The organism is Paracoccus sp. PAR01, from assembly GCF_014851995.1.
Classification (GTDB): Bacteria; Pseudomonadota; Alphaproteobacteria; order Rhodobacterales; family Rhodobacteraceae; genus Paracoccus; species Paracoccus litorisediminis.
Map to the genome: position 1 here is coordinate 1 of NZ_JACVAW010000018.1, position 56353 is coordinate 56353.

General features: G+C 61.5%; 52 protein-coding genes, 7 pseudogenes, 1 riboswitch and 2 other annotated features (1 of these 62 cut by a window edge). Of the genes and pseudogenes, 33 read left to right on the forward strand and 26 right to left on the reverse strand.

What is annotated here, in order from left to right; genetic code table 11:
• Positions 1-113 precede the first annotated feature (113 nt).
• Both IB235_RS19665 and IB235_RS19670 read left to right on the forward strand, forming a co-directional pair.
• Positions 114-239 (forward strand): annotated as a pseudogene (locus tag IB235_RS19665) (IS6 family transposase); the annotation flags it as partial.
• A gap of 105 nt (positions 240-344) precedes the next feature.
• Positions 345-560 (forward strand): annotated as a pseudogene (locus IB235_RS19670) (transposase domain-containing protein); the annotation flags it as partial.
• Positions 561-590: 30 nt separating this feature from the next.
• Here the strand turns inward: IB235_RS19670 and IB235_RS19675 are convergent.
• The 3 genes and pseudogenes from IB235_RS19675 to IB235_RS19685 form a co-directional block, all read right to left on the reverse strand.
• Positions 591-869: pseudogene (locus tag IB235_RS19675) on the reverse strand (IS6 family transposase); the annotation flags it as partial.
• 40 nt (positions 870-909) lie between these two features.
• Positions 910-1514, reverse strand: a pseudogene (locus IB235_RS19680) (IS3 family transposase); the annotation flags it as partial.
• Positions 1117-1233, reverse strand: a sequence feature (AL1L pseudoknot). (Overlaps the previous pseudogene by 117 nt.)
• 327 nt (positions 1515-1841) lie before the next feature.
• Positions 1842-2858, reverse strand: a complete 1017-nt coding sequence (locus IB235_RS19685) for an IS110 family transposase (RefSeq protein WP_192338170.1) — start codon at positions 2856-2858, stop codon at positions 1842-1844.
• 57 nt (positions 2859-2915) lie between these two features.
• Between IB235_RS19685 and IB235_RS19690 the strand changes: the two genes are divergently transcribed.
• Complete coding sequence (locus IB235_RS19690) at positions 2916-3074, forward strand: hypothetical protein (RefSeq protein WP_192338171.1); 159 nt, start codon at positions 2916-2918, stop codon at positions 3072-3074.
• Positions 3075-3154: 80 nt separating this feature from the next.
• A complete protein-coding gene (locus IB235_RS19695; RefSeq protein ID WP_192338172.1) occupies positions 3155-3421 on the forward strand; it encodes a hypothetical protein in 267 nt (88 codons plus the stop codon).
• On the opposite strand, the gene IB235_RS19700 is transcribed toward IB235_RS19695, so the two are convergent.
• The 9 genes from IB235_RS19700 to IB235_RS19740 form a co-directional block, all read right to left on the reverse strand.
• On the reverse strand, positions 3385-3807 hold the full coding sequence (locus IB235_RS19700; RefSeq protein WP_370576952.1) for a type II toxin-antitoxin system RelE/ParE family toxin: 423 nt from the start codon (positions 3805-3807) through the stop codon (positions 3385-3387). The two genes, IB235_RS19695 and IB235_RS19700, sit on opposite strands and share 37 nt — an antisense overlap.
• Positions 3695-3985, reverse strand: a complete 291-nt coding sequence (locus IB235_RS19705; RefSeq protein WP_370576953.1) for a type II toxin-antitoxin system ParD family antitoxin — start codon at positions 3983-3985, stop codon at positions 3695-3697. Before IB235_RS19705 ends, IB235_RS19700 begins: the two co-directional genes overlap by 113 nt.
• Positions 3986-4117: 132 nt before the next feature.
• Positions 4118-4591 carry a type II 3-dehydroquinate dehydratase gene (locus IB235_RS19710; protein ID WP_192338174.1) on the reverse strand — a complete coding sequence of 158 codons (474 nt, stop codon included), beginning with the start codon at positions 4589-4591 and terminating at the stop codon, positions 4118-4120.
• Between the two features lie 4 nt (positions 4592-4595).
• A complete protein-coding gene (locus tag IB235_RS19715; protein WP_192338175.1) occupies positions 4596-4922 on the reverse strand; it encodes an NIPSNAP family protein in 327 nt (108 codons plus the stop codon).
• A gap of 24 nt (positions 4923-4946) precedes the next feature.
• Complete coding sequence (locus IB235_RS19720; protein WP_192338176.1) at positions 4947-6002, reverse strand: branched-chain amino acid ABC transporter permease; 1056 nt, start codon at positions 6000-6002, stop codon at positions 4947-4949.
• Entirely contained in the window at positions 6002-6916 is a 915-nt protein-coding gene (locus tag IB235_RS19725; RefSeq protein ID WP_192338177.1) for a branched-chain amino acid ABC transporter permease, read from the reverse strand. Before IB235_RS19725 ends, IB235_RS19720 begins: the two co-directional genes overlap by 1 nt.
• 4 nt (positions 6917-6920) lie before the next feature.
• Positions 6921-7676, reverse strand: coding sequence for an ABC transporter ATP-binding protein (locus tag IB235_RS19730; protein ID WP_192338178.1), 756 nt, complete (start codon positions 7674-7676; stop codon positions 6921-6923).
• A gap of 155 nt (positions 7677-7831) precedes the next feature.
• The gene (locus tag IB235_RS19735; protein WP_192338179.1) at positions 7832-8998 is read right to left on the reverse strand and encodes an ABC transporter substrate-binding protein; all 1167 of its coding nucleotides are present in this window, start codon (positions 8996-8998) and stop codon (positions 7832-7834) included.
• Positions 8999-9388: 390 nt separating this feature from the next.
• Positions 9389-10867, reverse strand: a complete 1479-nt coding sequence (locus IB235_RS19740; protein ID WP_192338180.1) for a PLP-dependent aminotransferase family protein — start codon at positions 10865-10867, stop codon at positions 9389-9391.
• A gap of 231 nt (positions 10868-11098) precedes the next feature.
• Between IB235_RS19740 and IB235_RS19745 the strand changes: the two genes are divergently transcribed.
• The 4 genes from IB235_RS19745 (at position 11099) to IB235_RS19760 (ending at position 14939) form a co-directional block, all read left to right on the forward strand.
• The gene (locus IB235_RS19745; protein WP_225612491.1) at positions 11099-12022 is read left to right on the forward strand and encodes an aminotransferase class IV; all 924 of its coding nucleotides are present in this window, start codon (positions 11099-11101) and stop codon (positions 12020-12022) included.
• A 94-nt stretch (positions 12023-12116) separates the two neighbouring features.
• A complete protein-coding gene (locus tag IB235_RS19750) occupies positions 12117-13232 on the forward strand; it encodes a mandelate racemase/muconate lactonizing enzyme family protein (RefSeq protein WP_192338182.1) in 1116 nt (371 codons plus the stop codon).
• Positions 13233-13256: 24 nt separating this feature from the next.
• Entirely contained in the window at positions 13257-14177 is a 921-nt protein-coding gene (locus IB235_RS19755; RefSeq protein WP_192338183.1) for an acetamidase/formamidase family protein, read from the forward strand.
• Between the two features lie 39 nt (positions 14178-14216).
• Positions 14217-14939 carry an ABC transporter ATP-binding protein gene (locus IB235_RS19760; RefSeq protein WP_192338184.1) on the forward strand — a complete coding sequence of 241 codons (723 nt, stop codon included), beginning with the start codon at positions 14217-14219 and terminating at the stop codon, positions 14937-14939.
• Positions 14940-15943: 1004 nt separating this feature from the next.
• Here IB235_RS19760 and IB235_RS19765 read toward each other — a convergent pair.
• Together IB235_RS19765 and IB235_RS19770 are read right to left on the reverse strand one after the other, a co-directional pair.
• Positions 15944-17761: a relaxase/mobilization nuclease domain-containing protein gene (locus IB235_RS19765; RefSeq protein ID WP_192338185.1), complete on the reverse strand. Its 1818-nt coding sequence runs from the start codon at positions 17759-17761 to the stop codon at positions 15944-15946.
• Positions 17754-18269 carry a hypothetical protein gene (locus tag IB235_RS19770; protein ID WP_192338186.1) on the reverse strand — a complete coding sequence of 172 codons (516 nt, stop codon included), beginning with the start codon at positions 18267-18269 and terminating at the stop codon, positions 17754-17756. Before IB235_RS19770 ends, IB235_RS19765 begins: the two co-directional genes overlap by 8 nt.
• A gap of 674 nt (positions 18270-18943) precedes the next feature.
• Here IB235_RS19770 and IB235_RS19775 point away from each other — a divergent pair.
• The 3 genes from IB235_RS19775 to thiC all read left to right on the forward strand — a co-directional run bounded on the left by IB235_RS19775 (position 18944) and on the right by thiC (position 22424).
• The gene (locus tag IB235_RS19775) at positions 18944-19660 is read left to right on the forward strand and encodes an AAA family ATPase (RefSeq protein WP_192338187.1); all 717 of its coding nucleotides are present in this window, start codon (positions 18944-18946) and stop codon (positions 19658-19660) included.
• Positions 19660-20325 (forward strand): hypothetical protein, encoded by a 666-nt coding sequence (locus IB235_RS19780; RefSeq protein ID WP_192338188.1) that lies wholly within the window; start codon positions 19660-19662, stop codon positions 20323-20325. The genes IB235_RS19775 and IB235_RS19780 overlap by 1 nt, the downstream gene beginning before the upstream one ends.
• 89 nt (positions 20326-20414) lie before the next feature.
• Positions 20415-20535, forward strand: a riboswitch (TPP riboswitch).
• Between the two features lie 107 nt (positions 20536-20642).
• Positions 20643-22424, forward strand: a complete 1782-nt coding sequence (gene thiC / locus IB235_RS19785) for a phosphomethylpyrimidine synthase ThiC (RefSeq protein WP_192338189.1) — start codon at positions 20643-20645, stop codon at positions 22422-22424.
• A gap of 293 nt (positions 22425-22717) precedes the next feature.
• Here the strand turns inward: thiC and IB235_RS19790 are convergent, their stop codons facing one another.
• Complete coding sequence (locus IB235_RS19790; protein WP_192338190.1) at positions 22718-23608, reverse strand: ArdC family protein; 891 nt, start codon at positions 23606-23608, stop codon at positions 22718-22720.
• A gap of 650 nt (positions 23609-24258) precedes the next feature.
• Between IB235_RS19790 and IB235_RS19795 the strand changes: the two genes are divergently transcribed.
• Positions 24259-24507 carry a hypothetical protein gene (locus tag IB235_RS19795; protein ID WP_192338191.1) on the forward strand — a complete coding sequence of 83 codons (249 nt, stop codon included), beginning with the start codon at positions 24259-24261 and terminating at the stop codon, positions 24505-24507.
• A gap of 95 nt (positions 24508-24602) precedes the next feature.
• Here IB235_RS19795 and IB235_RS19800 read toward each other — a convergent pair whose 3' ends face one another.
• A complete protein-coding gene (locus IB235_RS19800) occupies positions 24603-24863 on the reverse strand; it encodes a WGR domain-containing protein (protein WP_192338192.1) in 261 nt (86 codons plus the stop codon).
• 423 nt (positions 24864-25286) lie between these two features.
• Between IB235_RS19800 and IB235_RS19805 the strand changes: the two genes are divergently transcribed.
• Together IB235_RS19805 and IB235_RS19810 are read left to right on the forward strand one after the other, a co-directional pair.
• On the forward strand, positions 25287-25835 hold the full coding sequence (locus tag IB235_RS19805) for a PRC-barrel domain-containing protein (RefSeq protein ID WP_192338193.1): 549 nt from the start codon (positions 25287-25289) through the stop codon (positions 25833-25835).
• Positions 25836-26077: 242 nt separating this feature from the next.
• Positions 26078-26533: a hypothetical protein gene (locus IB235_RS19810; protein ID WP_192338194.1), complete on the forward strand. Its 456-nt coding sequence runs from the start codon at positions 26078-26080 to the stop codon at positions 26531-26533.
• Positions 26534-27342: 809 nt separating this feature from the next.
• Here the strand turns inward: IB235_RS19810 and IB235_RS19815 are convergent.
• The gene (locus IB235_RS19815) at positions 27343-28446 is read right to left on the reverse strand and encodes an NADH:flavin oxidoreductase (RefSeq protein WP_192338195.1); all 1104 of its coding nucleotides are present in this window, start codon (positions 28444-28446) and stop codon (positions 27343-27345) included.
• A 102-nt stretch (positions 28447-28548) separates the two neighbouring features.
• Here IB235_RS19815 and IB235_RS19820 point away from each other — a divergent pair, with 102 nt between their 5' ends.
• The 5 genes from IB235_RS19820 to IB235_RS19840 all read left to right on the forward strand — a co-directional run bounded on the left by IB235_RS19820 (position 28549) and on the right by IB235_RS19840 (position 33875).
• A complete protein-coding gene (locus IB235_RS19820) occupies positions 28549-29433 on the forward strand; it encodes a LysR family transcriptional regulator (RefSeq protein ID WP_192338196.1) in 885 nt (294 codons plus the stop codon).
• A 366-nt stretch (positions 29434-29799) separates the two neighbouring features.
• A complete protein-coding gene (locus tag IB235_RS19825; RefSeq protein WP_192338197.1) occupies positions 29800-30591 on the forward strand; it encodes a hypothetical protein in 792 nt (263 codons plus the stop codon).
• 60 nt (positions 30592-30651) lie between these two features.
• Positions 30652-32595, forward strand: coding sequence for a hypothetical protein (locus IB235_RS19830; RefSeq protein ID WP_192338198.1), 1944 nt, complete (start codon positions 30652-30654; stop codon positions 32593-32595).
• A 663-nt stretch (positions 32596-33258) separates the two neighbouring features.
• Positions 33259-33681 (forward strand): hypothetical protein, encoded by a 423-nt coding sequence (locus IB235_RS19835; RefSeq protein ID WP_225612500.1) that lies wholly within the window; start codon positions 33259-33261, stop codon positions 33679-33681.
• The gene (locus IB235_RS19840) at positions 33678-33875 is read left to right on the forward strand and encodes a helix-turn-helix transcriptional regulator (RefSeq protein ID WP_192338199.1); all 198 of its coding nucleotides are present in this window, start codon (positions 33678-33680) and stop codon (positions 33873-33875) included. The genes IB235_RS19835 and IB235_RS19840 overlap by 4 nt, the downstream gene beginning before the upstream one ends.
• 489 nt (positions 33876-34364) lie before the next feature.
• Here the strand turns inward: IB235_RS19840 and IB235_RS19845 are convergent, their stop codons facing one another.
• Both IB235_RS19845 and IB235_RS19850 read right to left on the reverse strand, forming a co-directional pair.
• Positions 34365-35780: a SulP family inorganic anion transporter gene (locus IB235_RS19845; protein ID WP_192338200.1), complete on the reverse strand. Its 1416-nt coding sequence runs from the start codon at positions 35778-35780 to the stop codon at positions 34365-34367.
• A gap of 30 nt (positions 35781-35810) precedes the next feature.
• Positions 35811-35866 (reverse strand) — a sequence feature (sul1 is cis-regulatory element that is thought to sense ions involved in sulfur or methionine metabolism; They are found in Alphaproteobacteria).
• Between the two features lie 315 nt (positions 35867-36181).
• Positions 36182-36850 (reverse strand): hypothetical protein, encoded by a 669-nt coding sequence (locus IB235_RS19850; protein ID WP_192338201.1) that lies wholly within the window; start codon positions 36848-36850, stop codon positions 36182-36184.
• Between the two features lie 655 nt (positions 36851-37505).
• Between IB235_RS19850 and IB235_RS19855 the strand changes: the two genes are divergently transcribed.
• The 3 genes from IB235_RS19855 (at position 37506) to IB235_RS19865 (ending at position 38635) form a co-directional block, all read left to right on the forward strand.
• A complete protein-coding gene (locus tag IB235_RS19855; protein ID WP_192338202.1) occupies positions 37506-37745 on the forward strand; it encodes a hypothetical protein in 240 nt (79 codons plus the stop codon).
• 142 nt (positions 37746-37887) lie between these two features.
• Positions 37888-38085 (forward strand): hypothetical protein, encoded by a 198-nt coding sequence (locus tag IB235_RS19860; RefSeq protein WP_192338203.1) that lies wholly within the window; start codon positions 37888-37890, stop codon positions 38083-38085.
• Between the two features lie 340 nt (positions 38086-38425).
• Complete coding sequence (locus IB235_RS19865) at positions 38426-38635, forward strand: hypothetical protein (protein WP_192338204.1); 210 nt, start codon at positions 38426-38428, stop codon at positions 38633-38635.
• A gap of 338 nt (positions 38636-38973) precedes the next feature.
• On the opposite strand, the gene istB is transcribed toward IB235_RS19865, so the two are convergent.
• Together istB and istA are read right to left on the reverse strand one after the other, a co-directional pair.
• Complete coding sequence (gene istB, locus IB235_RS19870; protein ID WP_192338205.1) at positions 38974-39819, reverse strand: IS21-like element helper ATPase IstB; 846 nt, start codon at positions 39817-39819, stop codon at positions 38974-38976.
• Positions 39816-41066 carry an IS21 family transposase gene (gene istA / locus IB235_RS19875; RefSeq protein ID WP_192338206.1) on the reverse strand — a complete coding sequence of 417 codons (1251 nt, stop codon included), beginning with the start codon at positions 41064-41066 and terminating at the stop codon, positions 39816-39818. The genes istB and istA overlap by 4 nt, the downstream gene beginning before the upstream one ends.
• Positions 41067-41382: 316 nt before the next feature.
• Here istA and IB235_RS19880 point away from each other — a divergent pair.
• The 6 genes and pseudogenes from IB235_RS19880 to IB235_RS19905 all read left to right on the forward strand — a co-directional run.
• Positions 41383-42227: pseudogene (locus IB235_RS19880) on the forward strand (IS3 family transposase); the annotation flags it as partial.
• A 287-nt stretch (positions 42228-42514) separates the two neighbouring features.
• The gene (locus IB235_RS19885; protein ID WP_192338207.1) at positions 42515-43591 is read left to right on the forward strand and encodes an IS110 family transposase; all 1077 of its coding nucleotides are present in this window, start codon (positions 42515-42517) and stop codon (positions 43589-43591) included.
• Positions 43592-43607: 16 nt separating this feature from the next.
• Positions 43608-43904, forward strand: a pseudogene (locus IB235_RS19890) (IS3 family transposase); the annotation flags it as partial.
• Positions 43891-44208 carry an IS66 family insertion sequence element accessory protein TnpB gene (locus tag IB235_RS19895; RefSeq protein ID WP_192338208.1) on the forward strand — a complete coding sequence of 106 codons (318 nt, stop codon included), beginning with the start codon at positions 43891-43893 and terminating at the stop codon, positions 44206-44208. The pseudogene IB235_RS19890 and the gene IB235_RS19895, both read left to right, overlap by 14 nt.
• Positions 44205-44576 carry an IS66 family insertion sequence element accessory protein TnpB gene (gene tnpB, locus IB235_RS19900; protein WP_192338209.1) on the forward strand — a complete coding sequence of 124 codons (372 nt, stop codon included), beginning with the start codon at positions 44205-44207 and terminating at the stop codon, positions 44574-44576. Before IB235_RS19895 ends, tnpB begins: the two co-directional genes overlap by 4 nt.
• 14 nt (positions 44577-44590) lie before the next feature.
• On the forward strand, positions 44591-44785 hold the full coding sequence (locus IB235_RS19905; protein ID WP_192338210.1) for a hypothetical protein: 195 nt from the start codon (positions 44591-44593) through the stop codon (positions 44783-44785).
• A gap of 113 nt (positions 44786-44898) precedes the next feature.
• On the opposite strand, the gene IB235_RS19910 is transcribed toward IB235_RS19905, so the two are convergent.
• The 3 genes from IB235_RS19910 to IB235_RS19920 form a co-directional block, all read right to left on the reverse strand.
• A complete protein-coding gene (locus tag IB235_RS19910) occupies positions 44899-46206 on the reverse strand; it encodes a HipA domain-containing protein (protein WP_192338211.1) in 1308 nt (435 codons plus the stop codon).
• Positions 46203-46457, reverse strand: coding sequence for a helix-turn-helix domain-containing protein (locus IB235_RS19915; protein WP_225612501.1), 255 nt, complete (start codon positions 46455-46457; stop codon positions 46203-46205). Before IB235_RS19915 ends, IB235_RS19910 begins: the two co-directional genes overlap by 4 nt.
• 282 nt (positions 46458-46739) lie before the next feature.
• Positions 46740-48167 (reverse strand): DUF6880 family protein, encoded by a 1428-nt coding sequence (locus IB235_RS19920; protein ID WP_192338213.1) that lies wholly within the window; start codon positions 48165-48167, stop codon positions 46740-46742.
• A gap of 203 nt (positions 48168-48370) precedes the next feature.
• Between IB235_RS19920 and IB235_RS19925 the strand changes: the two genes are divergently transcribed.
• The 5 genes and pseudogenes from IB235_RS19925 to IB235_RS19935 all read left to right on the forward strand — a co-directional run bounded on the left by IB235_RS19925 (position 48371) and on the right by IB235_RS19935 (position 54340).
• Entirely contained in the window at positions 48371-49051 is a 681-nt protein-coding gene (locus IB235_RS19925; RefSeq protein WP_192338214.1) for an SOS response-associated peptidase, read from the forward strand.
• 541 nt (positions 49052-49592) lie between these two features.
• Positions 49593-50270: a DNA polymerase Y family protein gene (locus IB235_RS25925; protein WP_370576956.1), complete on the forward strand. Its 678-nt coding sequence runs from the start codon at positions 49593-49595 to the stop codon at positions 50268-50270.
• A complete protein-coding gene (locus tag IB235_RS25930) occupies positions 50267-50767 on the forward strand; it encodes a hypothetical protein (protein ID WP_370576957.1) in 501 nt (166 codons plus the stop codon). The genes IB235_RS25925 and IB235_RS25930 overlap by 4 nt, the downstream gene beginning before the upstream one ends.
• A gap of 65 nt (positions 50768-50832) precedes the next feature.
• Positions 50833-51018, forward strand: coding sequence for a hypothetical protein (locus IB235_RS25935; protein WP_343043153.1), 186 nt, complete (start codon positions 50833-50835; stop codon positions 51016-51018).
• Positions 51018-54340, forward strand: a pseudogene (locus IB235_RS19935) (error-prone DNA polymerase). The gene IB235_RS25935 and the pseudogene IB235_RS19935 overlap by 1 nt, the downstream one beginning before the upstream one ends.
• Positions 54341-54357: 17 nt before the next feature.
• On the opposite strand, the gene repC reads toward IB235_RS19935, so the two are convergent.
• Together repC and repB are read right to left on the reverse strand one after the other, a co-directional pair.
• Positions 54358-55473, reverse strand: a complete 1116-nt coding sequence (repC, locus tag IB235_RS19940; protein WP_192338215.1) for a plasmid replication protein RepC — start codon at positions 55471-55473, stop codon at positions 54358-54360.
• A 269-nt stretch (positions 55474-55742) separates the two neighbouring features.
• A protein-coding gene (gene repB / locus IB235_RS19945) for a plasmid partitioning protein RepB (RefSeq protein ID WP_192338216.1) crosses the window boundary here: on the reverse strand, positions 55743-56353 show its 3' portion. It continues 385 nt past the right edge of the window; the window shows 611 of its 996 coding nt (coding positions 386-996); its start codon lies off the right edge, out of view — the gene reads right to left on this strand; the stop codon is at positions 55743-55745.

Here is a 56353-nt window from a genome sequence, read left to right on the forward strand (position 1 = left end):
GGCCGAAACGTCCGGGAATGGTTTGCGGCCCGCAATCAGTTCGCCATAATGTTTGGCGAGCGCTTCGACGCTTGAGTATCTGAAACCGCATGGAACGGCCCAGATACACAAAGTTCAGGACACTCCCTTCCGCCGACGCAACATTGGCCGGGATCGAGGTGGCACATATGATCCGCAAGGGACAGATCGCCAACGGGAACCGCTGCCCCTTCCAAATTTTTGCTGAACTCGCGGGCTGAGTCTGTCCAATTGTAGGCTCGTATTCACGCCATACCAAAAGATGCGACACAACCCGTGCCAGCGGTAATGCACCGCGACAATCTGACCGACATGGGCAGAATGAACGGGAGATAGCCCTCAATCGCAAGAATGCGCTCTTCGCCGGCCACGACGAAGGCGGCATCGCCTGGGGCCGCATCGCCTCGCTGATCGAGACCTGCAAGATCAACGCCGTCGAACCCTTCGCCTACCTCAAGGCCACGCTCGCCGCCATCGCCAACGGTCATCCGCAAAGCCGCCTCGACGACCTGCTGCCATGGAGCTTCAAGCCGTCAAGCTAAGACGACCGTGATGACCTGCGAACGCTTACAGTGCTTTACACCATTGATCGGGATGACGGCCTCGTCGAGGTGCCATTTGTCATTCGGCCGTGGCCGATCGCGACGGATGCAGGTAGCAAAATGTGCGCCGAACCGATTGATCCAGAGGCGGATGGCCTCCCGGCTGACAACGACACCCCGTTCCGCCAGCAGATCTTCGACATCCGCAGTGCTCAGTGCGAACCGGTGGTACAGCCAGACTGCGTAGGCGATGATCTGACGCGGATAGCGAAAGCCTTTCAGGCGCGGCATGGACGACGGAATATTCATGCCACAGCCCTATCCGAATGAACCCGCTCGATCAATTTGGCAATGCCTTCATCAACCTCGCGACCGTGCAGCGGGCCACGTCGAAACCCTCGCGACCAAGTTGGTGCCAGACTTTACGCACTCCATAGACCCGCCAGTTCTCCTCGAACACGCGGCGGATCTCGGGTCTCAAAGCCTCGTCACGGCGCGCGCGGTCCGATTTCCGTGCCGGATCGGCCCGCTTCGCCAGATGATTATAATAGGTGGAGGGGGCAATCGGCAGCACGCTGCAGATCGGCTCGACCCCATGCGCACCGCGATGCATGTCGATGAACGACACCATCACTTCGACCGGCGGTCGAGCTCCGCCATCGCAAAATAAGCGATGGCCTTGCGAAGGATCTCATTGGCCTGGCGGAGTTCCCGGTTCTCGCGTTCCAGCGCCTTCATCCTGTCCGCTAGCTCGCTCGGGATGCCTGCCCGCTTGCCACTCTCGACCTCGGCCTTCTTGGCCCAGTCATGCAACGTGTTCGGGGAACAACCGATCTTCGCGGCGATCGACACTACGGCCTGCCAGCGCGAGCCATGCTGGCCCTCATTGTCCAGCACCAACCGCACAGCACGTTCACGCACTTCGGGGGAAAACTTGTTCGTCGTCTTGCTCATGATGCTCCATCCTACTCAGAAGTTGGAGCCTCCGGCAAACCCGGAGCGTGTGTGGATGCCCCCGGTTTGGCAAGCGTAATCTTCGGTTTGTCGGCAGGGTCTTCGATCGGACGTGTGTCAGGCCTCTGTGCGTGGCCTTTGATGACGCCACGGGCCGGTATGCTGTTCGGAAGGCTGGGTTCACATCGGTTCAGAGAGCTGCATGCGCTCGAGCCCCGGGACTGAATCTTCCTGCCTTGAACTTCGAAGTCCGTGTCGCCTACTCCTCGTCGATCGCTCACCCCGGCCTTTCGGCCATGTCGTACCATCGCCCTTCCCGAGCTCGGGTCACGCCATTCTGTAATCCTGCTCTTTTGTCGTCAGCGCCCAGATCATCCGGGCCATCTTGTTCGCCAGCGCAACGGCCGCGACCATCTTCGGCTTGCGCATCACCAGCGCAGCCAGCCAACGGTTCGCGCTGCCCCCCTTGCGGACAACCCAGCGGATGACGCTCATGGCACCCACAATCAGCAGGCGGCGGATGTCGGTCTGACCCATTTTGCTGACCGAACCCAGTCTGGTTTTTCCACCCGTCGACCTCTGTCTCGGCACCAAGCCGAGCCAAGCGGCGAAGTTGCGCCCACTGTCGAACGTGGCAAGATCCGGTGCGAATGCCGCAACAGCTCCGGCGGTGACCGGGCCGATCCCGGGGATGGTGCACAGCCGACGAAGTTGCGAATCTGTCCTTGATGCAGCCTCGAGCTCCTCCGCCAGTCGTCCGATCACCGCTGACAGCCTCGCGATCTGCTCGACGTAGATGGCGCCCATCTCCCGGACAGAGCTTGGCAAATCGCTGGTCTGGTCTTCCAGCGCATTCTCCAGAACCTTCAGGCTCGCGGGCCCCTTCGGTGCCACCAGTCCGAACTCCGCCAGATGCCCCCGGAGAGCGTTGATGAGCTGTGTGCGCTGCCGGACCAGGCATTGATGCGTTCGGAAGGCCACTGCGCGGCCTTGGGTCTCCGCGCTTTTTACTGCCACGAAGCGCATGGTTGGGCGGGCGGCAGCTTCCGCTATGGCTTCGGCATCAACCTTGTCGTTTTTCTGCCGTTTGACAAACGGCTTCACATACGCTGCCGGAACCAAGCGCACATCGTGACCGTGCGACAGCGCCACTCGGCCCCAGTAATGCGACGTGGCGCAAGCTTCCATCGCAACAATGCAGGTCGGCTGCTCAGCGAGAAGCGTCATCAGACGCGTCCGTGAGAATACTCGGTTGTATAGAACCGCCCCATCCGCTCTGACTGCGCACACTTGGAAGCTGCCCTTCGCCAAGTCGATCGCCAGCATGCTGATCTTCGTCGTCATCGATGTGCCCTCCGTTTGGTTCCCATGGAACCATCATGGCATAGGAGATGCCGTTGGGTGGGGGCATCCACCGCATCGGTTCAACGCGACAGTCTGCTGGCCCGGCCAATGCCGCCAGCCGAGCAAGTCGAGGGCTTCGAGGCATGGTTCGGCCCCGCGCCCGATTTGGCGGAATGGGCCTTGGCGTCCATCATTGCCGACGGCGCGCTGCTGTGAAACCCGGATCACGAGCATCTGCGCTCGGCCGCGATTGGCTTTCTCTGGACCAACGTCTCGAATAGCAAGAAGGGTCGAACGTGATCGGCACGGCTGAACCGGGCACGCCGCAAGGTGCTATGGGCAAGTGGGGCCGCGCCAAAGCCACGCTGCAGGTCACCCAATGGTTCGGCACGGTGCCGGATTTCATCATCACCATCGACGCCGAATGGTGGCTGCAGGCGTCCGATGCGGAGGCCTGCGCGCTGGGTAACTTCGCCCGGCGGCGGGCCTCCGCACCATCACCATTTCTGCTCACCCCAACCCAGGATCACTCCAACACCTCCAGGAGCCTTTGCCAATTTTGACGCCCTCCGAGGATACGAAGGACATCGAGGTAACCGCTATTTTCCAAACGGTAGATGATCAGATGCGATCCAGAAGGATGAATGCGGACGGGCGGCCTGAACTCCCGGCGCTCGCGCGCGATCCCAGGCAAGTCACAGAGCAGGTTGAGCACAGCCATGAGGCCATCGACATACCTATCCGCCCGGTCTGCCGACCACTCGGACGCTCCGTAGAGCCAGATCTCCTCCAGATCAGCTTCGGCCTGAGGCGTCAGCCTCAGGACGCAGAGGCGTTCACTGCTCATGTCGGCTGCGCATCCGACCCTTGAACGATGCCACATCAAAAGGCCTAGCAGGGCCGCTTTCAACACCGGCCGTGACGGCGGCTTGCAGCTGCTCCACAGCATGGTACCGCTCTTGGTCACGCCGGATCAGGTGTCGGACGTAATCACTGGCATTGCTGAAGCGGCCGCCTTGAGACTGCTCTTCGACCCAGGTCTTCATGGGGTCTGGGATAGAGACGTTCATCGTTGCCATTGAGACTGCTCCCAGTTCGTGCAGAGCGAAGATGGCAATCTTTGCCATTAATGTCCAGAGAGGCAGGCCAAGACTCGGTCAAAAGCTGTGGGGTTTAGGATAGGCCATGCCTGCGACACCCAAAACAACGGCAACAAGTTCGTATATCGCCTGCCTGAAGCCCTTGAACGGCGAAGAACATCACGTCGTCTTGCGCGCTGTGCCTGCGTCAGACACGGCCATCTTTTCCGCGAGCGCGTCCAAGGCCAGCAGGTATCCATGATGACCCAACCCGGCTATGATCCCAGTGGCGGTTTGCGACACCAGCGATCCGTGCTGGAAAATGCCCCGACGGTGAACGTTGGACAGATGCACCTCCATCACTGGGCGCTGCAGAATCTTCAGCCCATCCGCGATGGCCGTTGATGACGATGCCCATGACCCCGGATTGATGATCACGCCCGCGTCGATTTCCCGCGCGAGATGAATCCAATCGATCATCTGGCCTTCGTAATTGGTCTGGCCGAACAGCGCGACCGACATGCCCAACCGGTCGGCACGCGCGCGGCAGATCTCTTCGATTTCGGCCAAGGTGGTGCGGCCGTAAATCTCGGGCTCGCGCACACCAAGCAGGTTAAGTGAGGGGCCGTTCATAATGACGACTGATACCGCCATGGGACTACCGCGCCTGCGGCAGAGAAAGCGGCTGCAGCAGTTCGTTCGAGGCGTAACGGACCAAAGCGCCGTCCTTGTCGGTCTCGGACCAGATTTTCTGCCATTCTTCGTCCGCGATGAATGCGCCCCATTTCTGGGCCCGCTCCTCAAGGCTGCTCCATTCCAGCATGTAGACGAACTGGTCATTGGCCTCGCCGACGATGACGGTCCATGCCCCGGCCACTTTAATGCCCAGACGTTCATAGATGCGCATGTTGTGGTCGGCAAAACGCTTTGCAACAAGTCCGACCTTTTTCGGGGCTGCGTGATAAACGCGACGTTCATGGATCATTTCATTCTCCTAAGTTTAAGGGTGTTATTGCGCGGTTGCGCTGCCGGTTTCGGCGGATGCTTTCCGCGACCGGCGAAGGGCCTTTGGCAGGGCAAGTTCCTTGCCGCGCATGATGCCTTCTTTGCGGAAAACCAGAATGACCAGCATGCTAAGCGCAAGGATCATTTCCTGAGAGCCGGGGGGAATACCCAGATCAAGCGCTCCAAGGGATACCCCCGCCTCGGCCCGGCGGAAAATGTCAATGACGAGGCTGATCAGGGTTACACCGACCACCGTGCCCGCCAGACTGCGCATTCCGCCCACCACGATCATCGCAACGATCAGGAAGGTGTGGCTAAGAAAGAACGACCCGATCGAGACGGTGCCCGTGAAATGCGCAAACAGAACGCCCGCGGCCCCCGCCATGAAGCCTGACAGCGTGAAGGCGATCACGCGCGGCCAGTAAAGCGACACACCCGAGGCTTGCGCGGCGACCTCATCTTCGCGGGTGGCGCGCAGCTTCAGACCCCAAGCCGAGACCTGATAAGCATAGGCCAGGCATATCGCAACGATTGCCGCCGCCAGCGCGACCTCAAGATTGACGTAAACCGGCAGGCCCACGATGGTGGAGTTTCCCATCGTGACGGTGGTCCAGTTTCCATAGACCGTGTTGACGATGAACAGCAGCGCCAGCGTGGCGATAGAAGCGCTTAGACTGGCCAGCCGCATCAGGATCAGCCCCGCGATAAAGGCGACGATTCCGGCAAGCGCAACCGATGTCAGCGCCGATCCTAGCAGGGAATAGGTCTGATCCTTCAGAAAGGGCGGCAGGCCGGGCATGGTGATCGGCTTCAGCATCGCACAGCAGGTCTGCCAAGTGGTAGCATAGGCGGCGATGGCCACGAAGGACATGTGGCCGAAGGACACGATCCCCGAGTTCCCGGCAAAGACATACAGCCCCACCGCAAAGAGCAGCCGGATCAGCGCTTCGGTCGCAACGCGCATGGTTTCTGCTGAGCCGAACAGCTTGATGATCACGAAACCCAGGATCAGCAGACCGACCAGCGCCAGCGCCGGATAACTATTGCGCAAGAAACTCATCACACTCTCTCCTTCGCGCCGCCGGTGACGAACAGGCCCTGCGGGCGGACCAGCAAGATGACGATCACAATTGAAAAGACCACAGCGTCACGGAACGGCCGCACCTCTTCGGGCAAATAGGCTTGCAGAAAGACGCTTATCACGCCCACGATATAGCCCCCCAGAACCGCGCCGGGCAGCGATCCGATGCCGCCGATCACGGTGGCGAAAAAGGCGTATACTGCGGGCATCAACCCCATTCTGACATCAAGGGTGCCAGTCTGTATCACGAACAGCAGCGAGATCGTGCCGCCAAGAATGCCGCTGATGCCAAATGCGATCGAGATGACCAGATTGGCCGGAACGCCCAGCAGACGCGCCATGTCGAAATTCTCAGACGCGGCGCGCAACTGAATGCCCATCGAGGTCTTTTTCAGAAAGAACACCAGCGCAACGAGAAGCGAGATCGCGACGATCATGGTCAGAAGCTGGATGCCCGGAATACGCAGACCAAAGACCTGAACCGCAGATGTCAGACCTTCGCCGATGCTGACGGTCTTGGGTCGTCCCCCATGGAACATCAGCACAAGGCTTTGCAGGAAATAGCTGACCGCAAAGGATGAAATCAGCAAAGTCGTGGTATCGGTATTACGTAGCGGACGGAACGCAAGGCGTTCGGTCAGCAGGGCCAGCGCCGTCACGGTGAGAACAACCATGACGATCATCGGCACCCAGTGCAGTGCGCCAAACATCAGCGCCGGCACGGCAGCGGTTGTTGGCGCGACCAGCGAATAGGCCCCGATGGTAATATAATCGGCCTGCGCAAAGTTGATCAGTCGCATGACCCCGAAGACAAGGCCGATCGCCAAAGCCACAAGGGCATAAAGACTGCCCAGAGCTATGGCATCAATGGACACCTGAAAGAAGTATTGCATGGGTTCAGATTCTCTTTTCCGTCTGCGATGCGTGATCTCCCAGATACGCACGAAGAACGGCAGGATTGCTTTTGATCTCGTCGGGGCGACCCTCGGCAAGACTGCGGCCGCCATCCAGAACATGGATGCGGTCGCACACCCCCATGATGACCTGCATGTTATGTTCGATCAGAAGGACGCCGCAGTTCACCCGCGCGGGCAGGGATACGATGATCCTCATCAGCGCGTCGCATTCGGCCTCGTTCATACCAGAGGCGGGTTCGTCCAGCAGCACGAATGCGGGGTTCAGCGCCAACGCCCGCGCGATACTGACTCGCCGCTCTGAGCTGTAGGACAGCGATGAGGCAAGCTGCTCGGAATGGCCTTCCAGCCCCATCCAGGACAGGATTTCACGGCCCTGCGCGGCGGCGGCTGAGTTCGACAGCCCCATACCAAGGCCCGGTATGATCAGGTTTTCCAACACAGTCAGGTTTTTAAACAACCGCGCCGCCTGAAAGCTGCGACCGATCCCCGCGCGCGCCATTTCCGGCGCACGTAACCGGGATACGTCTTTTCCGTTCAGGATAATTGCGCCGGGCTTTGACGCCTGAAACCCCGTTAGGACATTGACCATGGTGGTCTTTCCAGCACCGTTGGGGCCGATCAGACCAAGAATGTCTCCGGTATTCAGCACTAGATCGACGCCGCTTAACGCGTGGACCCCGCCAAATGACACATGCACATTTCGGGCTTCTAGGGTTTGTCTGTCTGATGTGATCATTCGGGACATGTCCTTGGAATGCACAAGCCGTCGGCCTGCGGGATATGCGCGCTGAGCCTGAGCGTTTACAGCCCACGGCCTGCGACGTGACGGCGTTAAATCGGTTGGGACGGGTGCGGCCCCATGCCTGCGCTAGCGACCGCACCCCGCTGCGATCACTGGCCGGTGCGGAGCAAGAGGCCCAGATCGGGAACGAATTCGTTCTGGAACACACCCACAGGGCGGAACGCGCCGTCTTCGACCCTGGTGATCAGTTGCGGACGCGAGACCTGAATATGCACCTCGTCGGTGTAAGACGTCGGGCCACAGGTGATCGGTTCATTCTTGAACTGGTTCATCTGCTCCACGACCGCGTCGGTGTCGACCGAACCGGCCTTTTCGACGGCGCGGCTCCATTGTTCGATGGTACAATATCCCAGAACAGAGAATTCGGTGGACGGAGCCTGTCCCCAACGTCCCTGATAGGCGGCAAGGAAGTTGCGGATTTCCTCGCGCGGGTCCTCTTCGTCGATGGCCATCAGGGTTGGGACGTAAAAATCCTTCAGGCCCGGCAGGCCGCTGAGCCAAAAATTCCCGCTCATCCCGGTATCAGACAGGATCGGCAGGTCCACTTCTGCGGCCCGCAACTGGCGCACGGCGATCGGCCCCTCGGGAAGTGAGCTACACATGAACAGGAAGTCCGGGGTTTCGGCCAGCGATTTCAGGCGCGTGATCTGCACCGCAATACTGGGATCTTTGCCCTGAAACGTGTCACGACCGACCAGTGTGCCACCCGCGTTCTCCCACGCCGCCACAAAGCCCGCGCATGACGACTTGGTGGCCTCCATGGTCAGGTCTTCCAGCATATAGGCGGTTTTGTAATCCAGTTCCTTGAAGGCGTATTCCGCCATCAGGATTCCGGCGGCCTGACCTGCCGTATGGGCGGAAAACACGTTCGGCCCTACACCCTGAACGCCCATCTTGGGATCGCTGGCGCCAAATGAAATCGCGACTTTCTGCGCGTTCTGCGCCACGAATGCTGCCGGTGATCCGGTATCGTAATCGCCAGAAACGACGATGATATCGGCACCCCAATCCACCAGACTCGAGGCTGAGTTGATCGCCAGCGTCGGTTCCGTCTTAGTGTCGATGACCTGATATTCGAGCTGACGGCCCAGCAGCCCGCCCGCCGCGTTGATTTCTTCGATCTTCTGACGGGCGGCGTTATAGGGCTCTTCGTCATAAGCGGCCATCCAGCCCGACAGCGCGATCGCGAAGCCGATCTTGATCGGTTCTTCGTCCTGTGCTGCGGCTGTGCCAGTGGTCAGCGCCAGCGCAGCCATTCCCAAGGATGCTGCAACAGAACTCTTCCATGGCTTCGTCAATTCAGTACCCTCCTGTTATGGGCTCGGAACGTTATGGCGTTCGCGGACCCCCATGCTTTACCTACGCGCTTTCCGCGCCTTATCAGACAGTTGCCGCTGCAATTGGTTGAAGAACCGTTTCGAGTCATCGTGCCGGGGATGGACATCCTCAAGGCAGCGACGGCATCGATATCGCAGCGGCGATTATTGTTAATTCGGAAAGCCCCAGCCGGGGTCACCGGTGTCTGGAAACAATAAGGCAAAAACGGACAGCAAAAAGGTCCTTATCCTACCAAATCGATGGTACCACTTTTGCGGATCGCGGAACGTGGACCATCCTTCGAGGGGCCACTTCACGATCACCGTGCCTTAAAAGTCGTATTGCGCCAGCACTGCTGCCAGAGTCTCAAGCCCTTTTTGCATCGTGGCGTCGTCCAGCGCGGCATAGCCCATGAACAGTCCCGGCATCGGCGGCCCACTGTAATAGCGCGACAGTGGAATCACGTTCAGCTTGTACTGATTGGCGGCGCGGGCAATGGCCACGTCATCGACCGGTTTGCGAAAGCGGAAGGCGATCTGGATACCGACATCGGAATCCATCGGCTCCAGCCACTGGCCTAGAAGCTGTTTCGACAGTTTCAGGAACCTGACCCGGCGGTGCGCATAAAGCTTGCGCGTCCGGCGAAGATGCCGGGCGAAATGCCCGTTGCCGATAAAATTCGCCAGTGTCGCCTGAACGGGCAGAGGGGCCTGATTGCCACTGTACAGCGCGACCCGCATCACCCGCTTGGCAATAGTTTTCGGCAACACCACAAAGCCCACCCTGATGGCGGGAAACATTGTCTTGGCGAATGTCCCAACATAGATGGTACGCCCGAACGTGTCGTTCCCCTGCATCGCGGGAACCGAACGCCCGTTCAGCCGGTATTCGCTGTCATAGTCATCCTCAATGATCCATGCCCCGTGCTTATGTGCGATTTCCAGTAGGCGCAGGCGCTGATCGATACGCATCGTCAGGCCAAGAGGGTGCTGCGATGATGGAGTCGTATAGATGACCTTTGGCACCAAGGCGGGAAGATTGGTCATGGACCAGCCTGCATCCGTCACGCGCCACGGGCGGACATCCGCGCCCGCCGCGCCAAAGACCAGCCGCGCGTTTACATAGCCCGGCTCCTCCATCCAGACGACATCGCCCCTTTCGATCAGCACGCGCGACAAAAGGTCGATACCCGATTGCGCCCCGTTCGTGACCAACACCTGCGAGGGTTCGCACCTGACCCCACGATAGGCCTGCAGGTATTTGGCAATCGCCTCCTGCAATGGTGGATAGCCAAAGGGATAATTATAGTTCAGCAGCTCAACATTGCGGTGCAGCAGTTGGTTCGCGGCAATGCGGTTCCACGTCTTGAAGGGAAACACGGCGGTATCGGGCGTACTTGGCCGCAGCATCGCCGATTTCGGCGCGAAGTTGACCCGGCTGTCGGAATCGAAGGCCGTAGCCAGCGCCGACAGGCTGACCGTGGTGTCTTCGTTCACTTCGTTGTCGGGTTCATCCACGACATAGGGCAGCTCCGCCACATACGTGCGCGACCCCTGCCGCGTTTCCACATAACCTTCGCTGTAAAGCTGTTCATAGACCCGGACGGCCGTGTTCCGGGAGATGGCCAGATTCTTGGCCAGTTCGCGCGTGGCGGGGAGTTTCGCGCCACTTCCCAGAACGCCGCGCAAGATAAGATCGCGCAACGCCACGTAAATCTGCTTCTGGATTGGCTCGCCACCGTCGCGCACGATGGACAGGGCATCGATGGGCAAACTGGCGCTGTCGGAATTGGTCTTACCGCGTTGCATTAAACCGGACCTTTTGGACACCCAATTGGTGCCGTAGCATTCCTAACGTTAAGAAAGTTAAAAACCTACCTCGTATTCTGAAACGGGTCGGCGCGTGGGCACCATGTGCGCGACCCGCCGTCCAGAGGTGGCGCAGCACAGGCGATCCGGTCCGGTAACTGAACGACGCACGTCTGCGCCCCGGGGTCATTAGAAACAGTACGAAAGCGGAATGGGATGCATATGAGCATGATGAGTTCAACCAAAACGGGCGCGATCGACTGGTCCAAGGGCGCCGCCTATGTAAACGGCACGTTCATGCCGATCGGTGAGGCGCGCGTTCCATTGACCGACTGGGCCTATCGCCGTTCGGATGTTGTCTACGATGTAGTCAGCGTCTGGGACGGACAGTTTTTCCGGCTGGACGATCATATCGCGCGCTTCCGCCGCTCGATCGAGCGTTATCGTTTCACGCCGCAGGAAACCGATGCTGAACTGCGCCAAATCCTGCATCGCATCGTCGCCATGTCAGGCCTGCGCAGCGCCTATGTTGCAATGGATTGTCTGCGCGGGCAGGCGGCATTGGGCATTCGCGTACCCTCCAAGGCTAAGAACTATATCGCCTGTTATGCCGCGCCGTTCACCAGCCTTGTGCCGGAAGAACATCTGCAGCGCGGCCTGAAACTTGCCATCTCGACCATACCACGTATCCCGCATGAATGCGTTGACGCCACGGCCAAGAATTTTCACTGGGGCGATATGAACATGGCCATGTTCGAAGCCGAGGAAATGGGCGCAGATTTCCCGCTGCTGCTGGATTTTAAAGGGAATCTGACCGAAGGGCCGGGTTTTAACGTGTTCATCGTCCGCGACGGCGTAGTGGCCACGCCCGATTACAACATGCTGGAAGGAATTAGCCGCCAGACCGTGATCGAGTTGTGCGCCGAGCTGGGCATCGATGTGCAGGTGCGCCCGATCTCGGCCGCGGAAGTGCGCGATGCGGACGAAATTTTCGTCACCTCGACCGCAGGCGGCGTCATCGGGGCAAGCCGGATTGACGGTCGCATCATGAGCAACGACCGGCCCGGCCCGGTCAGTAGCGAATTGCGCGAAACCTATTGGGAAAAGCGCAAGAACGGCTGGCACACCGAACCGGTGAACTATGACGCCGTCTGACGGGCCGTGACCGGAAACGGATCGACCTCATGCGGCTGAACGGGGCGTGACCCTTTCGCCCCAGGAAAGAAGATAAAGGAATGGTATCCGTAACATGACCGATGACCTGAAGATCGAGAAAATCGAAATCGCCGCCTGTGCGCTGTCTCTGGACAAGCCCATCCGTCTGGGCACGGTCGAGGTGCGGGCGCGCGATTATATCTGTCTGCGGATCCATACCAATGCGGGGATCATCGGCAACGCCATCGGCTATCGCAGCGGCAGTATGCTGGCCGAAAGCCTTAACATGCTGGCGCCCCGTCTGCTGGGGCAAAATCCGCTGATGCGGCGCGCGATTGGCCACGCGCTAGACAGCGCGTTCATCCCCTCGCGCGCCGCCTATCTGCGGGCGGTCAGCCTGATCGATATCGCGCTGTGGGACATCACCGCGAAGCACGCCGATTTGCCGCTTTACAAGCTGCTGGGTGGCGAACGAAAATCCGTTCAGGCGCTGCCCGTGCTGGGGTTCAACTATGCCGAACGCCCGGTTGACGACATCCGCGCCGAAATGGACCAGCACAGCAGCGCGGGCACCCGCCTGATCAAGGTGATGATCAAGGGCAATGATGCGCTGGCCAACAGTCGCTATATCCGGGCGCTGGCCCAGCATGGCGGCGATGACGTGGCGCTGGCCGTCGATACCCATTGGTCATGGCGCACGATCACCGAAGCGTCCGAGACCTGCCGCCGCATCGACGATTGCGGTCTGGCCTTCATCGAAGACCCGTTCCTGCCACAGCAGACACAACTGTTGCGCGATCTGCGCGGCAAGCTTCGCACGCCCCTTGCCAGCGGCGAAGATGTGCTGGACCCCTATAGCTATCTTGAACTGGCGCGGAACATCGACATCCTGCGCGTCGACGCGACCAGCAACGGGGGGATCAGCGCCGCCATGGACGCCATCGCCGTCGCGCAGGCGTGCGGCAGGCAAACCCTGCCGCATGTCTTCCCGTATCTGCACCTGCATCTGGCCTGCGCCAAAGGTTCGGTCATGGCGGTCGAGTACATTCCCGAACATACCGGCACCGACCCGGTGCGGCAGTTGCTGAACGATTTTCCCAAGATCAGCGGCGGAGATTTCCAGATCTCGGACCAGCCCGGGGCAGGGTGCGAACTGCGCTGGCAAAACGTCGTTCAGCATGCAGCGCAGACCCTTTCCATCGAGCCTTAACGCGACCAAAAACAGGATCAGGATATGGCAACCCGTATCGTCGAAAAAGAAAACCTGAAATACGAGTTTTCGACCAAAGACCCCTTCGTGGCCAGCATTCAGCCCAATGAAAAGATCACCGTCGCCTGCGAGATGGCCTATAATGGTGGTCTGGTCACGTCCCTTGACGCGACAATCACCCCTGAGGATTTCAAATATCCCTTCTTCAACCCCATGACCGGACCCATCGAGGTCGCCGGCGCCAAGGCCGGCCAGACCCTGTGCATCCATATCCACGAGATGGAGCTTGAAGAATTCGGCCTGACCGGCCTGACCGCGCATAGCGGGTTGTTTCAGGAATGGATTTTCGAACGGCAGGAGCGCTTCAACCAGTATAAGCCCGTGCGCGTCGCCGATGGCGTTATCCATTGGAGCGATGATCTGAAAATCCCCGTAGCGCCTATGATCGGAGTGATCGGGACGGCCCCCGCCTATGGAAGCTTCCTGAGCCTGGATAATGGCGAACACGGCGGCAATATCGACGTGCAGGAGATGGGCCCGGGCTGCAAAATCTATCTGCCCGTAAATGTCGACGGGGCCTATCTGTTCATGGGTGACTGTCACGCCCGTCAGGGCGATGGTGAGGTTTGCGGCATGGGTGCGATCGATATCGGCGCGCGCATCACTCTGTCGGTCGATGTCATCGACCGACCAGCGCGCATGACATGGCCCCGGTTCGAGACCACCACACATATCGGCACGGTCGGTCTTGGGCGGCCCTTGGAAGACGCCATGCGCATCGCCTATCGAGAAATGATCTATTGGCTTACCGATGACTTTGGCTTCACCGAAGCGGACGGCTATATGCTGCTTTCAACCGTGGCTGAAGGCCGCGCGACGCAGATCATGAACCCAAAATCCACATTCATCTGCAAGGTCGAAAAAAGCCTTTTGCCAGCATCGTAAGACGGCCCTTTCCCCCATACTGAAGCGGAGTGAAATCGCGTGTTAGAAGTTTCCCAACTGATTGCAGGCTATGGCCGTCTGACTGCCCTGAAAGGGATCGACCTGAACGTGTCTCAGGGCGAGACGGTGTTCGTGGTCGGCCCCAACGGCGCGGGCAAGTCCACGCTTTTGAAGACCATCTCGGGGCTGCTGAAGCCGAACTCGGGCCAGATCAGGTTTCGCGAGGCTTCTCTTCAAGGCAAGACACCCGAACAGATTTGCCGCAGCGGTCTGTGCCTAATTCCGGAAGGGCGGCACATCTTCAAGTCATTGACAGTGGCCGAAAATCTCCGCGTCGGGCTGCTTGTCCGGCGTGATGTCAAGGACGCGCAGCGCAGCGATCTGGAAACGGTTCTGGATACGTTCCCCATCCTGCGCAAAAGGTATCACGGCATTGCCGGATATCTGTCGGGGGGCGAACAGCAGCAGCTTGCCATTGCCCGTGCCATTCTGCAGAAGCCTGCTTTGCTGATGATCGATGAGCCGTCGCTTGGTCTGGCACCCTTGGTAATTGATCAGGTCTATGCCAATCTGAAACGGCTGAACCAATCAGGGCTAAGCCTGCTGATCGTCGAACAATCCACCGGCCGGATTATGGATCTTGCCTCGCGCATCTATGTGCTGCGCAACGGCAATATTGTCCTGCACGGAACCCCGGCCGAACTGTCCGGCGACGGCAAGCTGGACGCGGCCTATTTCGGCTTCACCGACAACGCGGCCTGACGGGGGCTGGGGCGATCTTCCCGCCCCGTGGCCCCGGTGCCATCGCGCGGCGCACTTCTGCAGCGGCTCGTGAGAGCGTAATACCTGTCGAAGCAACAATGAGGCTCACACCGATGGGCGGGGATATAAGTGAACGTCTTGCGCGTCTCCACGGCATCCAGAACGAGACATATATCGTGACGGGCGGACCGAAACAGATCGACATGCCTCAGCATCCTCGATCGTGCTCGCATCGTGCATGAAACAAGCGATGGTCATAAGCAGGAGGTGGGAATCCGGATTATTTTTTGGCTACGCCAGCTCCTAGAGCGGTCTAGCTACAGGCTGGCGCGAAAACGCTGGGACCGATAGGGGAATGCCAAATAGCACTGCACCTACTACAGGACAGTTGGGGGGCTCGAGCTCGACGCTCCGGGAGTTCCGCCATAGGTGCGCTATCGCGGACCAGGATGCAGTGCATGGGCTGTGTACCAGCTATCCCGACGAGCGCTTGGGCGATCTGCTGAAGATCCCGCGCAGCGGGGAAGTTCGCTGAGAGCGCTATCGCATCGTCTCGCCCGAAACCTGACTAAGACGCCCTGCCCCTAGCGTGGTTTTGTCAATGAAGAAGGGCACTGCCGATTTCGGGTCGACGAACTGCGGCATTTCCCGCGCATCGTGACATTGGTAGTCTGCAACAGTGTCTGCAGTAGCCGTTCGTTTCGCAGGGGGCTTCGGCACACGCTCCTGAACTGGCGTTGGTTGCACCTCCCGATCAGGCCCGTGTGGCGGTTGCCCGCGACTGTCGCTTCTTGTTCGCCCATCGGTCGGCGTGATCGCATGCATCGTTGTGTTGCGATGGATATGCCAACTCCCGGCAAGTGCGGCAGACGTAAGTGCGACGCCCATAAAGAATTGCTACTCTAGGTCTGGGTGTTGGACCCACCTTGATCGGAAGGAGCACTTTTTTGCTTTCTGTTGAGGGTATCGAGATCTCCATCGCCCTACCCTTCCCGGTCATAATCCTACCGCTCGCGATGCTCACGGTCAGGTGCTTGTGGGCGGTCCACCTCACGCTTACCCGCGCCCGTTCTCAGATCTGGCAGCCGCGCCTTGGCCTCCTGGACCTGTTTCAGACTCATGCCCATGCTCTCATGCTGTTCGGCGGCGGCGGTGATGGCCCGGGCGATGTCACGCCTTTGCGCAGGATCGGGAATATCGATGGCCAAGGCGCGGTCGTCGCCCTTGGCCAGCCGTGACATCAGGTCATTGCCGTAGCGTTGGCTCAGATCCCTGGCGAAGCGTCCGGCATGTTCGTCACTCTGGAAGGCGACCTGACCATCTTGTTGCAACGCCTGCGACATCGCCTGCAGGGTCCGTGACAGGCGATCATTGTCGCGGCGCGGCTCGAGGCTGCGATCCAGCAATTCGGCGGCCTTGGCATAGAAACTGTCGACCAGGCTTGCGGCCTTGCCCGGATCCTTCTCGCCGGCGAGATCGAGCCGCCGGCTTTCGGCCACAGCCTGGATGTCCTGCCGCGTCCAGTCGCGCTCCTGCCAGGCATTGGCCGCGCCCTGGCTCAGGCGATGTTGCACCTGGGCCGGATCCAGCCCGCTGGATCTCGCCGCCGCGGAAATCCGGTCGCGGATCTCGGCGATACCGTCATGGCCGATCTCGCGGCTCACCCCATCGCGGGTGATCGCAGTCGCGCCGATCTGACTGCGATGCAGCGCCTCCTGCGCCGGGCGCTGCATCAACGCGGCGCCACGGGCATCGCCCAGCTCGCGGGCGACATCGGCGGCGGCGGTGTAAAAGTCGCGCCGCATGTCGCCTTGCTCGCCTGGCGGCAATTGCCGGATGCCGGTCTCTACCCGGCTGAGCCAGGCATCGTAATAGCGGCTGAGATCGCCGCGGTTTTGAACATCCTGTGCCTGCATGAAATCCTCCGTCGATTGAATGATCCCGCCGCGCGCGAGGCGCTGCGCGACAGCCTCGATCCGCGCCGCCAATTCCGCCTCGCGACCTTGCCGCGCCATGGAAGAGAAGATCTGCAGGGTGGCGACGTTCTCGCGGATCTGCGCCAGGGCATCACGCACCGCCTGACCCTGCAGCGGCACTTCCCGGACCTCGCGGCCCTCGCGCAAAGCCCGCTCCAGCTCGGCCCGCGACGGGCCATAGGTGAGCTTGCCACGCTCGATGCGCGAGGCACTGTCGAGATAGAGCCCCTGTTCGGCGGCGATCTCGACCATGCGCTCCTTCATCACCAGCACATCAAAGGCATGGCCCTTGGCCATGTAGAACCAGCTGTCGTTTTCCAGGCCGCGATTGTTGATGACGATATGGACATGGGGATGGCTGCGATCGGTATGCAGCGCCGCGATATAGGCCCATTCATCCGCGACATGCCGGCCGCTTTGGAACATGTCCGCGGCCCAGATCTCGGCGACTTGCAGCGCACGCTCGGGCGCGACATCGGCCGGAAAGGACAGGAGCAGATGCGTGGTATGGCCGTTTTTAGGATCGCCGGTCCAGGCATCTTCCCAGTCCGTGGCAATGGCCTTGCGCTCCTCACGGCTCAAGGTGCGGCGCTCCGGATCATGCTCGACCATATTGCCGAAGATCGCGCTGGCCTTGGAGAAGAGATAGTCGAACTGATTGCCGAGCTGCTTGCGGCTATGGGTGCCACCATTGTGGATCTTCTTCAGCACCGCGGCATTCGAACCCTGGGCCAGACGCCAGAGATTATTGGCCCGAGTGGTGAAGCGCTGCCGCGCGGATCCCTTGCCACCGCGCAGATAGCGCAGGTGCAATTCCTCGAGGACCCCTTCCGGCAGGCTAGCCACGCTCGCTCTCCGAATAGCTGCGGAACAGCCGCACGCCGCGGCGGCGCTGTTCCTCGACCACGGCATTGAGCCAGGTCCGGAGCTTTGGCAGCGCGAGGCGCAACTCGTTCAGCGCCTGCCATTCGGCGCGGGCGAGATCGACGCGCCCGCGATTGGCGGCCAAGGCGATCTGGTTCATATTGACACCGATCTTGTGCAGCTCGGATTTGATCTCGCCGAGCTTCGCGGCCTGCTCGGGGGGGAATTCCAGCAATCCGACACTGGCGCGCAGGACCGAGCGCAGGGCATCCGAGCGCGACCCCGCCCCCATGCGGGTCTGCAGCCGGGCAAGTGCCTCAAGCTCTTCCGGCGAGAGCCGCACCGTCACCGCCTTGCCTCCGGTCGTGGTCGCCCCGGATTCCCGGATGCGCCGGGTCTTGGCCCGTTTCAGCTTGGCGGCGTCCACCCCAGCGGCGGCGGCAGCTGCCCCCGCGCGCCTTTGATCTGAGCCCTGCGTAAAACCCGTCACCGCCCCCTCCGATCCGGCAGGGCGCGCGCTTTGTACACATTGTGCATTTCCTGCCATATCCCTTTGCTGCCAGATGCGACTCCAGCTGTCAACGCAACCGGAGCTTGCGAAGATTGCGTTGACGGGAGGCCATCGATGCGGCGCAAAGGGTCGGTTTTCTGTCACGGGACAGGCTTCGGGCCAGAGGCCCGACCGTTTCGGGCGCCGCGCGTCCAGAGGCTGCCCCTCGGGGCAGCCGCTGCCGAGAGAGGTCACCAAAGGCCCGGGGAGCCGGTCTCTGCGGGTCGTCGGACGGGTTTCGCGGTGAGAGGCGCGGCTTGGTCTCCCCGGCTCCACCGCAGCCGAATGGCGGGGAAGCCAAAGATTTGCGGAGAAAGCACTGAGACCACATGCCGCGTCGTGCACCGGGTTCCGGGCCGGCGACGGTGCCGCGGCGCGCGAGCCTGGCTGGCGCGACGCGGCACCGACGAAAGCCGAAAGTCAAACTCCTGAACCTATGCGCTGGCGCGGCAGGGATCGGGCCGCAGGCCGCGATGCCGGATCCGCACGCGTTTGCCGGTTTCCGCTTATGGCGTCACGGATCTTGTTTCGTGTGTTGTGTGTCGCGCTATGCGGGTGTTGTCTAGGGGGAGGCTCGTCGGCAAAGGCGCGCGGACAGCACCGGAGAAAGCCCAATGCAGAATGGCATCCGTGTCATCACCGCGATGAACCGCAAGGGTGGCTGCGGCAAGACCACGCTGATCATGGGACTGGCTTCAGCTGCGGCCGAACGCGGCGAGAGCGTCACCATCTTCGACACCGATGAGAGCCGCAGCAGCTGGAAATGGATGGAGCGCGCCAAGAAGCAGGGCCATTGGCATGACCTGGTCCGGGTCATTCCGACCCTCTCGGCCGCCATGGTGATCGAAGAGATCACTGCGATCTTCGCCCAGCCAGATCAGGAGCATCTGATCCTGGTCGTCACCTTTGGCGGTGGCTCAGAGGCGCAGGACCATATCGCGCTGATCTCGCATCTGCTGATTGCGCCCTGCATGCTCTCGGCAAACAATTACGCGGAAAGCCTCGAGACCGGGCTCTGGTATCTGCGGCTCAAATCCCGCGTCGCGGATCCGGCAGATCTGCCACCCTTCCGCGTCCTGCTCAATCGTGTGCCGCTGAGCCGTTCTGCCGCCGAACATGAGGTCTATGAGCAGGTCATCCGCAATATGCCGGTGCTGGGCGAGGTGGTGATGAACCGGGCGATGTATACAAGGCTCGACGGTCAGGGCCTTTTGGGCGAGATCCGCAGGAGCACCAGGAACCCCGGCGTCGCCAACCATCTGGCGACCGCGCTGCAGGAAATGGACGAGGTCCTGACCGAGCTCGATCGCACCATCCGGGAGGAAGGGTAATGGCCAAGCTCAAGCTGCCGGGTCGGATCTCGGCCCCCGATCCCGGCTTCAGCCGGCGGCTGGAATTCGAGGCGGCGGCGGGACCAGAGCAAGTTCCGGCGCCCGCGCCGGAGACCGAGACCGAGACCGAGACCGAGACCGAGACCGAGACCGAGACCGAGAAGACAGTTGGATCCAGCATCGAGCCGCAATCAACGGAAGCGGAGGCGGCAAAAGCTGCGCCGAGGCGCAAGCGCAATGCAGTGCCGCGAAACGGTGCCACCCCTGCCCTATCGCGCGGGTTGCTGTCCTCGGGCGAGGAGATGGTGACGATCCGGGTGCTTTATCGCCTGCCCGATGAGTTGATAGCGCGTGCCGCGGCCTGGGCCGAGAAGGCACGCTGCCCGACCGGCACCGTGCTCAGGCGCGCGATGGCGGAATTGCGCCCGCAGCTCGTCGCGGCTCTGGAAGCCGGGATCGACTATCGCGATGTACCCAGCGAGCGGTCCAAGCGCTCCGCGCATCGCTTCGACAGCTCGATCACCCTTTCCCGCGATGCCCATGCCCAGCTTTGCGCCGAGATCGATCCCGAGGGCCTGGCCGGGCTGACGCCGGCGCTGTCGCGCTGGGTCCGGGCCAAGGTGATCGCGCATCTCGAGATCTATCTCGCCCGCGCCGGTTACTGACCGCGACCGGCGCGCGATGTCATCTGCACAGACTATCCGAGTATCGTCGCCATTCCCCGTTGACGACGACACGCAAAAGCGCCAGCTTGCCGCCACGTCAGGGGAGTCCCGCCTAGGGGACTGAGAGGCTGACAGGGGGAAACCCCGGTGAGGCGACCCTTTGAACCTGACCCAGTTGACACTGGCGTAGGAAGACCGAAGGGCAATCTCCCCAAAGCATCAGCGGGGCGGTCCTTTCGGGCCATGGGCCCGGATTGCGGGGCCAATGGCCCCTTTCTGCCCGGTTTCGCTTGGGTCTTTTCGAAAGGAAGGACCAGATGACGAAACTGAACATCACCACCGGCGCCTTGCCCGCATCGCGCAAGATCCATCTCTCGGGTCAGTTGCACAATATCCACGTGCCCCTGCGCGAAATCACCATCTCATCCGAAGCGCCCTTGAGCATTTACGACAGCTCCGGTCCCTATACCGATCCGGCGGTCCAGGTCGACATTGCCAAAGGATTGGCGGATATGCGGGGCGACTGGCTGCGCCAGCGCGGTGATGTCGAGACCTATCCAGGCCGAACGGTGACAGCCGCCGATAATGGTTTTGCACAAGGTGCAAGGCTCACCCCTGCCTTCCCGCTGCAGCGATCGCCCCTGCGTGCAACCGGGGGACGGGCGGTGACGCAACTCGCCTATGCCCGCGCCGGGCTGATCACGCCCGAGATGGAATTTGTGGCGATCCGCGAGAACGAGGGCCGCAAGGCTGCGCCTATTCGCGACGGCGAGCCTTTCGGTGCGACCCTGCCCGATCGCGTCACCCCGGAGTTCGTCCGCGCCGAGATCGCCGCCGGTCGCGCCATCATCCCGGCGAATATCAACCATCGCGAGCTGGAGCCGATGATCATCGGCCGCAGCTTCAAGGTGAAGATCAACGCCAATATCGGCAATTCCGCCGTGACCTCCAGCATGGAGGAAGAGGTCGACAAGATGGTCTGGGCGATCCGCTGGGGCGCGGATACGGTGATGGACCTGTCCACAGGCCGCAACATCCATAACATCCGCGACTGGATCATTCGCAATGCGCCGGTCCCGATCGGCACCGTGCCGCTCTATCAGGCGCTGGAAAAGGTCGGCGGCGTGGCCGAGGATCTGACATGGGAGATCTTCCGCGATACATTGATCGAACAGGCCGAGCAGGGCGTGGATTACTTCACCATCCATGCAGGCGTGCGGCTGGCCTTCATACCGATGACAGCCAAGCGGGTGACCGGGATCGTCAGCCGTGGCGGCTCGATCATGGCGAAATGGTGCCTGCACCACCATCGCGAGAGCTTTCTTTATGAGCATTTCGCCGAGATCTGCGACATCATGCGGGCCTATGACGTGTCATTCTCGCTGGGGGATGGCTTGCGTCCGGGCTCCATCGCCGATGCCAATGATCAGGCACAATTTGCCGAATTACGGACCTTGGGAGAGCTGACCAAGATTGCCTGGGCCAAAGATTGTCAGGTCATGATTGAAGGCCCGGGCCATGTGCCGATGCACAAGATCAAGGCCAATATGGACGAACAACTGAAGCATTGCCACGAGGCGCCATTTTACACATTGGGGCCGCTGACGACCGACATCGCGCCGGGCTATGACCACATCACCAGCGCCATTGGCGCGGCCATGATCGGCTGGTTCGGGACGGCAATGCTATGCTACGTCACCCCGAAGGAGCACCTGGGCCTTCCCGATCGCAACGACGTCAAGACCGGGGTCATCACTTACAAGCTAGCGGCACATGCCGCCGACCTCGCCAAAGGTCACCCCGGCGCCCAGATGCGCGACGACGCCTTGTCGCGGGCACGCTTCGAGTTCCGCTGGCAGGACCAGTTCAATCTGAGCCTCGATCCCGATACCGCGCGCGACATGCATGACGAGACCATGCCGGCGGAGGCGCATAAGGTCGCGCATTTCTGTTCGATGTGCGGGCCGAAATTCTGCTCGATGAAGATCAGTCAGGACATTCGGGCCGAAGCGGAACGACAGCAGGGCATGCAGGCCACGGCCGAGAAATTCCGCGAAGGTGGCACGTTATATGCGCCGGTCGAGGAATCTGCGCAATGATCCAGGTGTCCGGACATGATCCGAGCTGGCTATGCACTGCCTCTGTCCAGGTCGCGTTTCAAATCCGGTCGAGACGACGTCTCCTCTGAAATCCTGCCCCCGCCGCATAGCTGGCGGGGGCTTCACCGATATCGGCACTGACGACGGTCGTGCCGGTTACGGTCCGCGACCGGCCCGTCTTGTGCCCGGCGCGGGCATATCAGGCGCGAATCCGGCGCGTCCGGATTCTCTGCTTCCCTGTCGCGGGCCCGCCGCTGGACGCGACGGGCCGGAAACTTGGCGATGACGGGCCGCTAGGCGGCCGCACCTTGTTCGACCAGCTTTGCCACTCCGGCACAGGCCAACAGGAAATCTGCCGCCTTCTGCGCCTCGGTCGCGGCCTTGAAGATCAGCCGCTTGTCATCTTGCAGCGCGCGCAGCCAGCTTTCGACATAGGTCGCCGATTGGCCGAAGTCCGGGGTCAGGCCAAGCTGGGCGCAGAGCATGCAATTGCCAATCTCGGCAATCAACTCCTCGAAGGCATAGGCCTTGCGCGCGGCAAAGCGGCCGAGCCGGTCAAGGCGAGTGCCATGGCCAGACCAATGGCAGGCCTCATGCGCCAATGTCCCGTAAAATCCAGCCGCGTCATAGAAGCTTGAGATCGGCGGCATATGGATAAAATCCGCCTGCGGATCGTAATAGGCCTGCGGCACTGGGGTGATACGGATATCGGCCCCGGTCGCGGCGAAAAAAGCCTCAAGGCGCGGGTCGGGCTGAGTACCGAGATCACGGGCCGGTTCAGCAGCCGCGGCATAAAACTCCTCGGGCAAACCATCGATCTGATCGGCATTGAAGACCCGATAGCTCTTCAAATAGAGGATGCGCTTCTCGGTCCCGCTGTCCTCGTCCTCACGCGCGAGGGTGCCATATTTGACCACGGTTGCGCTTTTCTCGCCCTTGCGGACCTGACCGCCTGCGGCCTCGGCCTGCCTATAGGTGAACCAATAAGCGCTGCCATAGCCTTGCGCCGATGCGGCAAGCCAGAGCATCAGCACATTGATGCCGCGATAGGCCTCGCCATTGCCGCGCAACGGCATCTGTGCCGCCCGGCCCTCGCCAATCCAGGGCTTGCGCCATGCCGGGCTGCCCGCCTCAAGGCTGGCAATGATGCTGTCGGTCACCTGCTGATAAAGATCGTATGCCATCCACGGCCCTCCATTGATTTCGCGGCCTCAGAGCTCTCGCCCCCTCGTCCGCTTTGGGCGGAGCCTTTCCGTCTGTTCTCTGGAAAACCCCCGTGGTTTCCGGAGGGCAGAGCGGGAACGGCAAAGCCCGGCCCGTGGCCCCGGCGCGGGCGGTCATGGGGCGCGGGACCGGGGTGGTGCGGCCCGCAGCGCAGGAGCGCGAGGACACGGCCCGGGCACGCGACGACGCGCGTCGGCGCGGCGCTTGCCCATTGATCCGACCGCGCCGGGGATGCGAGGCGGACAGTTCTGGATTGGAAAAGACCGCGGTGCGGCGGTGAGCCGGGCCCTGGCCCGGTCGATCCGCCGCACCGACAATGTCCCGGCTCGGGCCGCGCTCTTTCGCGCGGACCTCATCGGATCATTGAAGAAAGGTCCAATGGAGACCAGCGCCACAAAGGCCCCGGAGATCGGTGCTCCGGAGCTGACGCTTGCCGCCATGCCGGCGCTTGGCCGGCACTCACCGCTGGAAGGTCCATGAGAGCGGCAATTTGCCGCCGGTTTCGAGGTCAAACCGCTGCAAGAATCCGCCAAGGAACCGCACAAGCGGTGGCCTCGTTGCGCTCATACAACTATTGCGTGCCTCAGAATCATGGAAAGGAAGCCAAGCGTTGCCCCTCGACAGCCAGACCAGCGCCGAAATCCTCACCAGCATCACCAGCGCCGCACAGTCGCTCAGCGAGCTCGATGCCGCGCTGCATTCCGCCGATCTCGCCAATCTGCAAGGCAAGGTGGCGTCGGTGATGGCCACAGAGATCGTGCTGCTGCGCCACCTCGCCACCAAGCTCTTTGATACCGATTTGCCGCATGATCCGGTCGAGATCAGCGAAGCTTTGAGTCAACTCTCTGTCGAGAGCTGAGCCGGGCACGTCAAAGCGTCTTTCGCGTTTCCGAGCGGTTGAGCTGCTCGCGACGCGCGGCCTGCATCGATCGTATCGCTGTGACAGCGTGGCAATCAGGTCCGATAGCCGCGCCTGTGTTTGGCGGCGGCAAGCCGCAGCAGCGCATTGATCGCCAGCCCCTCGTCGGCATGTGCTTCCCTCGATTGCTGCCCCGGTCTGCCGATCCGGCCCCATTCCCGCACCAGGCTGGCGCCGCCGAAAAGATCGGGTTCGACCGCGAGGCGATAGAAGCGCCACATATTGCGCTCAGCATCGATCCGCCGCAGCACCATCTCGCGCGGAAACACATCGATCTGATCTTCAAGATCGCGCATCGACAGCCTGACCTCCAAGCAGGGCCAGAATAGCAGCAGCAGGCATTTGTCGCCAAGATGCTGAACTTTGGCCCTCTCTTACTTTATGGGTGCGGTGTAAGCGCCACCCGAACCGCAGCACAAACCTACTGCCGATTGCCCGAACGAAGCGGATGCATCCCCGCATGGCTTTCTTCTTTGGGACACCAATCCCGAAGCGTTGCTTTCGCTGCCATGACGCGACAGTCCCGTGATTTGACCTTCGATTTCGGTGCCCCACAATGAGCCGAGCATGTCGGCATCGCGCGCGCCTGCCATGCCGCGCGAACGCACGGGATCCGCATTAGTCGCCCAGATCACAATAATTTTTCCGCGGGAACATCGCCGCCTTCCGCCTGTTGGACCCACAACCGGGTGACACCGGAGACACGAGGAGATCGAGACATGAACAAGCTTTTTGCCACATCCGCTATGATCGCAATCCTGGCAGGCCCGGCTCTCGCACAAACCGCGCCGCCCGCCACGACCGACGCCCCGGTGACCCCGATGCCGGCGGACAGCGCGGCGACAGCGCCCGCGGCCCCGGCTGCCGATGCGGCGGTCGCTCCAAATGACGCGACCACGACTGCCCCTGCGGCCGGATTCTCCTACATGGCCGCGGCTGGCGACATGTCTGCCGAAACCTTCATCGGGAAGCGTCTTTACACCTCGGAGATGGATGTCGATCCCGGTGCCCAGATCAATGAGGTGGACAAAGGCTGGGATAACGTCGGTGAGATCAGTGACCTGGTGCTCAACAAGGACGGCCAGGTGAAGGCGGTCCTTGTCGATGTGGGTGGATTCCTCGGCATGGGGGAAAAATCCGTGGCGGTGGCAATGGACCAGTTGCGCGTGATCCGCGACGGGGACTCTGAAAACGATTATTTCATCGTTTTCACCGCCAACAAGGCTGCACTGGAAGCCGCGCCGGCCTTTGAGTGGCCGGACATGTGACACTGGGCTTGCCGAGCTGACTTGATTGAAGGGATGAACATCCTCCGCTCCATCTTGGGGCGGAGGTCTTTTCTTCGCCGAGCGCTTTTTTGCACTGAGGAATCAAAGCATTCTGGCAAAGCGGAGCTTGCTGCATCCGGTTCGGGTGCAAAATGTGTCCCGCCGCGGTTGGAACAAACGCCCTCACATCAGGTTTGGCTTAAGGAAACGCAGGGACTTCCCGACAATCTGGAGGACTCAGTATGAACAGATTTTACATGATCGTTGCAAGTGGCGCGCTTGTCACATTCTCGTCGCTGGCCGCACAGGCCGACTGTGCAGCGGAGATTGCCAAACTGGACAGTGGAACATCAGGGCCGACTGAAGGCATTTCCAAGGACGGCTCTCTGGCCCCGCTGCAGGACGGCCCCGCCAGCACGCAGCAGCAGGCAACGGCCCCGCCAGAGAAACCATCCTCTGACGCAGTCGCAAAGGACGGCACGCTCGCACCGCTGGAAGGTCAGGGGATTGCTGACAAGACCGATCAGGCTATGTCGGCAGCCGACGCACAGGCGCAGCAGGAGGGCAAGCCGACTGCAGCCGCTGAAGCGTCGAAGGAATCGCCCCCGGCCGCTTCGCTTGCGGAGGCACGCGCGGCCTTGGCCGCAGGCGATGAGGAAGCCTGCATAAAGGCGGTGGAGGCCGCGAAAGCCGGCTGATCACAATCTGCGCCAGAATGGGCGCATCTTGCGACCAGCGATAGTGTTCAGAGCCGAAACTGGTCCGGGTACGCGCTCAATCTGACCAGAGGATTGCCGTACCGAGCGGCCTTCATTCCGACCAACCTGATACGCTTCGGCTATTATCGACCTCGCCCCCGCCGCAGAAAACGCAGGTCTCGCCTCCATTCGCTCAGCGAAAGGCGAAGAGTTCTGCCTCTGCATCAGCCTTCCCTCAATTCCGCGTAGCGACAATCTGGAACGCAAGCATCGAGAAAAGGATATGCTTGCCACCCAAACCCATCAGCGCATGGGCGCTCCGAAATCCGGGAATGCCGTCGATGATAGCAGGGCCGTCCATCGCCCTGCCCCCGCCAGCACTGGAAGTGGGCCTGAACCTGAAACCAGCCGCTGCTCCTGTCAGGACCAACGACTGTGGGGCGGCAACATCGAGAGCCACCCCCGACGAAAGTTCCAATAGCGGATTAGACATCAAAAGATTGACCTTAGATATGCGGCATCGCCGAAACGCCGGTTTGTCCCCACCGCAGGGTATCATCGGCGCGAAATACTGCGTTCCCTGCTGAATGACCGGTTCGGGGAACGCCTCTACTCGGCATTGGTGAGGCTCGAACGGCGGCAATGGGCCGGGCCATTTCGATCTAGGGGCAGTACCCACGCCTGAGCCAAGCTACCAATTGGTGCCGCGCAGCATGTTGCTCGGAGCCCAAAGCCGCCATTCGCGATTGCCGTCCAAGAGCGGCACGCGGGGAATGTTGCCCGCGCAGGCTACGCGGGCAAGTCCGGTGTCAGAGCGCCAGTTCGCTGTCCTTGATGTCGGCGATAGGGCCAAGGATCGCGGGGTCGAATTCGCGCAACTTGTTCGCCTCGGCCAGACGGATAGGCAGGTCGGGGTTCGCCAGCGCACCGCGACCGAGGGTCACGATGTCGGCGCCATCCGCTACCACCGCTTCGGCCTTCGCCGCGTCATGCAGGCTACCATTGGCGATGATCAGCGCGTTCGGCGCATATTTCTTCGCCAGGTGAGCGAGGGTCGGAGTACCCTCGCCAAAGGCGGGCTGCCACGCTTCGAACTCGGTAACGTGGATGAAGTCCACGCCTGCCTCGGCCAGCGCGCCGAAGATGATCGCGGCATCGGTTTCGCCATTTGCCCATTTATGGTGATAATCGTTGACCTTGCCCTGAGAGATGCGGACGCCGACGGGAACGGCGTTGCCAACACGGGCGCGGGCGGCCTTCACCACCTCGACCGTGAGTCGGACACGGTTTTCGGTGCTGCCGCCATATTGATCGGTGCGGGTGTTGGTGTAATCGGTCAGGAACTGGTCCAGCAGATAGCCGTTCGCGCCGTGGATCTCGATCCCGTCGAAGCCTGCGATCTCGACCGCGCGGGCAGCGGAGTCGGCAAAGCCCTCGATCACTTCGGTAATCTGCGCCTCAGTGATCTCGGTCGGTATCACATAGCCGCCCTTGCCATAATAGAACGCCATCTGCTGCCCTTTGGGGAGGATTGCGGACGGGGCGACGGTCGCGTCACGGAAGCGGTTACCTTGCGAGATGCCGCCCGCATGCATGATCTGCGCGATGGCCAGCGATCCGTGCGACTGGATGCCCTTCACCAACGGCTGCCACGAGCGGGCCTGCGCCTCGTCCGTGATGCCGGGCTGGAAGACGTAACCCTGCGAATGCGCCTGATCGGTATAGATGCCTTCGGTGACGACCAGACCGAAGCCGCCGCGCGCGAAGCGTTCGTAATAGCGGGTCATCGTCTCGGTTGCGCGGCCATCTTCGGTCGCGGTCACGCGGGTCATCGGGGCGACGCCAAGGCGATTCTTGGCGGCAAGGTTGCCGGTGGAGGTGGCTTCGAGCAGTTTCTGCTGGCCGGTGGTCATAGTTGCAATCCTTGATTGGGTCATGCCGAGGATTTAGCCGGTGGAGCCACCTGCCAGAAGTGAGGCTGGACGCTAAGCTGCATAACTCATAACGTTACAATCATGGATATCGACAACGTTTCCCTGTTCAAAACCATCGCCATGCTCGGCACACTATCGGCTGCGGCGCGGCAGCTTGGCCTGCCCGCAATGACGGTCAGCCGCCGCCTTGCCAGCCTTGAGGATGAACTGGGTGTGCGGCTCTTCCACCGCACCACCCGTTCCGTGTCCCTGACGCCCGAGGGAGAGGCGTTCCTACCCTATGCCACGACGCTGCTGGAGACGCATGACGCCGCTCTTGCCGCGATGGTGACGGGGGACAGCGGACTGCGCGGGGTGCTGAAGGTGACTGCGCCGAACCTGATCGGGCGATCGCTGATCGTGCCGGCGCTGACGAGGTTGATGGCGGACAACCCGTCACTGAAGGTTGATCTGACGCTGACGGACGGGATCGTGGACATCGTCGACTCGGGTCTGGACCTCGCGATCCGCGTCTCGCCGCTGGAATCCTCGGAACTGGTGGCGACGCAGCTTGCGCCGAACCCGCGCATCCTTTGCGCCGCGCCGGACTATATCCGGCGGTTCGGCAAGCCCGCGACGACGGAGGATCTGGTCGCCCACCCCTGTCTGACCCTGCACGGCATGCCCGCCTGGCCGCTGGAAGTGGAGGGCGAGACACGGATGGTCCGCGTGACGGGACCGTTCGCGACCAGCAGCGTCGAAGCGGTGCGCGCGGTCTGCATCGAAGGCGCGGGGATCGCCATGATGACCTATTGGGATGTCTGGCAATGTCTGGAGGATGGCAGTCTGGAACGGATCGAACTGTCCGACGCCACCCTTGGCGGGCTGGGGATCTGGGCCGTATATGCCACGCGCCGGCGGCTTCCCGAACGGGTTCGCGTGCTGATGGATCAGCTTCGGGCGCAGTTGCAGGAGCGCGTGCGGTAGCCTCCGCACACCGTCGGCACGAATGGCCGCAATGTCCGCATCGCTGCCATCCAATCGAGAATTTCGCTGCACGGTGTGTGAGCGACCGCTTCGACGCATGCGGCAGTACGGCACATGGAGTGTCCGACCGGCGGTAATGGGTCGTCCGAGCGGAAAGCGGACCGACTGGGACAGCCTCGTTCCCGAGTCTGGGATATAGTATTGTATCGCCAAGCGGGCAACGGTGGCCAATTGCGGGTCGTTTGTTTTGCTCGCAGCTAGATCAGCCGCTCGAATGAATTGCCATTTTGAGCATTCGCCTCTCGTGATAGGCTCATCCAGCAGGCCCTCATGATCTCCGCCCCATCATCCGGACAGGATATTGCGATGCGCTATTTGACTGCGTTTTCGCTTGCTGCAATGCTTGCCATCCTGATGCCGACCGTGGCGCGGGCGCAGATGACCCTCGGCGGTGCGTGGTCTGGCGATTACAGTTGTTCGGGCATGTCCGGCGGAAGCCTGACTATCGATCTGACCGATCAAGCCAACGGGATGGTCGAAGGCACCTTGGTCTTTAATCTGCAGGACCAGTCGGGCAGCTATCGCGTTGCGGGGCGGCTGCTGCCCGAGGGCACGTTCACTCTGGTCCCGCGCGAATGGATTGAGCGTCCCGCGGGCTTTACGGCATCGGGCGCCGAGGGTCGCCTGCATCCGAATGGCCGGATGATCGAGGGCAAGCTCACCCCCTGCGGCATGGGACTGTTCAGCGCAAGCAGGGCCGCGCCGGCCGCGACAGAGGCCCGGCTTGACGCGGCGCTAGCCCCGTCCCGAGGACCGTTGGACGGCAGTTGGCAGGGCGGCATCCAGTGCCGGCAGAACCGGCGCGGGACAACCGAGGTTTATCCCCTGCATCTACAGATCCGTTCGGACGGCGGCTGGGCCGGGGCACTGGCCGAAATGCAGATCTATCGCAAGTTCGGCAGCAATGCCGGGCCTGCCGACACCCAGATCTCGGTCCTGTCGGGCATGATCGACGGGCGCCGCCTGTCGATGAACCGCAACCTGCCGCTTCAGCAACTCAGGAACAACACCAACCTGCGCGAGATGCAGTTGGAGTTGCAGGCGAGTGGCCGGTTGCTGGGCACGACGCGACTGCCGGGTTGCGACATGGTCGAGTAGCAGCGTGTCGGTGACCCTGAAGGTGTTGTGGTACCCGCCCAAATAACCGGCGACTGGATCATGCCGGCAGGCGTGGATGCCAAGACCGAGGTCAAGCTGCACATCGCGGACGACGGGGATGCGTTTGCCGAATTGAATGCGCGCTATCCGCTCGACCAGCACGAGGCGGCGCGCGACCTATTGCAACTGGTGCTGTTGCCAATGATCGTCACCGGCCAGGTGGTCGTCTGGGCTCCGGTCGGTTATCGTCAGGCGACCGGGGTCTTTGTCCCCGGTGCACAACGTCACCACAATTTTGGCGCGGCGCGGGCCTTTACGACGGCACTACTGCCAGATGGATCACTGGTGCTTGAGGGGCCGGCTCAGGGCAAGGCCTTTGATCTGGCCGTTGGCAGTCCCGACCGTCAGGCCGGTCGGGATGACCCCCGCATCGTTCTGGCCCGACCCGTGCCCGGCGACCAGCCGCACGCAGGAACCACCCCGCCCGTCCACTTCGCCCCGTCCATCGGCGGCACGCTGGCCGCCGCGCCGACGCGCGAGGCACAATGCGAGATCGTGAAGACCTGGCTGGAGCCCGAGACCGACCCTGCCGATTATGAGCGGAAATCGCTGGATGAGGTGATGCGCGCCATCTCCCCCGCCTTTGACGATGCCCGCTTTCAGCCGGTATTTGGCCTGTCTTTCCTTTTGACCACACAGGCCAAGCGCACCGAGCTTGCCCGCTTCATCCATGAATCCTGCAACCGGGATCGGGACATGCGCTTGATCGACACCATCGGGAACCGGATATTCCGCAGCGAGAAGGGTTTTGCTGACTATGCCGCCACCCTCGCCAACACCGCCGATACCAAAGCATGGTCGGATCAGTTGGGCAGCGAATTGGCGGACCTGCCGCCCGCGGAGGCCTCGCTTGACCGCATCGCGGCGCTTCGGGGCGAAATAGGGACGCGTCGCCCGGACCTGACCCAGGACACCTATCGCGAGATCGCTACCGCGCTTGATCGGCGCGCGCTTGAGCTGCGCGCCGGGATGTTTCTTGCCGAGGCCGAGGCCCTTCCCGCCTCTGGCTTTCACGATGGTCCCCTTGATCGGGTTCTGAACCTGATGGAGCGCATGTCGAAATCGGAACTGCCGCTCGACCTGCTGCGCCCGGCGCGTGACGTGGCCCGGCAGCGGGCTAAGGCTATTCTCGACCCACCCATCGCCGAGGCCGTTGCATTGGCCCCGATCCTGCCTCCCACGCTCGAAAGTCTGGCCAAGGGGCACGCATCCCTGAGCGCGCTGACACACTATCGAGCTGCCATGGATGCGCATTTCGGTTCGCTGGACGAAAGCGGCAGGCTGCGCGTGCTTTACGCCCGTCTTGACGGGATTCGCGCCGATCCCGGCGTCGTGTCCGAATTCGCCGCGGTGCTGGACGCCGTTGAACCGGCGTCAGGCGTTCCCCCGTCCGATCGCGTCTGGCAGGTCGCCGGTCAGTATATTGCCAAGGATGACATGACTTCTGCCCCCGAGATGTCCGACCTGATCTATCAGGCCATCGACCTGGTCGAGATCCGCGCGATCGAGATCATGGATAGCTCTGTCCGCGTCTCGGATCACGAACCTAGCGTCGAGGATATCGCCCGGTTCGCATTGCAGCGGGTGCGAACCTATAACGAGGGGTTGGCTGCACAGGAGCAGGCCTGCCTCAGCGGCCGGATCAGCGATCCGATCCACGCGCTTGTCTGCATCCAGACCCCGGCCGTCTGGACTGGCAAGACGGGCTTTGGCGCGCAACTTCTGCGCCTTGAAAAAATCGGGTGCCGCGAGGATGAGCCGCGCGTCCAGTATACTTGCGATTTCCGCCAGAAGATTGACGTTCATATGCCGGGCGGGGAAGCTTTCGGCGCAAGCAGCCTTGGACAAATGGCACGCGGTCTGAGCGAAATGTCGGCGTCTCAGACTCGCTTCCTGCGCAACGCCTCAGGCGGCTGGACAAGGGTCACCGAAATCGAGAATTGAGCGGGTCATAGCGAACGGCTCCCAGCGGACCGTTTCCTGAGGCATGTTGTACGCTGATCAATCTCCGTTAAAGGCTGACCCGCTGCCCGGAAATCGGACCAATCTGAGTTGGCATTTTCCACATATGATCCCTCTTGCGGGACGAGAAGGATTCCATGAAGAGGTCGAAGTTCACGGATGAAGGTGGGGGCGCGTAAGCCCGAGTGAACAGATTGCGTTCGTGCTGAGGCAGATTGAGGAGGAGAACGCAAATCTGAAGCGCTTGGTCGCGGAGCCGTGCCCTCTCGCATTCAGGCGCGGTCTCATTGAAGAAGAAGACATCCGAACCCTACCCCAGGGACGAATATTTAGCCGGAACGGCCCCGAGTCATTCAGCATGATGTCGGCAGGAAGCGCCTGCGTCCGCCCAAGAATATCTTCGTGGGCGGCCGACGATATAGCGGGGACGAAAGTCTTCCTTACGAAGGACTCGCGTGGAAATGGAGATGGGTGCCTTGTCCAGGGGCTGTGCTTTTGTTCCTGACCGCTTCCCTCCTCACCCTCAGCCACGACAGGGCCCCCTGCAGGGGTTGACCAATATCAGCTTCGCCCTAGCCACGCACAGGAACTGGCCAAATCATGTTCAGCAAGAAGCGGTCAGGAGACAGGTAAAGCTTGGTTGACATGCTGGGCAATCGCTCCGTATGTAAAGCATACTTTACAATGATTGAGGCCAGAGTGCGTAGACTGTTTTCACTTCTGGGCGGGCTGACCGCCTATGTGGCTATGCTGTTTCTGTCGCAAAAGCTGCTCGCTGGCGGCATTGAGAGTCATACGGCGCGCATCATGATCACGCTTAGCCCAATGCTTCCGACCCTGTTCATCTGTGGGGCTGTAATGCGCAGCATTCGCCAACTTGACGAACTGCAGCGCAAGCTGCAATTCGAAGCTCTCGCATTCGCATTTGCCGGGACGGCATTGATCACCTTCGGCTACGGCTTCCTTGAAGGAACGGGCTTTCCCAAGCTGTCAATGTTCGTCGTGTGGCCACTCATGGCGACAATCTGGTGCATCGGTGTGATACTGGGGCGTTTGCGTTTCAGATGAACAACCGCATTCAGGAATTACGTCAGCAGAGGGGCTGGTCGCAGGCGGATCTGGCCGCCCATCTGAAAGTATCGCGTCAGACAGTCAACGCCCTCGAACGGGGGCGCTATGACCCCAGCCTGCCGCTCGCTTTCAGTATTGCACGACTTTTCGGCCTGCCGATCGAAGAGATCTTCCAGCCCGAACAAGCATGACAGCGAAGCGCTAGGATGGCCGCGTGAGCCCCTGTGTCTCCCCTTTCCCCTCAAGAGAATTTGCAATGTCGCATCACCGCTTGCCCATGCGGCATACGCTGCCGCATCGCGGCCTCGCCTTTTAAACAATTGATCCGCTTTCCTGTTCAGCAGCCCTCGCCTCAGATCGACCCGGGGGCATGCTTCGGTCCGTGGTCAGCGTAATGGCCGCCAACTTTATGCTGGTTCAATTCAATTCCGGTGTGCTCATCTCGATTGCGTGCTCGATACGCCAAATATCAGTTTCCAAAATCGGTGCCAAATGACGAATAGAAAAGGGCCGGTCCCTCTCAAAGACCGACCCTCCGGCGATCGAAGACACCCCCCTCATTCGCCATGCTCACGCAAAGTCATGATGCATCCGTGGCGCCCAATCACCTACATGTCGAAAACGTCAAGCTTGCCTCCTAGAAGCCTTCGTGTCGAGTCATCGACTGACAAGCGCAAGTTTCAGCGCATCGATGGTGGGACCGAGTTTTCGAGCCCACTGATCGTGACGAGCAGGTTGTGGCGCAAGAAGCGGCCCCGCACCTTTTCGACCGCCGCCAGGGCCGTGATATCCCACAGCCTTGCCCGCGACAGGTCGATGGTGACAGGGCCATCATGATTGATCGGATCGAATGCCTCGATAAATGCCTCTGCCGAGGCAAAAAATATCTGTCCTTCGACGGTGTAATGGTCGCCCTCGCGACGGACGTGCTGCATGGCGGCCACCTTTGCCGCGAAGAAAACGCCACTCATCAGGACGCCGATCAACACCCCTAGCGACAGGTTGTGGGTGAAGATCGTCACCGCCACCGTCGCGAGCATGACGAGATTGGACAGGATCGGCGTAGTGGGCAATCTTTTCAGGGACCCCAAGTCCAGCGTGTCGATCGACACCATGATCATGATTGCCACTAGCGCCGCTACCGGCACCTGCCCGATCAGGTCGCCTGCGGCAACCATTAGCAATAGCAGCAGTCCCCCGGCGGCCAGTGTCGAAAGCCGCCCTCGCCCGCCATATTTCACATTGGACACAGTCTGCCCGATCATGCCGCAACCAGCGATGCCGCCAAGCAGGCTGGCCGCGACGTTGGCAAGCCCTAAGCCCCTAGCCTCGGTGTTCTTCTCCGAAGGGGTGCCGGTCAGGTCATCGACCACGCCTGCCGTCATCAGGCTTTCCAAGAGGCCGACCATCGCGATGGCCAACGCCGGTGCAAAGATGACGTTCAGAAGGTCAGGACCCAGAACCACATCCGGAATGTGTAACACCGGCAAACCCTCGGGCAGCGTGCCCAGGTCCGACACACGGGGAACGCCGATCCCCAAGGTTATACAGACGGTCGTCAGAAGGACCACGCAGATCAACGGTGCCGGGATCTTTGTCGTAACGTGCGGCGCGAGGTAGATCACGCCAAGGCCCCCCGCAATCAAAACATAGCCAGTGGGTCCGGCATTCAGGATATGCGGTAGTTGCGCCGAAAAGATCAGGATGGCCAGAGCGTTCACGAAGCCGGTGCGGACTGAATTCGACACATAGCGCATCAGCGTGGCCAGCCGGGCAAATCCGAACAGGATCTGGAACAGTCCCGCGAGCAATCCTGCCGCGAACAGATGTTCCACGCCATGGTCACGCACCAGAGGTGCCACGACCAGTGCGACCGAGCCCGCCGCCGCCGAGATCATAGCAGGTCGACCTCCGAATACGGCAATGACGATGCTGATAACGAAAGAGGCATAAAGCCCCACTGCCGGATCGATTCCGGCCGTGAAGGAAAAGGCGATGACCTCGGGTATAAGGGCGAACGTTGCCACCGCTCCGGCAAGGATTTCGCGGACAGGATTATCCCGCCACTGACGCAAATAGTGCCGTGTAATGTTCATGATGATAAGTGCGAGGACGCGTCTGAGATGCGATGTCCGGCGGATCGGCGGCCGGAATAGCCACCCGGGCTTGCACCGGGTCCATGCGATTACCCGTCGTTTAGTCGGAAATGGACGGCATGACAAGCAGATACCGGCCAAACGCCCTCTTCTGCGGTGTGCATTCGCCGCCACTTCTGCCTCAGTTAGGCGATATGGCAATTTGATTCGCTGCCAAGATCTCCGCCTTGGCGTCGCTCAACAGACTGCTGCGATTAGATTATCGTATCACTGTGACAACTGGCGACGAACAGTTCAGACAGGCCGTGCTATTGTGGACCTTATCCCGTCATGCAGGAATAGGCCGGGGCCGGGCGTTCGCATGCCGGCCCCTCGTTGACCCATCCACTTGGGTTGCGAGATCAGCCGCCGCTGCTTTCCGAGTCGGTACCACCCCCGCTTTCGGAACCGCCGTCAGAATCCGAATTGCCGCCCGCATCATCGCTGCCGGCGTCACTGCCCGCCCCGTCATCGGAGCCGGTATCGCCGGTTCCGGCACCCTCGGTCCCATCATTTTTAGCCGCATCATCGGAACCGCTATCTGCCGCATCGTCGGCAGCTTCGTCAGTAGCGTCGTCGGTGCCAGCTACACCAGCTGGAGTAGCCGAACGAGGAGAGGGAGTTGCATCGCCCGAATTATCCGGCGACTGCTCCTCCTCGCTCAGGACGCGTTCACCATTCACCTTGATCAGGCGGCCCTCGACAAGGTTATAGACAAGATTGACGTCGTCATTGCCGCGCGTCCCGGTGATCGTCATCAACGAACCTTCCCGCAGGATATGGATGTTCTCGAACCCCTGCGCGACCAATGTGCTGGCGATGTTTTCATTGTTCATGGTCTGGTTGAAGGCCGGGTATTCGGAAACGACCTGGGCCGCGACAGGCGAAGTTCCTTTAGATTCCGTGGCCGCCTCGGGGACCACGACGGTTTGACCGCCGCCGGTAACAATTTCGGAGCTTGTCTGCGCCAGTGCATAGCTACCCAAGCCTGCCGTCAGCACCACCGCGCTCAGCATCCCTTTCACAAACATGTCGCTCCTCCATTGGCTTTGCTGCCGCACAACGCAGCACCTAGCGCACGGGTTCTAGGCGGTCACGGGATCGTCAAGCCGCAGGTCAGCCAACGGCGCGGCGGCCCACGACAATTCCCGTCGAGATACTGCAAGGCTGCGCGGGGCCTGAACATGGATGGGACTGCGGCCGAAGCTACATATCAGCCCGAGGCCGGTGAGTGAGAGCGTCCCACCGTTGTTGATCGACACTGCCCGGAGGGCTTCGGTCAAGTCGACAGTGTCTCTCGGCGTCACGGCGAAGGCGCCGGTTGTCGGGGCGTCGCTGATGCTATGGGTGAAGGCTTAGTAGACATGCTGATCTCCAGACGAACAAAAACTCGCGCGAGAACGGGATGAGCGGGAACATTCGGATCGGATCTCGGTTCCCCGATCCCTCGCGTCGCCATGGGGCATAAGTCCCGTCAACCCCAAGCGGCAACACGCCTCTTCCGGTAAGGGGGCGTGCGTGGGCGGGGGGGGTGTGCCTAGCCGGTCCACCCCCCGATATAAACCGCGCCATGGCGAGGGCCAGACAACCTATGTCGTCAAAAATGGCCGCTACTTCTTTATTCTTCTGAACGATAACCGCTCGCTAGACGATAGGTCCGGTCAGCATGATGCAATCACCCCGTGCATGCCTCATATCGAGTTCATCCGCTCGGTATTCTCGGGTGGTGTCATGGAGGACCCTTTCATGGGTACCGACCGAGAAGACCCTAAACCGCTCACCCCTCCCCCGCAGCAGGAGTTCCCCGATCCCCTTCCCGAATGGGAACGCCTTCAGGGCGAGCCCGCTGATCTGGAAGATGAACGCGAAGCTGCGCCCGAGACAAAGATCGTCGCAGGCCACTACAAAACCAATCGTCCGTGGTAGTCGGATTCAATTTCCGGAAGTCAGACGCCATGCGATGGGGTGCCCTCTTACGTCACCAAATGCCTTGATTGTTTCCGGATCGCCGGGCGGCGAGTCTAGCTCGCCGCTTTCGCACGTGCGCAACCACCTTGGAGTGCCATTCATGAGCAAGGCCGCAGTTCTCACAGATGCGCTGACCGGCGTAACCGCGTTTTATCACAGCCCACCCTGGCATCTCGAAGAGATCAGAAAACACACGATCTGCACGATTGTCACGCTATCAAACGAAGACGGAACCCGCCGATTCATCCCTATCAGATCCGAAACCCAAAGTGTTCATAACCGCTTCGCTGATTGGTGATGCCAAGGGCACGTGTCGACCTGTGATCTCGCAAAGATAAGCCCGCCCGATCGGGGGTCAAACGCCGAACTAGGTCAGCAATCGCGACAGTTAATTGACTGATCAGTCAACTTCCGCTCACGAGCAAAAAATAGGATAAAGGGGTGGGGTCCTGCCGAGCACAGGATCCACAATTAACGAGTACAATGTTAAACGCCGCAATTTGCAGCCATTTTTAACAAAGGCCGGATGAGCAGATGATGCTCATCCGGCCCTTTTCTTTGTCCTCCGAGACCAAATGGCGACATTGGGGGGGGCGGACTGGGGTTGATGCTGGGGACGGCGGAGGGCACAATGCCCCATGAAGGCAACATATGATGACACCGCATTCACTCTGACCGGCACCTATTGGTCAGGCACCTATCCGCTCGAAGATCTGCCCAGCTGGTTGGGCTTCTATCGCCAGCAGCGCGATCTGCATCCGAAGGCCACTGGAAAGTACGATGCCAGCATTGCCGAGCTGGAACGCCTCACCAGCGAAGTCGATCAGCCTTTCGGCAAGAGCGAGTAAGTAACGGCGTCGGTACGGTCGTAGAACTTGCGACCGTCGCAGTCATAATTCCTACGCGATGTAGACCTCGATCCCTCCCGACCGCAGCGTGTCGGGCGGGATCAGCTTGACCCGCAACCGGGCCTGCTCGTCGCCGAACTGGCGCGACGGCTGGATATCTAACCCGGCGTAAACACCCGGTGTTTGTCAAAACAGTTGTCACCCGTGTTTGTTGTAAGCGTCCGGTCTGACTGCCCTGCCGCGCGGTGAGCGTGGGAGATAGTGTCCGCTGTGTAAATGCTGGATCAACTTTCCCCAGAAGTGCTGACGCATAATTCCCCACCTTGCGGGTTCGGCGATCAGCCGTGCGGGTGATGAGCACCTCCATTTCTGGGCGGCCGCCCGCGGCGTTTTGGTGGGGGCGGCGGAGTTATTGCGGCATATGAACGGATATGTTCGGGGATCAGATCAGCATGTGCCCGCAGTCGGTAGCTGGCGCCCTCGATCTGGATCACCACGGCATGGTGCAGGAGCCGGTCCAGCAGGGCGGTCGCGACCACGGGATCACCGAAGATCTCGCCCCATTCGGCAAAGCCGCGATTTGAGGTCAGTATCATGGCACACTTTTCATACCGGGCATTGACGAGCTGGAAGAACAAGTTGGCCCCGCTCGTGGTAATGGGCAGGTATCCGATCTCGTCGACGATCAGCAGGGATGCACGGGCATAGAAGCGGATCTTTTCGGGGAGACGTCCCTCACGCTCAGCCTTGGTTAGAGCATCGATCAGCTCTGCCAGGGAGCACCGATAGACGCTTCGTCCGGCCTTCACGGCGGCGACACCGATGGCGGTGGCGAGATGAGATTTCCCCGTTCCCGGCGGACCAAGGAAGTGCAGCACCTCCGCACGACGGATGAACTCGAGCTGGGCCAGCGCCATGATGCGATGCCGGTCAAGCGAGGGTTGGAAAGAGAAGTCGAAGCTTTCTATGGTCTTGATCGGCATCAGGCGAGCGGTGCGCAAGGCGACGCCGATGCGGCGCCCCTCGCGCAGGCTCAGTTCCTCGGCCAAGAGTTCATCGATGGCCTCGATGGCACTGATCTCGCCCCTTTCCACTCGGCTGAGGATCTGATCCAGCGTCTCAAGGGCGCGGGCCATATGAAGGCTGACCAAACTTTGGCGGATCCTCTCGATTGCCGGGATCATGGGCGATGCTCCGCTGCGCCTGCCAGGCGCCGCCCGACCGCCTCATAGAAGGCCAAGGGTCGGCGGGTGACCGCAGCCTCGGTCGGGGACGGCAGTTGCAGGGCACGCTGTGCGGCCGGGACCGGCTTGCGATGGTTGGGATCGACACGGCGCTGGTGCTTGCCTTCCAGAACCGGGTGGCTGGCAATCAATGTGCCATCCTCGAAGATCCTGACCTCGGCAGGATGGTTCTGCACCTCGACGATACGTCGCCGGGTGGTGTCGGGAACGCTGTATTGATTGCCGCCCACGGCGACCATGCCCTCTTGGCTGATCCGCCGCTCGACCGTCAAAACCGCCTCATATGGACGGAGTGGCAGGGGCAGCAACTGGGGCCGCTCCTCCTCGAAATGCGCGTCCACGATCTTCTGGGTCATGGCATGCAGACGGGGATTGGCGATGGTCAGGCGCCATTCGTTGAATTGGGTGTTCAGATCGTCGATATTCTGGAAGATGCGGCCGAGGAAAAAATCCTGCCGCACATAGCGGAAGGGCCGCTCGACCTTGCCCTTGGTTTTGGCCCGGTAGGGCTGGCAGGCCCGGGGCGCTGAACCGTAATGCCCCAGCAAGGCCACCAGGGACTCGTTGTAGGTCACCACCCCTGCAGCGTCCTCGCCGATAACAGCGGTCTTCATCCGATCGTACAGGATCTCGCGACAGACCCCGCCCATGGTGTCGAATGCGGCGATGTGGCAGCGCATCACCGTTTCCAGCGTCTGGTTCGGGCAGAAGCGTCCCCAGAGCCAACGGCAATGCCCGAGCACCATGCAGAACAGCCAAACCTTGCGCAGGACGCCCGGATCAGAGGCGAATTCCACCTGGAATTCGGCAAAATCGACCTGTGCCTGTTGGCCAGGCGCCGTCTCGAAGCGCCGCTCGAATTGCCGCGGGGCGGCGGGCCGGATCAGCCGCAGATATTCCGTCAGCGTGGAATAGGCTCCCTTGTAACCCATCGCCCGGACCACTCGATGCAGCCGGCGCGCAGAGAGCCCGGGGAAGGCCTTGAGACGTTCGGAAAGATAGGCCCTGAATTGTTCCGCCAGTCGCTCGCCCCGGGCGCGCGGGCCATAGACAGGCGCCTCGAGCCCTTGGGCGAGATACTTCCGGACCGTCTTGCAATCGAGCCCGGTCTGTCGCGCGATCGCGCTGACACCAAGCCCCTGCCGCCTCAACTCCAAGATCATCACAATCTCCCTCAATCGAACCACCTGCGCGCCTTTCCCATGGCATCCGCAGGCGGAATTTTGCGCTTCCGAAGATCCGGGGGCATGCCCCCCGGATCTTCGGAAAAAGCGCCAGACTGGGGAATTTTCATCCAGCCGTTTTGGGGAGATTACGGCCAGCACTCACACGCTGTAGATGGTGGACACTATGGTGCGAGCGTGGCGCGTCGGATAAAGCGGCTTTGGTCGGACGAAGAGAAGCGGTCGATCTGCCTCCAGACGACGGCTCCAGGCGTTTCGGTTGAATAGCCCCATGTTTCGTGGACGCCTTCTTCGCTAACTTTGAGGCAAGGAGGCCATGATGGGCACGGGCAATTTCACTGACGACTTCAAGCGCGATGCTGTCGCGCAGATCACGGAACGGGGTTATCCGGCAAAGGAAGTTTCGGCACGGCTGGGTGTGAGCACGCACTCGCTCTATGCCTGGAAGCGCAAGTTCGCGAAGGCGGTGTCGGGTGACACGGAGAAGGACGCCGAGATCCGTCGGCTGAAGCGTGAGCTGGTCCGGGTGTCGGAGGAGCGCGACATCCTAAAAAAGGCCACCGCGTATTTCGCCAGGGATGCAAAGTGAGATACGCGTTCGTAGCCGAGCATCGGGGTCAGTTTTCGGTGCGGGCGATGTGCCGGTGCCTGCGTATCCAGCCGAGCGGGTTCTACGCGTGGCTGAAGACACCGCTGAGCCAGCGGGCGCAGGAAGACAGGCGCCAGACCGAACTGCTGCAGAAGGCTTGGGCCGAGAGCGGCAAGGTCTACGGCTACCGCAAGCTGCATGACGATCTGGTCGAACAGGGCGAAAGCATTTGTCCGAACCGCGTTTCCCGACTGGCGCAACTGGCGGGGATCAAGGCACAGATCGGCTACAAGCGCCGCCCCGGCAGCTATGGCGGCAAGCCGTCGGTCGTGGTCGACAACACCCTCGACCGGCAGTTTGATGTCGAGGTTCCGGACAAGGTTTGGGTAACCTACATCACCTACATCCGGACGCAAGAGGGGTTCGCTTACCTCGCGGTGGTCATCGACCTGTATTCCCGGCGCGTGGTCGGCTGGTCGATGCAAAGCAGACAGACGACAGATGTCGTCCTGCAGGCCCTGCTCATGGCCGTCTGGCGGCGCAAGCCGAAGAACAAGGTGCTGATCCATTCAGATAGTCATACGATTGATGCCAGTTCTCGGATGGTTTGACTCAAACACCGATCGACCATTCGCTGGGTTGGTGCCGCAGGCTTCCCGGTGTGATCTGACCCTCACTCCGATCGACCCAACATGTGTCTTTCCCTGGACCTGTCGATCATCCGGGAACGCCCTGCGGCGAGGCCTGGCCTCCAAGGTGCACCGTGACCCAAGAAGGGCATGACCATCCGGTCCCATGACTGTCCTGTCCATGCATCCTTCGGAGCAAAGAGCAGACGGGCGCCCCAGGAAAGGATAATCGGATGGCAGCAGACCCGGCAGAAACTCACATCATCGGCGGCGTCGACACGCACAAGGATCTGCATGTCGCCGCTGTTGTCGATCATTGCGACCGTGTTCTCGGCACCGAGAGCTTCCCGACAACCCGGCATGGATATCGCTTGATGCTGGCGTGGATGAGATCCTTTGGCGATTTGCAGCGCGTCGGGGTCGAATGCTCTGGCAGCTACGGCGCAGGGTTGCTGCGCTACATGCAGGCTGCGGGTGTCGAAATTCTGGAAGTTACCGCACCTGACAAACTGGACCGTCGCCGGCGCGGCAAGAATGACGATTTCGACGCGGAAAGCGCGGCTCACGCGGCCTTTGCAAAACGGCACACCGTGACGCCGCGCAGCCGGGACGGCATGGTAGAAAGCCTGCGTGTCCTTAGGGTTTGCCGCAAGACCGCTGTTCAAGCGCGCCGCATTGCCCTGCAGATGATCCAGATGAACATCGTTTGCGCACCGGACAAGATCCGGGATCCGTTGCGCTCAATGACGCGGATGCAGCTGATCCGCACGCTCGCAGCCTGGCGACCTGATCTCACGGCGTATCGCCAGGTCGAGGAAGCCTACCGCATCTCTCTCAAGTCCTTGGCGCGGCGTTATCTTGAACTACATGACGAGATTGCCGATCTGGACGACATGATCGAGGCCATCGTCCAAGATCTCGCGCCGGAGCTGCTGGCCCAAACCGCGATCGGTCTGAACAGCGCTGCGCAGTTGCTGCTGACGGCGGGCGACAACCCCGACCGGCTGAGATCCGAGGCGAGCTTCGCGGCATTGTGCGGCGTTAGCCCGGTCCCGGCATCTTCGGGGAAATCGGTACGGCATAGGTTGAACCGAGGCGGCGATCGCGCTGCAAATAGCGCCATCCACATCATCGCCATAGGGCGGCTTCGATTGGACGCTCGCACGCAAGCCTACGTCGCCCGGCGTGTTGCCGTGGGAAACTCGAAGCTTGAGGCAATCCGCTGCCTTAAGCGCTACATCGCCCGCGAAGTCTTCGGCATCATCATGCGGCGGCATAGGGAGATCAACCAAAGCCAAATCGCGGCTTGACTCTTAGAAGGGCGTCCAGGGCAGTCAGTTCACCAGCATGGATTGGGCTGCGTTCCTGCGCGCCCACAATCTTGAGCATTCGATGAGCCGCCGCGGCAACTGCCATGACAACGCCGTTGCCGAGAGCTTCTTCAACCTGCTCAAGCGCGAGCGGATCAGGCGCAGAACCTACCGGACCCGCGAAGACGCAAGGCAGGACGTGTTCGATTACATCGAGATGTTCTACAACCCGAAGCGCAAACATGCGAGGAATGGGATGTTGTCGCCCGCCGAGTTCGAGCGGCAGCAGAAGATGAGACGTGAAGGCGTCTAAGAAACTCGGGGCTATTCAGGTTGCGCAGGTGGCGCGCCGTTATGCGGCGAACGCCAACATGGTGTTCAAGTGGCTACGCGATCCGCGTTCTGCCCCTGAGACAACGGCAGTGGCGGCTACCCCCGCCTTCCTGCCCGTGGAGATCATAGACCATGTCAGGAAGGATGATCTGGTCGTGACCAGCGAGCCGACACGTCCGCAGGAGCTGATCGAGGTCGAGCTTGCGGGCGGTCATCGGCTGCGGATCACCGGCAGTTACGATCCTGATGTCCTGGCGCGCCTGATCCGGGGCCTGACAGCATGATCCCCGTGCCGGTCAACACGCGGGTCTGGCTGGCAGCGGGCGTCACTGACATGCGCAAGGGCTTTGCGGCACTGTCCCCGCAGGCCGAGGCGGTGCTGAAGCAGGACCCGTTCGCCGGGCATATGTTCGTCTTCCGCGGCCGTCGCGGCGACTTGGTCAAGGTGATCTGGTGGGATGGCCAGGGGGCCTGCATGTTCCTGAAGCGATTGGAGAAGGGCCGGTTCGTCTGGCCCGCGGCCAAGGAGGGCAAGGTCGCACTGACGCCGGCGCAGCTATCGATGCTCCTGGAGGGGATCGACTGGCGGGCCCCGGAACGGACGTGGCGCCCCTTGGCAGCGTTGCCATCACCCGGGCTAAGGACCAACTGACCCTGGGCGTGCCCTTGCGCTTCTATGTTACCCAGCAGGTCAAGCGCGGCGACCGCCACCTCTTCGCCGCGCGCACCCGTTTCATCACCAGCGATATGCTGGAACATTTCGACGTCACGGGTTGGGCCCCGCCACACGCGACCGAGGCCGCCGCCCCTGCCCCGGGCAGCGTCGATATCCGCGCCAGCATGCGCGATATGTGGGGGTGAAGAATGGAGCAGCAATCAGCTAGCCTCCAGGCGGATTACGGCCTCCTTAGAAAGCCATTGTCCAACGGTGCTCTGACCGCCCTTCAGAAATTCGCAGCTTTCCGAGTTATCGATTACAATCGCCCAGCGAGGCGACGTGCATTCTCTTCAATCAACTCGGCAGCCTGCGCGGCATAGCCCTCGGTCGCACCTGCCAAGGCAGCAACCTGCTCGGTGATCTCCACCCTATTGGCCACCATTTTGTCGACGAGCTCCTGAACCCGATTGCGAACATCGGTCGGGCGATATCCGATCTCGCGGGCAATCGTTTCCCAGTGTCGACCCGAGATCTGCTCTGATGTCCTTTTTTTCCCGGCGATCTTTTGCGCGAAGCTCTGCACGACATGCGGCCAAGGCAATACCGATGACACATCGTAAAGTGGCGCCAGTCGCGGTGTCGCCCCCACGGGCAGGATCAAGGAATAGTTTTTCGCATGGGCATCGGTGTTGGCAACAAGGATGTTGAAGATGACCTGATCGAGCAGCGCCAGCGCGTCACTCGCGCTGACATGGCGTCCTGTTTCCAGAAGCATTTTCAGGTCGAGGCCGGGTAAGGTACCGCGCTCATACTTACGCCCAGGCGGCAGACCATTCGCTTGGGCGAAGTCCTCTTGGTGCAGGCGGAGCAAACGACCGTTGCGGCCGAGCCTGCGATCATAGCGCAACACCCCGATTGCCGAACGCTCAGTCGCCTGCAGGACCGTCGTCTGTGCGGCTACAATGCCGATGGCCTGTGCCATGCGCAGGCACCAGACTTCGTTCTCGGTGATACCGGGTAGATTGGGATTGTCAGGTTTCACGATCAGCGTGGACGGCGCGCCATTGCGGGGTACGGCAAGTATGTCTCCTTTGCCGGGCAAGCGCAGCACAGGCGCTCCATCGGCAGCAAGAACGGCTAAAGCTGATTTTTTCTGACCCCCTGCAAGGGACTGACGCACGCCCTCCTCGCCCACAAGGAACGGCCTGCGGCCCAGATCCTGAAAGTGGCGCTCCAATGCTTCCTGTTCATCGCCGGTCCGATAAAGTTCCGTGAGCGGCGTATAGGCCCAGCGACCACGATCCGACGGTTCACCAAACGATACTGCGCCCGCAGTATCGCCCCCTATCTCATTGAGCACTGCCAGCACATCCGCCTGGTCCAAACCCAGTGACCGCGTCAGGAGCTGCAGTTGCTGCTCTTCCGGCAGCAGGTTCGCAAGCCAAGGCGATATGAGATCGGACGGATAAGGATCAGGCCGCAGCGGCATGGTAACGGAAAGCGGAAATGCCCCGGCAGTCTGCAGCCATGGCTCTGCATATCGCAGTGACAGCGCACCATCCGCTGCGACATCGACCTGCCCGATCAGGAATTGGTCAAACCAAATCGGGACAGAGGACGTCATTGGTAGTCTCCGAGGTCATAGCCTTGTGATGCGTCCCCGCTAAGCGTTGTTCTGATTGCGGCGTCGGCCTCGATTAAGCGCGAAACTGGCAAGCGTAGCGCATCTGCAATACGGGCAAGCGTTGTCAATCGAGGGTCGCGTTTCGCCGTCTCTATCAGCGACAGTGCCGGGGCACTGATACCAGTGAGACGGGCGAGTTGATCCAGCGTCAGGCCCTGAGAGTTTCTAACCTCTCGGATGCGTTGGCCCATATGATGAAGCAGTTGGCGCTCGTTATCAGTGATCACCAGTTCAGGTCCTTACCTATTTAGGTAAGATTACAGCGATGAACGGGCTTCAGCAATCCATTTTATCTTTTTGGGTAATATACCCGTCAGCTCCGGGCTAAGAGAAGAACTATTATCTAAAACGGTAAGTTAACGCGAGCGAATATGCGAGTTCTCAAATATCCGCTTCTGTCAGCTTATCGTTATAAACTGAGGTCTGCCGCGCACTGGCTGGCGGGTCCCGCTCTGAACGAGATGCCTCCGCCCTTAGGCCTCGACCAATTGCCAGAATCCGTATTTGCGGCCGTGCTTCTGCTTGAGCCTGTCGACGAATTGCTGATGGGTCGCAAAACGACCGAAGTCTTCGATGGCGGGCTCGCTTGCCTTGCATTCCGCAAGATGGCGGGCGGCGTAGCGGTAGCGCTTCGATTTTCCGCCCTCGAGCGTGTCCTCGATCATCGCGCGGCGCAGCAGTGTGGCGGCGAGGGGATGATGGGCCTCGAGTGCCTCGGCCGAGCTCGTTAGCAGCTCGTAGAAATCCCCATCCAGCTCATCGTCCCGCGCCAGCACAAGGCGAGCGGCGCGATCCTGCGCAGGCCATTTGATCAGAAAATACAGGGCCGCAGCCAGATCGGGATGGGCCTCGGCAAGGTTCAGCGCCTTCTCCTCGGCTTCGATATCGTCGAAATCGGGAAGCAGCTTGAGGTATTTACGCAGGCTCTGGCCGTCAAGCACCTCTTCGAAGGCCTGCCAGAGATGCGCCTTCAATTCGTCCCCCCTGCCCTGCCGCTCAAGGCATTCGGCATGGATTTCGTCGAGCTCGTAGCGGAAGTTTCGGGCCTGATCGGCGGCCCGCGCCTTCGAGATGATCTCGCAGGCCTCCTCGACACGACCGGCATCGAGCAGGCGCCGCGCGACGTCGGGCGCGATGGTGCCGTAGGTCAGCTGCTGCGCCGAATAGCGCGCCATATAGGCATCGACATCGCCCTGCGCATCCGCGATATCCGCCAGGATGACCGAGGCGGTCGAGGCCCGGCTGCGTCGCACGCTTTCCTCGGGGTTGGTGGTGCGCCCGTAGCCGCGAAAGCGCTGCAGTTCCAACACGGTCGGCGGCGAGGCCTGCCAGGCCTTCGTGATCTCCTTGAGATGTTCGAGCCCTGCAGGTCCGAGGTTCCCCGACAAGGCCGGGATGATGTCGTCGAATTCGCCATAGCCGGCATCGCTGACCGCATCGAGAATCCGCTCGGCCAGCGCATGGGGCGACATGGTGAACTTCGGCGACAGTCGCTCGATGATCTGGACGGCCTCATGCAGGACATCGCCGATTGCGCCGTTGCTGTCATCGGTGCGCGCGTGGATCGAGGGGGCCAATTGCAGGAAAGCCCAGAGCAGCTCAAAGGCCTCGTTCACATCATGCGGCGCGACGGTATTCTCGATCATCGTGAGAAGGCCATTCAGGTCCTTCACCAGTGCCTTCTGCCCGCGCCAATCGACGAAGCTGCTGGAGCGGCGCAGCGAGGCGAAACGCTTGCGGATATCCGCCGCCACATCCTTGGGGCCCTGCGCGGCGCTGAGCTCCATCCGGGCCCGCCGCTGCAGCGCGGCGCTGCCCTGCACCAGTTCCATGACTAAGGAGGCGAGCTTTTCCGCCCCGAGCTTTTCGAGATTGTCGCGGTTGAGGGTTTTCTTGGACATGGCTGGAGAAGTCGAGTTTGAGGCCTGAATTTTTCCTCATCTTTCAGAGCGCGGCGTCCGGATCAAACAGAAACCGGCGTGCTTTAGCGTCCGCGGGTGTCAGGCGCGGTTCCTCCTGTCGCGCAACATCGGCATTCGATGTATATTTGTTCGCTCAATGTTCTGCGCTATTTCATGTATAGGTAGGATGAGGAACGTCTCTCTTGTGCAATCGTTACTCCCAGACGAAGAGCCAAGACGCGATGCGACAGGTGTTTCGCGATGTGCTGGAGCCCGGCGAGGACCTGATCGACGAGACCGGCAACCTCCCTGCCCTTTCGGCGATCTGGCCGGATTATCCCGCGCCGATCATTCGTCGTCATCCCGATGTCGGATGGCAGTTGGCCATGGCGCGCTGGGGCATGCCGACGCCGCCCGCTTATCTCGAGGGCAAGCGGACCGATCCGGGGGTCACCAATATCCGCAATCTCGGCTCGCCGCATTGGCGGCGTTGGCTGGAGGTCGAGCATCGCTGCCTTGTGCCCTTCACCAGCTTCTCGGAACTGGACGCGCATCCCGGCGCGCCGCGCAACCATCCAATCTGGTTCGCCCTCGGGGCGGAGCGGCCGCTGGGATTCTTTGCCGGCATTCGCACTGAATGGACCTCCGTCCGCAAGTTGAAGGAGGGTGAAGTCAGAGCCGAACTCTTCGGCTTTCTGACCTGCGCGCCCAACCGCGAGGTGGCGCGGATCCATCCCAAGGCCATGCCGGTGGTGCTGACCCGGCCCGAGGAGTGGCGCATCTGGCTGACCGCGCCAACTGATCAGGCGCTGCGGTTGCAACGGCCACTCGCCGATGGGGCATTGGACATCGTTATGGAGGGCGCGCGTGAAGATCCCGCATGAGAACCACTGGGCGGCAGATCCCATGGCGCTGGCGCCGGCCCGGGTCCATGAGGCCGGGGGGGGGCGGGCCGTAGCAGCTTCGGGATCTTGCAAGCGCTGCGGCATCCCGGGCCGGTGTTCTGGGTTCGGCCACGGCATGAACCCCACCGCCCCCTGCCCCGTGGCTTGCCGCCGGGTCTGGCCTAGCGGCTGCATCTGGTCGAGGCTCGCAATGAGGCTGACCTGCTTTGGGCCATCGAGGAGGCGCTGCGCAGCCCAGCTTGTGGCTTCGTCATCGCCGAACCCGCCAAGGCGCTCAACCTGACGGCCGGGCGGCGGCTGCAGCTGGCGGCCAAGGCGGGCCGCACCACCGGCCTTCTGTTGATCCGCGAGGGGCATGGCTGCAATGCGGCCGAGACGCGCTGGCATTGTGAACCGGTCGCCGGCCCGGCGGACTCGACTCGGCATCGCTGGAGGCTTAATAAGAACAAATCGGGAATTCTTGGGATATGGACCGTGCATTGGGATGGCGCGTCGGCTGCTTGCGATCTGGTTTCCGAGGATGGCGAGTGAGATCAGCCTGCGGACCCGCCCCTTGGCGGGGCCCTTTGCCCTGACGCATCGCGCGGGCAATGCCGATCACCTGCGCTGCCTGAATGCCGAGGCCGAGGCGCGCGGCCTTTATCGTGGCATGGCGCTGGCCGATGCCCGCGCCATCCTGCCCGAACTGGCCACCCGCCCCTCTGATCCCCCGGGCGAGATCGCGGGGCTGAAGCTCTTGCGCCGCTGGGCCGACCGCTACGCACCCCAGATCGCCACGGATGGCGAGGACGGGCTGATCGCCGATATCACCGGGGTCGCGCATCTTTTTGGCGGCGAGGAGGAGTTGCGAGATGACCTCCAAGCCCGGCTGGCCCGGGCGGGTCTAAGTGCGCGTAGCGCGATCGCCGGATCGCGCGGCGGCGCGCATGCGCTGGCCCGGCATGGTGGCGGGATCGTGCCCGACGGGCTGCTGGCGGAACGGCTCGGCCCCCTGCCCGTCTCGGCGCTGCGGATCCCGCCCGCCACGGCCGTGGGGCTGGCCCGGATGGGGCTGGTCCGTATCTCTGACCTGATCCCCCTGCCCCGCTCGCGCGCCGCTTCTTTCGCGAGTTGGTGCAGCGTCTGGACCAGATGCTGGGCACCTTGCCCGAGCCGGTCGGGGCGGAATCCGCGCCGCCGCATTTCGGGGTGCGGATGAGCCTGGCCGAACCAATCGGCCTGACCGCGGATGTAATGGCCGGCGTCGAGCATCTGCTGGCGTGGCTTTGCGACAAGCTAGCAGCCAATCACATGGGCGTGCGGTGGCTCTGCTTCGAGTTGCACCGGGTTGACAAGGAGACCGTCACCATCGAGATCGGCCTTGCGCGGGCGATGCGCGAGCCCAAAGCCATGGCCGCCTTGTTCCGCAAGCAGGTGGACGAGGTGGATTCCGGTTTCGGCATCGATGCCCTGCGCATTGAGGCCATTGTCACCGAACCACTGGCTCCGCAGCAAATCGGCGATATGCGGATCACTCAGGCGGATGAACTTTCCGACCTGATCTCGCGTCTCGGCAACCGGCTGGGCTTCGAGCATGTGCTGTGCTTCCTGCCCGTGGAAAGCCAGCTGCCCGAACGCACGTTCCGTCTGGTCCCGCCGCCTATAGCGCGCCAAGCCCCCTGCCCCACAGGCCGCGCCCGCGGCGTCCCGTGCTGATCTTTCCGCCAGAGCCTATCCTCTCCGCCTCGGGTCACCCACCCGCCCGCTTCCGCTGGCGGCGCATGAAGTTTACCACGCTGCGTGCCGCAGGACCGGAACGGATCACGCCTGACTGGTGGCAGGACGATCCGGCCTGGCGCAGCGGCACGCGCGACTACTGGCGGATCGAGACCTGCGAGGGGCCGCGGCTCTGGCTCTTTCACACGCCCATGGCGCCCGGCTGGCAGATCCAGGGGACCTTCCTGTGATGGATTATGCCGAGCTTTGCGTGACCTCGAATTTCAGCTTTCTGCGCGGCGCCTCGCATCCCGAGGAACTGGTCACCCGCGCCGCCGAACTGGGGCTTGCGGCCATTGCCATCACCGACCGCAATTCGGTCGCGGGCGTGGTGCGAGCCTTCTCGGCGCTGAAGGAATTGCAGCGGCTACGTGACGAGGCTCAGGGCGAAGGCCCCGAGATCCGCTCGCGGCAGGTGACCGATCCTTCCAGCCGCCAGCGGATCGCCGCAGCGCCTTTGGAGGGACTGTCATCCCCGGTGGATACGCCCCTGCCCCGGCTCATTCCCGGCGCGCGCCTTGTGCTGACGGACAGCGCCGTCGAATGGCTGGCCCTGCCGATCGACCTTGCCGCCTGGTCGCGACTGACGCGGCTGCTGTCCTTGGGCAAGCGCCGCGCGCCCAAGGGCGAGTGCCACCTGACCCGCGCGGACCTCTTGGATTGGGGCCAGGGCATGGTGCTGATCGCCCTGCCCCCGGATATCCTGGACACCGACGCCCGGGACCAGAACAGGGCCGATCTGCGCCAGGTCGCGCGGGCCTTTGCCGGGCAATGCCATCTCGGTGCCGCCCCCTTCTATGATGGCCAGGATCAGGAGCGCTTCAACCGGCTGGCGGAACTGGCGCAGGTGACCGGCCTGCCCATGGTCGCTTGCGGCGAGGTGATGATGCACCGCTCGGCCCGCCGGCCGCTCGCGGATGTGCTGACCTGCCTGCGGCTCGGCTGCACCATCGACAATCTCGGCGAGAACCGCCTCGCCAATGGTGAACGCCGGTTGAAGTCCGGGGCCGAGATGGCCCGCATGTTCCACCGTTACCCGGCCGCGCTCCGCCGCAGTGCCGAGATAGCCAATCGCTGCAGCTTCCGCCTTGACGAGCTGCGCTATCAGTATCCTGACGAGGCCCTGGACGGCGAGCCGGCGCAGAACCGGCTGGAGCGCCTCGCCCGCGAAGGCCTCGCCTGGCGCTATCCCAAGGGCGCGCCGCCGAAGATCGTGACGCGGGTCGAAAAGGAATTGCGCCTGATCCGCGAGGTCGATTACGCGCCGTACTTCCTGACCGTGCATGACATCGTGACCTATGCCCGCTCGCAAGGCATCCTGTGCCAGGGCCGCGGCTCGGCGGCAAATTCGGTGGTCTGCTACCTCTTGGGCATCACCGAGGTCCCGCCGGAAACCATCACCCTGATCTTTGAGCGCTTCATTTCCAAGGAACGCGGCGAGCCGCCGGATATCGACGTCGATTTCGAACATGAGTGCCGCGAGGAGGTCATCCAGTGGATCTATGACCGCTACACCCGCGAGCGCGCCGGGCTGACCGCGGTGGTGATCCATTTCCGCTCGCGCGCCGCCATCCGCGAGGTCGGCAAGGTCATGGGCCTGAGCCAGGACGTGATCGCGCGGCTCGCCGGACAGATCTGGAGCTGGTCATCCGCGGCGCCGGACGAGGACCGCTTGCGCGACGCGGGCCTCAATCCCGGCGACCGCCGCGTCGCGCTGGCCACGCAGTTGATCGCCGAGATCATCGGCTTTCCGCGCCATCTCAGCCGGCATGTCGGCCGCTTCGTCATCGCCTCGACGAGCTTTTCCCGATCGAGAATGCGGCGATGGAGGATCGCACCGTCATCGAATGGGACAAGGACGATATCGACGCGCTGGGTCTTCTCAAGGTCGACATCCTGGCGTTCGGGATGCTGACCGCGATCCGCAAGGCTTTCGGGCTGATCAGGGACCATCACCGCGAGGACTGGACCTTGGCGAATATCCCGGCCGAGGACCCGCGCATCTATGACATGCTCTGCCGCGCCGATGCTATCGGGGTCTTCCAGGTCGAGGGCCGGGCCCAGCTGAATTTCATGCCGCGCATGCAGCCGCGCAAATTCTACGATCTGGTCTGTGAGGTCGCCATCGTCCGAACCGGCCCGATCCAGGGCGGCATGGTTCATCCTTTCATCAACCGCCGGCAAAAGAAGGAACCGGTCGAGGACTTGGGCCCGGCGATGATGGAGGTGCTCTGCCGCACCTATGGCGTGCCGCTGTTCCAGGAGCAGACGATGCAGATCGCCGTTGTCGCAGCGGGTTTTTCGCCGGCCGAGGCGGACCGGCTACGCCGCTCGCTTGCCACCTTCAAGCGGATGGGGACGATCGGGTCCTTCCGCGACCGCTTCATCGGCGGCATGCTGGCGCGCGGCTATGACGCGGAATTCGCGGCGCGCTGCTTTGCCCATATCGAGGGCTTTGGCTCCTGCGGTTTCCCGGAGAGCCATGCGGCGAGCTTCGCGCGCTTGGTCTATGTCTCGGCCTGGCTCAAATGCCACCATCCGGCGGTATTTACCTGCGCGCTGCTGAACGCCCAGCCGATGGGCTTCTACGCGCCCGCCCAACTGGTCCGCGATGCCCGGGACCCCGGCGTCGAGATCCGCCCGGTCTCGCTCAATCACTCAAATTGGGATTGCACGCTGGAGCCGCGCAGTGATGGCAGCCTGGCGCTGCGGCTGGGTTTCCGGCAGATCAAGTCGATGCGCGAGGAAGACGCCGCATGGATCGGTGCCGCGCGCGGCAATGGCTATCCCGATGTCGAAAGCCTCTGGCGCAGGGCAGGGATCCATCCCGACGCGCTCGAGCGGCTGGCCGAGGCGGACGCCTTTGCAAGCTTCGGGCTGAACCGCCGCGAGGCGCTCTGGCAGGCCAAGGCGCTGCGCGCGCCGAAGCCTTTGCCGCTGTTCGGCCTCGACGGGGAAGGGGGCCTGGAGCCGCAAGTCGATCTGCCGCAGATGACGCTGGGCCAGGAGGTGATCGAGAACTACCTCGCGCTGCGCCTGTCCCTTCGTGCCCATCCGCTCGAGATCCTGCGCCCGAACCTGCCGGAAAGCCTGCCGCATGCGCGGCTGACGGAGGCGCGGGGCAGGGTGGTCGTGACCGGCCTCGTCATCACCCGCCAGCGCCCCGGCACCGCCTCGGGCGTCATCTTCCTGACCCTCGAGGACGAGACCGGCGTGGCCAATGTCGTCGTCTGGAAAACGGTCTACGAGGCCTTCCGCAAGCCGGTCATCGCCGGCCGCCTGCTTCGCGTCACCGGCCGGATCGAGCGCGAAGGTGCCGTCACCCACCTCGTCGCCGAACATATCGAGGATCTTTCCCCGCGCCTTGGCATCCTCGGCCGAGAACTCCAGATCGGCGCGGAAACCGAAAGGGCAGGGGAGAATCTGCGGCCCGGCTGGCTTGGCAGTCGAACAGCCGCCCGGCATCCCCGCGAGCAGGCCAAGAAGCTGTTTCCGAGCAGAGACTTTCACTAATGGGTTACCTTATGGTTCTAAGCGATTGCTGTGACGTATGTATGGTTTCCGGCCGGAAACCGGTGATGGCGCTGGGTTGACGTGAGGGACTGAAACATCCGTTTGAGATTGAGAATCCCAGAGTTTGCCTTTGTGAGAAGGGCGTTGAGGTAGCGATCTGGCTGCCTGATCTGAGGATAGGCTTGAGTTAGACCGAGGACTGCGATGGCTCGACCTTTCTCACCAAGAACCACACGGGATTTTTCTAGCACCGAGTGAGAGATTCCGAGGCATGGGCCGAGTTGGTCCGCAAGTCCGATTAGCTCCGGCCAAGTCTCAGGCTTTGTCAAAGCAAACTCTAAAGCGTTTGGTGCAAGCTTTGTGCAGTCAGCGACTGAAAGCTCTACGCGGCTAGGGGGCGTGCCGGTGGGCAGCTGGGTCTCACATGTTCTTCTTTCTATATGTTCTTTATTGGAACTCTGAATATGTCGGTCATTCTGACCGTCGCTGTCGGACAAAATCCTTGTCTGTTGCGGTGCGCTGCTGATCTCAGGCAGGCGTTGCTTCAGTAGCGCGATAGCATTCTCGAGGGACTGGACCGAGCAGTCGCGGCGCAACAGACGGCGATATTCAACAATGACTTGTTCGGGAGCATCGGGGCAGTCGTGCTCGAGACGGTAAAGTCGATCGCGGAGGACTGCCTTGAGCGCACGGATTTGGACCAACTCTGCATTGTGTTCCTCCGCGAGAGCGATAAGCGCCGGTACGGCTTCACGCAAAGGGCTCAGATCAAATCCATATGTCAAAACTGGCGCGCCAGCTTCGTTGCGGACGACATAGCGCTTCTTGTTTGGGCTTTGATGCCGGATCAGGAGGCCAAGCTCCACAAGTGTGGCTAGATGTCGACGCAGTGTACGTTCATCCATACCGTCACAACGCTCTTGCAACGTTGCATTTGAGGCGTGGACCATCGGGTTGCCAGTCCAGACTTCAAGCGGGACAAACGTCAGAAGCCCTCGCAGAACCGCAATGGTACGGTCCTTGATCCCGAGGCGTTGTCGTGCTTCGCGAACTGCGTTCAGCGCTGCCCACCGAGGATCGGTGGCAGACGCGGCTAATGGGATACCTTTTGACCGATCATTTAGCTTCTGCATGGCTTTTCACGCAGGCAGGAACCTTTCTCCGAAGAAAGTCCCATGGTGAAAGCATAGAAGGAGTATCAGCATAACCGCAAAGGTATGCCGTTTTAGGTACAAGTTACCCAAAATTCCTTCGTTCATCGCTTTCGCAATGTTGCAGTCAAGTTAGCCCTGAGCTAGAGTTCCGCTATACATCCGGCGAAGAAAGGGTTGGCGCCCTTTCTAGCTTCAGGGCCTCTCGGGATCCTTCTCGGGAGGCCTTTTCCTTTCTGCTTTGTGCTCCTCTACTGCTGCTGCTCGAATTTTTGTTGTGCTTCCACTAGAGCCCGAAGTGCTTCGTCAGGGTTGGCGGCGATCCAGAGGTGAAGTTGACGAGCTGCTGCACTGGTCACCGTGATCGTTGCGCTTCGCGCGTTTGCCCGAACTGTTCCGACCATTGAAGCGTTCGCACTGGCCATGATCGGCTTCGTGGATTTGCCTTGGGTTTTCGAGTGGTCTTTAACGACCTGTTCGAGCCGATCAAAACGCTCATCGGAGGACATTCCTTCGTCGCGAGCTTTTTCGACTTCAGCCAATAAATGGCTTTGGTTTCCGGGCGGAAACCCTTTTTTATCAATTAGTTGAGCTAGGCCGTACCAGCGATCTCGGCCCACCTTCGGCGCGGGACCCACAGCTTCAACGAGCGCATGATCGAGCTTGCTCATGACCTGCTTCATCCGGGAAAGCCCGGTGAGCTTTTCACCTTCGCGGCGTGCTTTCTGATCGATATTGAGGGTGTCGCAGATGAGTTCGTCGGGCTTTCCGGCTTCAACCAGTTGCCTCGCGAACATCGCTTTCTCGATCCAGCTAAGATCCTTGCGAAACGTGTTTTCCTGGCCCTGAGCAATGATCGCTT

What these genes read in the sequence shown, in the direction of transcription:
- IB235_RS19685 (WP_192338170.1), bottom strand. Translation starts at nt 2,858, where the DNA reads ATGACGACGAAGATCAGCATGCTGGCGATCGACTTGGCGAAGGGCAGC.
- IB235_RS19700 (WP_370576952.1), bottom strand. Translation starts at nt 3,807, where the DNA reads ATGCTGTGGAGCAGCTGCAAGCCGCCGTCACGGCCGGTGTTGAAAGCG.
- IB235_RS19705 (WP_370576953.1), bottom strand. Translation starts at nt 3,985, where the DNA reads ATGGCAAAGATTGCCATCTTCGCTCTGCACGAACTGGGAGCAGTCTCA.
- IB235_RS19710 (WP_192338174.1), bottom strand. Translation starts at nt 4,591, where the DNA reads ATGGCGGTATCAGTCGTCATTATGAACGGCCCCTCACTTAACCTGCTT.
- IB235_RS19715 (WP_192338175.1), bottom strand. Translation starts at nt 4,922, where the DNA reads ATGATCCATGAACGTCGCGTTTATCACGCAGCCCCGAAAAAGGTCGGA.
- IB235_RS19720 (WP_192338176.1), bottom strand. Translation starts at nt 6,002, where the DNA reads ATGAGTTTCTTGCGCAATAGTTATCCGGCGCTGGCGCTGGTCGGTCTG.
- IB235_RS19725 (WP_192338177.1), bottom strand. Translation starts at nt 6,916, where the DNA reads ATGCAATACTTCTTTCAGGTGTCCATTGATGCCATAGCTCTGGGCAGT.
- IB235_RS19730 (WP_192338178.1), bottom strand. Translation starts at nt 7,676, where the DNA reads ATGATCACATCAGACAGACAAACCCTAGAAGCCCGAAATGTGCATGTG.
- IB235_RS19735 (WP_192338179.1), bottom strand. Translation starts at nt 8,998, where the DNA reads ATGGCTGCGCTGGCGCTGACCACTGGCACAGCCGCAGCACAGGACGAA.
- IB235_RS19740 (WP_192338180.1), bottom strand. Translation starts at nt 10,867, where the DNA reads ATGCAACGCGGTAAGACCAATTCCGACAGCGCCAGTTTGCCCATCGAT.
- IB235_RS19745 (WP_225612491.1), top strand. Translation starts at nt 11,099, where the DNA reads ATGAGTTCAACCAAAACGGGCGCGATCGACTGGTCCAAGGGCGCCGCC.
- IB235_RS19750 (WP_192338182.1), top strand. Translation starts at nt 12,117, where the DNA reads ATGACCGATGACCTGAAGATCGAGAAAATCGAAATCGCCGCCTGTGCG.
- IB235_RS19755 (WP_192338183.1), top strand. Translation starts at nt 13,257, where the DNA reads ATGGCAACCCGTATCGTCGAAAAAGAAAACCTGAAATACGAGTTTTCG.
- IB235_RS19775 (WP_192338187.1), top strand. Translation starts at nt 18,944, where the DNA reads ATGCAGAATGGCATCCGTGTCATCACCGCGATGAACCGCAAGGGTGGC.
- IB235_RS19780 (WP_192338188.1), top strand. Translation starts at nt 19,660, where the DNA reads ATGGCCAAGCTCAAGCTGCCGGGTCGGATCTCGGCCCCCGATCCCGGC.
- thiC (WP_192338189.1), top strand. Translation starts at nt 20,643, where the DNA reads ATGACGAAACTGAACATCACCACCGGCGCCTTGCCCGCATCGCGCAAG.
- IB235_RS19790 (WP_192338190.1), bottom strand. Translation starts at nt 23,608, where the DNA reads ATGGCATACGATCTTTATCAGCAGGTGACCGACAGCATCATTGCCAGC.
- IB235_RS19800 (WP_192338192.1), bottom strand. Translation starts at nt 24,863, where the DNA reads ATGCGCGATCTTGAAGATCAGATCGATGTGTTTCCGCGCGAGATGGTG.
- IB235_RS19805 (WP_192338193.1), top strand. Translation starts at nt 25,287, where the DNA reads ATGAACAAGCTTTTTGCCACATCCGCTATGATCGCAATCCTGGCAGGC.
- IB235_RS19810 (WP_192338194.1), top strand. Translation starts at nt 26,078, where the DNA reads ATGAACAGATTTTACATGATCGTTGCAAGTGGCGCGCTTGTCACATTC.
- IB235_RS19815 (WP_192338195.1), bottom strand. Translation starts at nt 28,446, where the DNA reads ATGACCACCGGCCAGCAGAAACTGCTCGAAGCCACCTCCACCGGCAAC.
- IB235_RS19820 (WP_192338196.1), top strand. Translation starts at nt 28,549, where the DNA reads ATGGATATCGACAACGTTTCCCTGTTCAAAACCATCGCCATGCTCGGC.
- IB235_RS19825 (WP_192338197.1), top strand. Translation starts at nt 29,800, where the DNA reads ATGCGCTATTTGACTGCGTTTTCGCTTGCTGCAATGCTTGCCATCCTG.
- IB235_RS19830 (WP_192338198.1), top strand. Translation starts at nt 30,652, where the DNA reads ATGCCGGCAGGCGTGGATGCCAAGACCGAGGTCAAGCTGCACATCGCG.
- IB235_RS19835 (WP_225612500.1), top strand. Translation starts at nt 33,259, where the DNA reads ATGCTGGGCAATCGCTCCGTATGTAAAGCATACTTTACAATGATTGAG.
- IB235_RS19840 (WP_192338199.1), top strand. Translation starts at nt 33,678, where the DNA reads ATGAACAACCGCATTCAGGAATTACGTCAGCAGAGGGGCTGGTCGCAG.
- IB235_RS19845 (WP_192338200.1), bottom strand. Translation starts at nt 35,780, where the DNA reads ATGAACATTACACGGCACTATTTGCGTCAGTGGCGGGATAATCCTGTC.
- IB235_RS19850 (WP_192338201.1), bottom strand. Translation starts at nt 36,850, where the DNA reads ATGTTTGTGAAAGGGATGCTGAGCGCGGTGGTGCTGACGGCAGGCTTG.
- IB235_RS19855 (WP_192338202.1), top strand. Translation starts at nt 37,506, where the DNA reads ATGCCTCATATCGAGTTCATCCGCTCGGTATTCTCGGGTGGTGTCATG.
- IB235_RS19860 (WP_192338203.1), top strand. Translation starts at nt 37,888, where the DNA reads ATGAGCAAGGCCGCAGTTCTCACAGATGCGCTGACCGGCGTAACCGCG.
- IB235_RS19865 (WP_192338204.1), top strand. Translation starts at nt 38,426, where the DNA reads ATGAAGGCAACATATGATGACACCGCATTCACTCTGACCGGCACCTAT.
- istB (WP_192338205.1), bottom strand. Translation starts at nt 39,819, where the DNA reads ATGATCCCGGCAATCGAGAGGATCCGCCAAAGTTTGGTCAGCCTTCAT.
- IB235_RS19885 (WP_192338207.1), top strand. Translation starts at nt 42,515, where the DNA reads ATGGCAGCAGACCCGGCAGAAACTCACATCATCGGCGGCGTCGACACG.
- tnpB (WP_192338209.1), top strand. Translation starts at nt 44,205, where the DNA reads ATGATCCCCGTGCCGGTCAACACGCGGGTCTGGCTGGCAGCGGGCGTC.
- IB235_RS19910 (WP_192338211.1), bottom strand. Translation starts at nt 46,206, where the DNA reads ATGACGTCCTCTGTCCCGATTTGGTTTGACCAATTCCTGATCGGGCAG.
- IB235_RS19915 (WP_225612501.1), bottom strand. Translation starts at nt 46,457, where the DNA reads ATGGGCCAACGCATCCGAGAGGTTAGAAACTCTCAGGGCCTGACGCTG.
- IB235_RS19920 (WP_192338213.1), bottom strand. Translation starts at nt 48,167, where the DNA reads ATGTCCAAGAAAACCCTCAACCGCGACAATCTCGAAAAGCTCGGGGCG.
- IB235_RS25925 (WP_370576956.1), top strand. Translation starts at nt 49,593, where the DNA reads ATGGCGAGTGAGATCAGCCTGCGGACCCGCCCCTTGGCGGGGCCCTTT.
- IB235_RS25930 (WP_370576957.1), top strand. Translation starts at nt 50,267, where the DNA reads ATGAGCCTGGCCGAACCAATCGGCCTGACCGCGGATGTAATGGCCGGC.
- IB235_RS25935 (WP_343043153.1), top strand. Translation starts at nt 50,833, where the DNA reads ATGAAGTTTACCACGCTGCGTGCCGCAGGACCGGAACGGATCACGCCT.
- repC (WP_192338215.1), bottom strand. Translation starts at nt 55,473, where the DNA reads ATGCAGAAGCTAAATGATCGGTCAAAAGGTATCCCATTAGCCGCGTCT.